The organism is Sorangium sp. So ce185, from assembly GCF_051526825.1.
Classification (GTDB): Bacteria; Myxococcota_A; Polyangia; order Polyangiales; family Polyangiaceae; genus Sorangium; species Sorangium cellulosum_D.
The window spans coordinates 3906201-3963871 of record NZ_CP150316.1 but is presented as its reverse complement, the minus strand read 5'-3'; the positions used below and the strand labels follow the sequence as shown (position 1 = coordinate 3963871).

Annotated in this window: 42 protein-coding genes and 1 tRNA gene (2 of these 43 cut by a window edge); 17 read left to right on the top strand and 26 right to left on the bottom strand. The window is 72.6% G+C overall.

The window, feature by feature from the left end; all coding sequences use genetic code 11:
* From WMF26_RS14730 to WMF26_RS14705, 6 genes are all read right to left on the bottom strand, one after another.
* Positions 1–1498, bottom strand: the 5' portion of a protein-coding gene (locus tag WMF26_RS14730) for an ATP-binding protein (RefSeq protein WP_438000846.1). The gene continues 725 nt to the left of window position 1, outside the view; 1498 of the gene's 2223 nt are visible here — the first part of the coding sequence; its start codon is at positions 1496–1498; its stop codon lies off the left edge, out of view.
* A 115-nt stretch (positions 1499–1613) separates the two neighbouring features.
* A complete protein-coding gene (locus tag WMF26_RS14725; RefSeq protein ID WP_438000845.1) occupies positions 1614–1991 on the bottom strand; it encodes a hypothetical protein in 378 nt (125 codons plus the stop codon).
* A gap of 4 nt (positions 1992–1995) precedes the next feature.
* Entirely contained in the window at positions 1996–5517 is a 3522-nt protein-coding gene (locus tag WMF26_RS14720) for a sigma 54-interacting transcriptional regulator (protein WP_438000844.1), read from the bottom strand.
* A gap of 273 nt (positions 5518–5790) precedes the next feature.
* Positions 5791–6666, bottom strand: coding sequence for a DUF2520 domain-containing protein (locus WMF26_RS14715; protein ID WP_438000843.1), 876 nt, complete (start codon positions 6664–6666; stop codon positions 5791–5793).
* Complete coding sequence (gene nadD, locus WMF26_RS14710; RefSeq protein ID WP_438000842.1) at positions 6663–7334, bottom strand: nicotinate (nicotinamide) nucleotide adenylyltransferase; 672 nt, start codon at positions 7332–7334, stop codon at positions 6663–6665. The genes WMF26_RS14715 and nadD overlap by 4 nt, the downstream gene beginning before the upstream one ends.
* The gene (locus tag WMF26_RS14705; protein ID WP_438000841.1) at positions 7318–7935 is read right to left on the bottom strand and encodes a hypothetical protein; all 618 of its coding nucleotides are present in this window, start codon (positions 7933–7935) and stop codon (positions 7318–7320) included. The genes nadD and WMF26_RS14705 overlap by 17 nt, the downstream gene beginning before the upstream one ends.
* Before the next feature lie 231 nt (positions 7936–8166).
* Between WMF26_RS14705 and WMF26_RS14700 the strand changes: the two genes are divergently transcribed.
* Positions 8167–9441: a 2Fe-2S iron-sulfur cluster-binding protein gene (locus WMF26_RS14700; protein ID WP_438000840.1), complete on the top strand. Its 1275-nt coding sequence runs from the start codon at positions 8167–8169 to the stop codon at positions 9439–9441.
* 42 nt (positions 9442–9483) lie between these two features.
* Here the strand turns inward: WMF26_RS14700 and WMF26_RS14695 are convergent, their stop codons facing one another.
* The 3 genes from WMF26_RS14695 to WMF26_RS14685 all read right to left on the bottom strand — a co-directional run bounded on the left by WMF26_RS14695 (position 9484) and on the right by WMF26_RS14685 (position 12758).
* The gene (locus WMF26_RS14695) at positions 9484–10215 is read right to left on the bottom strand and encodes a heme exporter protein CcmB (protein WP_437614013.1); all 732 of its coding nucleotides are present in this window, start codon (positions 10213–10215) and stop codon (positions 9484–9486) included.
* A gap of 8 nt (positions 10216–10223) precedes the next feature.
* A complete protein-coding gene (gene speA / locus WMF26_RS14690; RefSeq protein ID WP_437946805.1) occupies positions 10224–12155 on the bottom strand; it encodes a biosynthetic arginine decarboxylase in 1932 nt (643 codons plus the stop codon).
* A gap of 225 nt (positions 12156–12380) precedes the next feature.
* A complete protein-coding gene (locus WMF26_RS14685) occupies positions 12381–12758 on the bottom strand; it encodes a hypothetical protein (RefSeq protein ID WP_020734915.1) in 378 nt (125 codons plus the stop codon).
* A gap of 212 nt (positions 12759–12970) precedes the next feature.
* Here WMF26_RS14685 and WMF26_RS14680 point away from each other — a divergent pair, with 212 nt between their 5' ends.
* Positions 12971–13999, top strand: coding sequence for a CPBP family glutamic-type intramembrane protease (locus WMF26_RS14680; protein WP_438000839.1), 1029 nt, complete (start codon positions 12971–12973; stop codon positions 13997–13999).
* Between the two features lie 39 nt (positions 14000–14038).
* Here the strand turns inward: WMF26_RS14680 and WMF26_RS14675 are convergent, their stop codons facing one another.
* On the bottom strand, positions 14039–14524 hold the full coding sequence (locus tag WMF26_RS14675; protein ID WP_437319901.1) for a hypothetical protein: 486 nt from the start codon (positions 14522–14524) through the stop codon (positions 14039–14041).
* A 233-nt stretch (positions 14525–14757) separates the two neighbouring features.
* On the opposite strand from WMF26_RS14675, the gene WMF26_RS14670 reads away from it, so the two are divergent.
* A complete protein-coding gene (locus WMF26_RS14670) occupies positions 14758–15459 on the top strand; it encodes a lytic transglycosylase domain-containing protein (RefSeq protein ID WP_438000838.1) in 702 nt (233 codons plus the stop codon).
* Between the two features lie 214 nt (positions 15460–15673).
* On the top strand, positions 15674–17059 hold the full coding sequence (locus tag WMF26_RS14665) for a KamA family radical SAM protein (RefSeq protein WP_437337651.1): 1386 nt from the start codon (positions 15674–15676) through the stop codon (positions 17057–17059).
* A gap of 143 nt (positions 17060–17202) precedes the next feature.
* Here the strand turns inward: WMF26_RS14665 and WMF26_RS14660 are convergent, their stop codons facing one another.
* The 4 genes from WMF26_RS14660 to WMF26_RS14645 form a co-directional block, all read right to left on the bottom strand.
* Entirely contained in the window at positions 17203–18666 is a 1464-nt protein-coding gene (locus WMF26_RS14660) for a helix-turn-helix transcriptional regulator (protein WP_438000837.1), read from the bottom strand.
* A gap of 357 nt (positions 18667–19023) precedes the next feature.
* Positions 19024–19683 carry a hypothetical protein gene (locus WMF26_RS14655; protein WP_438000836.1) on the bottom strand — a complete coding sequence of 220 codons (660 nt, stop codon included), beginning with the start codon at positions 19681–19683 and terminating at the stop codon, positions 19024–19026.
* Positions 19684–19905: 222 nt separating this feature from the next.
* Positions 19906–21954 (bottom strand): MopE-related protein, encoded by a 2049-nt coding sequence (locus WMF26_RS14650; RefSeq protein ID WP_438000835.1) that lies wholly within the window; start codon positions 21952–21954, stop codon positions 19906–19908.
* A 184-nt stretch (positions 21955–22138) separates the two neighbouring features.
* Positions 22139–23785: a hypothetical protein gene (locus WMF26_RS14645; RefSeq protein WP_438000834.1), complete on the bottom strand. Its 1647-nt coding sequence runs from the start codon at positions 23783–23785 to the stop codon at positions 22139–22141.
* A gap of 222 nt (positions 23786–24007) precedes the next feature.
* Between WMF26_RS14645 and WMF26_RS14640 the strand changes: the two genes are divergently transcribed.
* Together WMF26_RS14640 and WMF26_RS14635 are read left to right on the top strand one after the other, a co-directional pair.
* A complete protein-coding gene (locus tag WMF26_RS14640) occupies positions 24008–25339 on the top strand; it encodes a porin (protein ID WP_438000833.1) in 1332 nt (443 codons plus the stop codon).
* 11 nt (positions 25340–25350) lie between these two features.
* The gene (locus WMF26_RS14635) at positions 25351–29004 is read left to right on the top strand and encodes a PHP domain-containing protein (RefSeq protein ID WP_438000832.1); all 3654 of its coding nucleotides are present in this window, start codon (positions 25351–25353) and stop codon (positions 29002–29004) included.
* A 358-nt stretch (positions 29005–29362) separates the two neighbouring features.
* On the opposite strand, the gene WMF26_RS14630 is transcribed toward WMF26_RS14635, so the two are convergent.
* Positions 29363–31099, bottom strand: coding sequence for an OmpA family protein (locus WMF26_RS14630; protein ID WP_438002410.1), 1737 nt, complete (start codon positions 31097–31099; stop codon positions 29363–29365).
* A 1051-nt stretch (positions 31100–32150) separates the two neighbouring features.
* On the opposite strand from WMF26_RS14630, the gene WMF26_RS14625 reads away from it, so the two are divergent.
* The gene (locus tag WMF26_RS14625) at positions 32151–32951 is read left to right on the top strand and encodes a formylglycine-generating enzyme family protein (protein WP_438002409.1); all 801 of its coding nucleotides are present in this window, start codon (positions 32151–32153) and stop codon (positions 32949–32951) included.
* 89 nt (positions 32952–33040) lie between these two features.
* On the opposite strand, the gene WMF26_RS14620 is transcribed toward WMF26_RS14625, so the two are convergent.
* From WMF26_RS14620 to WMF26_RS14610, 3 genes are all read right to left on the bottom strand, one after another.
* Positions 33041–34870, bottom strand: a complete 1830-nt coding sequence (locus WMF26_RS14620) for an IgGFc-binding protein (RefSeq protein ID WP_438000831.1) — start codon at positions 34868–34870, stop codon at positions 33041–33043.
* A 308-nt stretch (positions 34871–35178) separates the two neighbouring features.
* The gene (locus WMF26_RS14615) at positions 35179–36207 is read right to left on the bottom strand and encodes a cytochrome d ubiquinol oxidase subunit II (RefSeq protein WP_438000830.1); all 1029 of its coding nucleotides are present in this window, start codon (positions 36205–36207) and stop codon (positions 35179–35181) included.
* Positions 36197–37648: a cytochrome ubiquinol oxidase subunit I gene (locus tag WMF26_RS14610; RefSeq protein WP_438000829.1), complete on the bottom strand. Its 1452-nt coding sequence runs from the start codon at positions 37646–37648 to the stop codon at positions 36197–36199. Before WMF26_RS14610 ends, WMF26_RS14615 begins: the two co-directional genes overlap by 11 nt.
* 146 nt (positions 37649–37794) lie before the next feature.
* Here WMF26_RS14610 and WMF26_RS14605 point away from each other — a divergent pair, with 146 nt between their 5' ends.
* Genes WMF26_RS14605 through WMF26_RS14595 form a run of 3 tightly spaced genes read left to right on the top strand, consistent with a single transcriptional unit; the run spans position 37795 to position 40911 of the window.
* Positions 37795–39105 (top strand): thymidine phosphorylase, encoded by a 1311-nt coding sequence (locus WMF26_RS14605; RefSeq protein ID WP_438000828.1) that lies wholly within the window; start codon positions 37795–37797, stop codon positions 39103–39105.
* 40 nt (positions 39106–39145) lie between these two features.
* On the top strand, positions 39146–40156 hold the full coding sequence (locus WMF26_RS14600) for a sensor histidine kinase (RefSeq protein ID WP_438000827.1): 1011 nt from the start codon (positions 39146–39148) through the stop codon (positions 40154–40156).
* A gap of 50 nt (positions 40157–40206) precedes the next feature.
* On the top strand, positions 40207–40911 hold the full coding sequence (locus WMF26_RS14595; RefSeq protein WP_044988231.1) for a response regulator transcription factor: 705 nt from the start codon (positions 40207–40209) through the stop codon (positions 40909–40911).
* A gap of 101 nt (positions 40912–41012) precedes the next feature.
* Here the strand turns inward: WMF26_RS14595 and WMF26_RS14590 are convergent, their stop codons facing one another.
* On the bottom strand, positions 41013–41453 hold the full coding sequence (locus WMF26_RS14590; protein ID WP_020734897.1) for a hypothetical protein: 441 nt from the start codon (positions 41451–41453) through the stop codon (positions 41013–41015).
* Positions 41454–41582: 129 nt separating this feature from the next.
* A complete protein-coding gene (locus WMF26_RS14585; RefSeq protein ID WP_020734896.1) occupies positions 41583–42050 on the bottom strand; it encodes a DUF3293 domain-containing protein in 468 nt (155 codons plus the stop codon).
* A 285-nt stretch (positions 42051–42335) separates the two neighbouring features.
* Between WMF26_RS14585 and WMF26_RS14580 the strand changes: the two genes are divergently transcribed.
* The 7 genes from WMF26_RS14580 (at position 42336) to WMF26_RS14550 (ending at position 50331) form a co-directional block, all read left to right on the top strand.
* On the top strand, positions 42336–43394 hold the full coding sequence (locus WMF26_RS14580) for an ABC transporter ATP-binding protein (RefSeq protein WP_438000826.1): 1059 nt from the start codon (positions 42336–42338) through the stop codon (positions 43392–43394).
* Positions 43391–44137 (top strand): ABC transporter permease, encoded by a 747-nt coding sequence (locus WMF26_RS14575; RefSeq protein WP_438000825.1) that lies wholly within the window; start codon positions 43391–43393, stop codon positions 44135–44137. The genes WMF26_RS14580 and WMF26_RS14575 overlap by 4 nt, the downstream gene beginning before the upstream one ends.
* A complete protein-coding gene (locus WMF26_RS14570; protein ID WP_438000824.1) occupies positions 44137–45849 on the top strand; it encodes a GldG family protein in 1713 nt (570 codons plus the stop codon). Before WMF26_RS14575 ends, WMF26_RS14570 begins: the two co-directional genes overlap by 1 nt.
* Positions 45849–48194: a DUF4340 domain-containing protein gene (locus WMF26_RS14565; protein ID WP_438000823.1), complete on the top strand. Its 2346-nt coding sequence runs from the start codon at positions 45849–45851 to the stop codon at positions 48192–48194. The genes WMF26_RS14570 and WMF26_RS14565 overlap by 1 nt, the downstream gene beginning before the upstream one ends.
* A gap of 78 nt (positions 48195–48272) precedes the next feature.
* Entirely contained in the window at positions 48273–49178 is a 906-nt protein-coding gene (locus WMF26_RS14560; RefSeq protein WP_438000822.1) for an SH3 domain-containing protein, read from the top strand.
* A gap of 105 nt (positions 49179–49283) precedes the next feature.
* Positions 49284–49853, top strand: coding sequence for a hypothetical protein (locus WMF26_RS14555; RefSeq protein WP_438000821.1), 570 nt, complete (start codon positions 49284–49286; stop codon positions 49851–49853).
* Between the two features lie 139 nt (positions 49854–49992).
* Positions 49993–50331 (top strand): hypothetical protein, encoded by a 339-nt coding sequence (locus tag WMF26_RS14550; RefSeq protein WP_437337633.1) that lies wholly within the window; start codon positions 49993–49995, stop codon positions 50329–50331.
* A gap of 274 nt (positions 50332–50605) precedes the next feature.
* On the opposite strand, the gene WMF26_RS14545 is transcribed toward WMF26_RS14550, so the two are convergent.
* The 6 genes from WMF26_RS14545 to dnaK all read right to left on the bottom strand — a co-directional run.
* Entirely contained in the window at positions 50606–51091 is a 486-nt protein-coding gene (locus WMF26_RS14545) for a response regulator (RefSeq protein ID WP_061621767.1), read from the bottom strand.
* A 355-nt stretch (positions 51092–51446) separates the two neighbouring features.
* Positions 51447–51519, bottom strand: a tRNA-Phe gene (locus tag WMF26_RS14540).
* Positions 51520–51691: 172 nt separating this feature from the next.
* A complete protein-coding gene (locus WMF26_RS14535; RefSeq protein WP_438000820.1) occupies positions 51692–52651 on the bottom strand; it encodes a hypothetical protein in 960 nt (319 codons plus the stop codon).
* Entirely contained in the window at positions 52648–54687 is a 2040-nt protein-coding gene (locus WMF26_RS14530; RefSeq protein ID WP_438000819.1) for a M1 family metallopeptidase, read from the bottom strand. Before WMF26_RS14530 ends, WMF26_RS14535 begins: the two co-directional genes overlap by 4 nt.
* A gap of 108 nt (positions 54688–54795) precedes the next feature.
* The gene (locus WMF26_RS14525) at positions 54796–56127 is read right to left on the bottom strand and encodes a hypothetical protein (protein WP_438000818.1); all 1332 of its coding nucleotides are present in this window, start codon (positions 56125–56127) and stop codon (positions 54796–54798) included.
* 34 nt (positions 56128–56161) lie between these two features.
* Positions 56162–57671: the 3' portion of a molecular chaperone DnaK gene (dnaK, locus tag WMF26_RS14520; protein WP_012235052.1), read on the bottom strand. Its footprint extends 320 nt past the window's final position; only the last 1510 of its 1830 coding nucleotides appear in the window; its start codon lies off the right edge, out of view; it ends in the stop codon at positions 56162–56164.

The window sequence follows — 57671 nt, the reverse complement described above, 5'->3', positions numbered from 1 at the left end:
GCGGGTTCCGGATCTCGTGCGCGAGCCCGGCCGCCATCTGGCCGAGGAGCGCGAGCCGGTCACGCTCCTTCATCTGCGCGTAGAGGCGCGAGTTCTCCAGGACGACGCCGATCTGCGCGGCGAGCGTCTCGAGCAGGGTGAGCTCCTCGGGCGAGAACGCGTCGCGCACGCGCGTGTCCGCCACGACGAGCAGCCCGATCGGCTCGCCTTGCTCGTCCCGCGCGCACAGCACCACGCCCGAGCAGAGGCTGCCGAGCACCTCGGCCGCCGCGAGCACCGCGTCCTCGGGGACCTGCGGCCGCACCTCCGTCCGCCGCGCGAAGTTGCCGTCGTCGCCCGCGTCGCTGCGGCTCCGGCGCGCCCGCCGCTCGCGCGCCTCGCGCTCGAGCTCCTCCATCGCGAGCGGCCCGCGATCGAGGCGATCGAGCAGCGCCCGCGCCGTCGCCACCTCGATCCGCTCGGGGACGCGCGGCCCGAGCGACGCGAGCCGATCGAAGCCGGTCCCGTCCTGATCGCGCAGGTACAGCGCCGCCGCGGTGACCCGGCGCGACTGCTCGAGCGCGCTCATCACGATCGAGCCCATCTCCTCCACCTCGAGCGTGTGCACGAGGCGCCGCCGGGCGTCCGCGAGCGAGCGATCGAGATCGAACCGCTCCCGCAAGAAGAGGCGCTGGAGCTGCTCCTCGACGCGCTCCCGCAGCGGATCGAAGAGCACCAGGATCACGATCGCGGCGAGCACGGCGTTCAGGTACATCGTGTTGAAGCCGCCGATGAACGTGAGCAGGAGATAGAAGATCAGCGCGATGAGGAACGCGACCGCCGTGGCGACGAGCAGGCGCGCGAGCATCTCGTAAGCGTCGAGGAGGCGCTCGTGCCGCAGCGCCTGGGCGAGCACGAACAGGAACACGATCGAGAGCGCCGCGCCGACGGGCGGCGGCTCCGCGCCGAGGAACCAGGCGAAGTCGGCGACGCTGGCGAGCGCGGCGAGCGCGCCGATCACCACGAGGAACCGCACGCGCCGCTGCGTCGCGCGCGAGGAGCTCTGCTTGCCGCGCTGGCCGAGCGTGTACAGCCCCGCGGTGAGCAGCGCGAAGACGTAGAGGAAGATGCAGCCGCGCGTGAGCCAGTCGAGCCACGAGCCCGGCTCCCGGCTCACCAGCACGAGGACGAACAGCGGGATGGCGAGCACCCCCGCGAACCGGAGCAGGCGCGAGCGGCGATCCCCGTCGTGGGGGATCATCGCCTCGAAGAGGTGCAGCGCGAACTGCGGGAGCAGCACGGCGAGGATGGCCGTGAAGCGCTCCCAGATGGAGGCCTGGAAGAAGCCGAAGAGCGACTGGGAGAGGTACCAGAGCCCGACGTCGGCGGCGAAGGCGGCGAAGAAGAGGTGCACGCGCCGGACGCGCCCCCGCAGCAGCGTCGAGGCCGCGATGGCGAGGGCCAGGGCCCCGCAGACCAGGGTCGTCCGTGTGCGGAGATCGATCCCGAGCGGCGCCACGCGCGAAGGCTACCGCAGCGAGCCGCGCGGCAACCCCAAAACGAGCCGGGGCGCTCGTGGACGAGCGCGCCAGGGCGCCGGGCGCGGCCGCACAGGGCCGGCGGTGGCCTGCAGCTCAGCGCGTCCCGTCGCCGTCGCTGCTGCCCTTAGGGTGCCACGGGAGCGGCTCCGGCATCTGCGTGTCCCGCGATCGCACGTACGTCCGCGTCCTCGATCCCTCGTCGCCGGCGGCCGGAGGCGAGGCCTCGCGCAGCCGGAGCCGCGGCAGCTCCGCGCGGTCGGCGGCGGGGGCGGCGACGTCGCGCTCGACGTCCTCGCCGCCTGTCTCCGAGACGAGCGCCTCGTCGGAGCTCGTCGGCTCGAGCTCGCTCCACGCGTCGTCTGCCTGCTCGTCGCGCTCCCCGGGCGCGAACGCGCACCCCGTGAGCAGCGCAGGGACCGACAGCGCAAGCGCGAGGCCCCCGGACAGCCAACCCCTCCTGCAAGGTCGCATCACTTCAATCCTCCGACGTCCCGCCAAAGCCATACTGTTTCACAAGCTGCGAAAGACGTGGTCTCTTCATACCCAAGAGCACCGCGGCGCGCGTGATATTCCCGCGACTTTCGTCGAGCGCCCGGGCGATGCACTCGCGCTCGATCTCGCGCTTCATGTCGCTCAGGCTGACCCCTCCTCGGACATGCGCGTACGCGAGCTCCAGCGGCGTGCGGTCGACGGGCGACGACGGGGCCACGGGCGCCGACGGGGCGACGGGCGACGACGGGGCCACGGGCGCCGACGGGGGGTGAGACTCAGGCTCCGCCCGCTCGGGCGCGGAAGAGCGAGGGCCGCTCGACGGCTCGACGGCAGGGATAGCAGGCAGCATGCCAGCCCTCGGTGTCATCGGAGCGCTCGCCGGTTCCAGGGCCTCGAGGTCCCGCAGCCCCTCGACGTTCGCCGTGAAGTCCTCGAGCTCGATCACCTCGCCGTCCGCGAAGATCGCCGCGGCGCGCAAGGCGTTCTCGAGCTCGCGCACGTTGCCCGGCCAGGCGTGCCGCGAGAGGGCCGAGATGGCCCTGCCGGAGAGGCGCTTCGGCGCCGTGCCGCGCTCGGCGGCGATCCTCTCCAGGATCGCGGCGGCGATCGCCGGCACGTCGCGCGGCCGCTGGCGGAGCGCCGGGATCTCCAGGACGACCTGCCGGAGGCGATAGTAGAGATCTTCCCGGAACTCGCCGCGCGCGACCATCGCGCGCAGATCGCGGTGGGTGGCGCAGAGGATCCGGACGTTGGCGCGCAGCGGGGTGACACCCCCGACCCGCTCGAAGGTCCTGTCCTGGAGGACGCGGAGCAGCGCGACCTGCGTGCGCGGCGAGATGTCGCCGATCTCGTCGAGGAAGAGCGTCCCCCCCTCGGCGAGCTCGAACCGCCCGCGACGGCGCGCCGCCGCCCCGGTGAACGCCCCCTTCTCGTGCCCGAACAGCTCCGAGAGCAGCAACGTCTCGACCAGGGCGGCGCAGTTCACCTTGATCAGCGGCCCGCCCCGCCCGCTCGCCTCGTGGATCGCCTCGGCGACGAGCTCCTTCCCCGTGCCGCTCTCGCCGTGGATCAGCACGGTCGCGTCGCTCGCGCCGACCTTCTCGACCTGGTGGAGGAGGCTGAGCAGCGCCGGCGCCGTCCCCACCAGCCGCTTGATCGCGGGCACCACGGTGGACGGCCGGTGCGCGCGCGCCGCGATCCGGGCGCACCCGGCGCACGCGCTCGATCCGCACAGCTCGCAGCCCCTCGGCTCCGCCTCGGCGGCGACGCGCGCCGACGCCTCGAGCCGGCCGAGCGCCGCGAAGAGCCGGCGCGCGAGGAACCTGCGCGCGATGTCGGGAGGCAGCGACGCGGTGATGCGATCGCGGAGGTGGATCGCCGCCTCGAGGTGCGACCGCGTGGCCGCGGCGTCGTCGTCGGGCGCGCGCGGCGGCCGATCCCCTGACGCCGAGGCGTGGTGGAGCAGCACGTGCGCCTCCAGGGCGCGCTCGCGGCCGTGGTCCTTCCGCGAGAGCGCGAGCGCCTCGGCGGCGAGCTGCCCGAACGGCTCGCCGGCGGCGCGCGCGCGGAGCGCCTCGAGGAGCGCGACCTCGGCGAGGTGCCGATCGGACCTCGCCTCGGCGCGCGCTGCCTTGATCATCTGCGCGGCGAGCAGGAGGTCGCCGTCGTCGAGCGCGATGCGCGCGGCCACGGCGTAGCACTCGCCGAGCTTCGGGCCGGCGCCGTACGTGAAGGCGGCGCGGAGCTCGTCCCCGGCCTCCTGGGTGCGGCCGCGCTCCAGGTGGATCTGCGCCGCGACGTAGGCCACGTGCGTGATCCACACGCCGGGGATGCCCGGGCCGGAGACCTTGCGCGCGAACGCGAGCGCCTGCTCGGCCTCCTCGAGCAGCCCGAGCTGGAGCCGGAGCTCCGCGAGGTTCGCGATGAGGTTCACGAGCGCGACCTTGTCGCCGATCTTGCGGAAGATGCCGATCGCGCGCTCGAAGAGGCGCAAGGCCTCCGGGTACTCGTGCTTCAGGTGGGCGATGACCGCGAGGTTCGTGAGCGCGTAGCCGGTCGCCGCGCGCTCGCCGCGCCGCTCGCCGTCGTCGAGCACCGCCGAGAGCATCGCGCGCGCCTCGTCGAGCCGGCCGCTGGAGAGCTGCGCGATGGCGCGGTTCAGCCGGGCGCGCAGCTCGCTCACGTGCTCGCCGGCGCGCGCCGCCTCCCACGCGTCGGCCGCGAAGTGCCGCTCCGCCTCGGACCAGGCCTGCTGCGTGAGGAGCAGCTTGCCGAGGATGTTGCGCGCCTGGAGGCGCGTCGCGATCTCGCCCGCGCCGGCGAGCCCCTCCTCCGCGTGCGCCTTGGCCGCCGCGAGGTCGCCCGTCTTGCAGCAGAGCTCCGCCACCTCCACGGCGCCGCGCGCCCGCTCCGCGGGCGTGGCCGCGGCGGCCGCCGCGCGCGAGAGCACCATCGCGGCGGTCGTCAGGTCGCCGCGCGCGCTCGTCGCGCGGCCGTGCACGAGCAGCGCGGCGAACGACTCCCCCTCACCCAGGGCCGCCGAGGAGAAGTCGAGCGCGAACTCGACGTCGCCGAGCCGGAGCGCGAGCTCCGCGGCCCGGAGCAGCCGCTCGCCGGGCGGCGAGCCGGAGAGCGCGCGCATCGATCGCGCCCAGCGCTGCCAGAAATCGGCGCGCGCCGACGGCTCGCCGACCGAGGAGATGGCGAGCGTCGCCGCGGCCTCGGCGCGGTCGGCCCGGCCCAGCGAGGCGAAGAGCTCGCTCGCGCGCGAGAGGCTCCACGGGTCGGACGGCTGCTCCTCGAGCGCCTCCGCGACCGCGAGCACGTCCCCGGGATCGGCGCCGGCCGGATCGGCGGCCGCGCGCCGCGCCGTCACCCACCCGCGCTCGTCGGCCTCGATCAGCCCGAGGCCCGCGAGCTCGTCGCCGGCGAGGGGGCACGCGGCGGCCCCGGGCCCCGGCTCCGCGCGCCGGGGCGCGAGCCGGACGAGCTGCGCGGACGGCCAGGGCCGCTGGCTCAGTGCGAGCCGATCGAGCAGCCGCCTGGCCTCGAGGCTCGGCTGCTGCGGCAGGGGGCGCGGCTCGGCCGGCGCGGCCAGCACCGCGGAGCACCAGCCCTCGAGCGCGTCCAGCCGGTCGAGCTTCGCGACGACCCGGCGCTCCGCCTCCGCCGCGAACGCCTCCCAGAACCGGTGCAGGTCGTCGGGCGACGCGACGCCGTCGATCGCGATCGCGCTCGTCCACGGCCGCCTCGCCGCGTCGCTGCACACGATGACCAGCGCGGAGCTCGATCCTTCCGCGATGAGGCGGGAGACCTCCTCCAGCACGAGGCTCCCCCAGCTCGTGGGCTCCCCCTCGGAGACGAGGAGGATCGCGCCCTCCGCGGCGGCGCTGATGCCCTGCGCGACCGCGACCGGATCCGCGGAGGCGACGCCGCAGCGCAGCGCGAGATCGCGCCAGGGATCCCGACCCGCGGCGTGCGCGGCCGAGATCAGCGAGCGCCCCACGCCTCGAGCGCGACGCGCGAGGTGGGAGCAAACCGCATCCAGGATCGGCCGCTGTCCATGGACGTGGAGCACCCCACGCGACGCGGCTTCACGGACGCGCTCATCGAGCGCCCGGAAACCCCCGGCATCGCTCGTGGTGGCAAAAGGAACGCAGGCTGCGGCGACAGATCCCAAGGCAATGGAAGCGTACCTCTCGGCTGGAGCACGCATCAACGGATCCTGCCGTCGAGCATCAATAAGTAATTGCCGCACCAATAGAAAATTTCAGTGCGACTACCGGGTTCCGTCCAGGACCTGTTGGATCGCGTCGAACGCGTCCGGAGGCGCTTCGCCCAGGGCGCGGGCCAGCGGGAGCTGCGTGGCCGCGGCGGCGACGTAGAACGGGACGAGGTGCGGCGCGAGCCGGCGGAGCGTCTCGAGGTGCCGCGCGACGCCGGGCGCGTCGCCGCGCCGGACCGGCCCCGTGAGCGCCTCGGGTACGCCGAGCACCTCGACGTTGTCCGCGACCGTGCGGAGCAGCGGGCCGAGCATCTCGGCGGCGGTCTTTCGCTCGACGCCGGCGCGCTCGAGCAGGTCGACCCCGGCGGCGGCGAGCGCCGCGGCGCCGTTGGCCACGAGGCCCGCGGCGGCGTGGTAGGCGACGCGGTCGAGGTCGGAGAACGTGCGCGGCGTCATCCCGAGGCGCACGCCGAGCGCGCGCGCGGCGCGCACGGCGGCGGGATCGCCGTCGATGTGGAGGTGGCCGCGCTCGAGGAAGGGCACGAACGCGGGCGAGGCGAACGAGATCATCGGGTGCATCTGCGCGACCGAGACGCGGCGGCCCCGCACCGCGGCGAGCGCCTCCGGGCCGAGCGCGCCGGCGCAGTGCACCACCGCGACGTCCCGGTGGCCGACGAGCCGCAGGTCGCGCATCGCCTCGGCCGCGGGCGCGATGGCCCCATCGCGCACGGCGAGGATCACGAGGTCCGCCTCGATGCGATCCATCGGAAGCCCGTCCCGCGCGGGCCGCAGCGTGACCGACAGCCCCGCGTCGCGGCTCGCGCGCGCGAGCCCGCGGCCCACCTTGCCGGCGCCGTAGATGAACACCTCCGGGAGGGCGCTGTCGTCCCGGTGCATCGGCGACGGGCGTGTGCTGTCCATCTCGTTCATGCGCCGCTCCCGTATAGGCCGTGCGCGAGCGCGTAGTCGAGCACGGCGCGCGGCACGCGCTGGCGGACGGCCTCCAGATCGCCCGCGGCGAACGCCCGGCGGATCTCGCTGCTCGAGATCTGCGGGAGGAGCACGTCCGCGGGGCGCAGGAGCGGGCGCGGGTCCGCCGCCGCGTCGAGGCCCTCCGCGGCGGTCGCGGCGAAGCCGGAGCGGCCGAGGACGATCGGCGGGGCGAGCTGCTCGATGCGATCGAAGCGGTGCCAGCGCGGGAGATCCGGGAGCACGTCGGCGCCGACGAGCAGGCGCATCGCCCAGCCGGGGTGCGCCGCGGCGAGGTGCTCGAGCGTGCGCAGCGTGAGGCTCTCGCCGCCGAGATCGCGCTCGACCGCCGAGACCGACACGCGCGGGAGCCAGCCGAGCGCGAGCTGGCACATGGCCAGGCGATGCTCGAACGGCGCGAGCTCCTTGGAGAAGGGGTGGCGGTAGACGGGGACGACGAGCACCTCGTCGATCGGCGCGACGGAGATCGCGTAGGTCGCCGCGAGCACGTGCGCCACGTGGGGCGGGTTGAAGCTGCCGCCGAAGATCGCGACGCGGCGCGCTTCTGACGCTGACCCGCGCGCACGCCCGCCCGTCGCGCCCGTTGCGCCCTCAGCCGTGCGAGCCACCTTGAACCCTCAGCTTGGGGCCGGCCGCGGGCGGGCCGACGACCTCGCGCGCGGTCACCGCGCCGCTCGCGTTGATCACCTCGATCCGCACCCCGCCCTGCCCGTCGTCGAGGAGCGCCCGGCCGCCCTCGGAGCCGATCGGCCCGGGAGAGAAGAACGTCCGCGGGCCGACCCTCTTGATGAGCGGCTCGGAGCTCTTGCCGAAGACGAGGAGCGACGCCGCGACGATGTCCTCCTCGTCGAGCGCCGCCTTGTCGAACACGAACAGCGCGACGCGCCCGTCCAGGATCTCGATCGTGCGCTGGCCCGGCGGGAGGCTCATCAGCACCTTGAGGCGCAGCCGCGCCCGCTCGGACGCCACGAACGCGTCGATCTGCTCCGGCGTCGCGGCGGCGCAGCGCGCGGCCCGATCGAAGAGGGCGCCCTCGGTCGGGTTCACGCCGACCAGGCTCTGCGCCCAGCCCTCGACGACCCGGTCGAGCGCGTCGTCCTCGGCGACGTAGATGACCCGCTCGGCGTGGCCTTCGTCGAGCAGGTGCTGCGCGCCGCGAGCGAGCGCGGGCAGATCACCCTGTGCAGGGCCGAGGACGCCGAGGCGCATCGGCCACAGCATAGATCAGCGCGCGAAGCGGGGGGCACCTTCTCCGCGCCGCGCGCTCGCGCCGGCGACGCCGCGCGCTTTCCGTGCCGCTTCCCTGCCGCTTCCCTGCCGTTGCTTACCGTCTGCTTACCGTCTGCTTGCCGCTTCCCTGCCGCTCGCTTGCCGCTTCGCTCCCGCGTTTTCCCTGGCCCGCGGCGCGCGCGCCCGGCGCGCGTCTGCTAGCGTCCGCCCATGTTTCGGCGAGGTCGCGCGCTCCGGGATCCGGTCACCATCACCCTCGACGGAGCGGACGTCCCGGCGGAGCGGGGAGAGCCCCTGGCCGTGGCGCTGCTCGCCTCCGGGCGCGTGACGCTCGCGCGGAGCCCGAAGCTGCACCGCCCGCGCGCGCCGACCTGCCTGCGCGGCGGCTGCGACGGCTGCCTGGCGCGGGTCGACGGGGTGCCGAACGTGATGACCTGCCTGCGGCCCGCCGCCGGCGGCGAGCGCATCGAGGTGCAGAACGTGGTCGGCTCGCGGGAGGCGGATCTGCTCCGGGTGACCGACTGGTTCTTCCCGCAGGGGATCGACCACCACCACCTGATGGCCGGCGTCCCCGGGCTGTCCGGGGTCATGCAGTCGATCGCGCGCAAGCTGGCGGGGCTCGGCCGGCTGCCGAGCGCGCCGCTCCCGCCGGAGCCCGCCGCGCGGCTCGAGCTGGACGCGGCGGTGATCGGTGCCGGGCCCGCCGGCGTCTCGGCGGCCTCGGCGCTCGCGGCGCGCGGCCTGCGCGTCGCGCTGATCGACGACGGCCTCGCCCCCGTCGGGTCGCTCGCCGGGGCGCCGCGCCGGGCGGCGGAGCTCCTCGCGCGGCACCCGCTCGACGGGGTGCGCGTGCTCTGCGAGCACGTGGCCGCCGGCGTCTACCTCGGCGAGCTCCTGGTCGCCGGCGACGCGGGCGCGACCGTGATCGAGGCGCCCGCGCTGGTCTTCGCCACCGGGGCGCACGACGGCGTCGCGGCGTTCCCGAACAACGATCTGCCCGGGGTCTTCTCGGCGCGCGCGCTCTGCCGGCTGCTCGCCTGCGGCGTCGAGCCGACTGGCCCCGTCGCGATCGCGGGCGAGGGCTTCTGGGCCGACGAGCTCGCGAACGCCCTCGGCGACCGGATCGCGGCGCGGATCCCGCTCGCCGCGCTCGCCGCGGTGAACGGGATCTCGCAGGTGAAGAGCGTGACCGTGCGCGGCGCGCCCTCCGCCCAAGGCAGCCCGACGCGCGATCTCAAGGTGGTGGCGCTCGCCGTCGAGGCGCCGGCCGCGCCGTCGTTCGAGGTCGCCGCGCAGGCGGGCGCGCGCGTCGAGGTCGACCCGCGCGCGGGGTACGCCGTGCGGGTCGACGCGCGCGGCCGGGCCGGCGACGGCGTGTGGGCGATCGGCGAGTGCACCGGCGCCGCGCTCGATCTCGACGGCGTCGCGCGGGCGGCGGCGCTGCTCGCCGACGACGTGGTCGCGGCGCGCGGCGCGGCCGCGTGAGCCTGCGATCGCCGTCGCGCCGCGGCCCAGCTGCGCGGCGGGTCAGCCCTCGATGATCAGATCGAAGAGGCCGATCCCGCCCGCGATGAACACGACGTCGAACACGCCCATGAGCGCCACGTAATCGGTGAGCTCGCCGAGCGTCGCGCCGCCGAAGAGCTCCCGCGTCCCCGCGACCGCGGCGAGCAGGGTGGGCGCGAGCAACGGGAAGAGGACGCTCGCGAGCACGAGGTCGCGGGCGCGCGTGCGCACGGTCATGGCCCCGAAGAGGGTGCCGCTCGCGGCGATGCCCGGCGTCGCCGCGAGGCAGAAGAGCGCGAGCCCCGCGCCCGTCTTCGCGAGGTCCACCGCGAAGAGGAGCGCCGCGGCCGGGATGATGATCGCCTCGACCGCGATCACGAAGACGCACAGCCCGAGCGCCTTGCCGGCGAACAGGGCGCTCCTCGCGATCGGCAGGACGAGCAGGCCCGAGAGCGCGCCGTCCTCGCGCTCCCGCTGCCACGTGCGGCTCAGCGCGAGCACCGACGCGAACGCCACGCTCACCCAGATCACGCCGGGCGCGACCCGCTCGGCCGCGTCCTGCCCGGCGTAGAACGCGAGCGACGCGATCACGGCGACGAGCACCGCGAAGAACCCGCTCGTCGTGACGATCTCGCCGGTGGCGAGCTCGATCGCGAGATCCTTCCGCGCGACGAGCATCGCCTGGCGCACCCACCCGGGCCGGCGCCTCGAAAGCGACGCCGGGCCCGCGGGCGCCGTGGTCTCGGAGAGCACGGCGCGGCTCAGAGGCTCAGGTACGTCTGATCCTTGAGCCCGCGCTCGTAGTCGGCGAGCAGCCGCATGCCCTCGGTCGGCTTGAGGAGGTCCTGCTTGATCGCGCCGTCCACCTGGGCCTTCACCTTCCCGACGAGATCGCGGTTGTCGTACTGGGTCAGCGCCAGGACCTCGTGGATCTTGTTCCCGGCGATCGTCTCCTCGATGTAGTACCCGCTCTCCTCGTCCTCATCGAGGAAGACGTGCACCTCGTTGACCCGGCCGAAGAGGTTGTGGATGTCGCCCATGATGTCCTGGTACGCGCCGGTCAGGAAGATGCCGACGTAGTACGGCTGGTCGCCCACGATCGGGTGCAGCGGGAGCGTGTCCTTCACGTCGTTGAGATCGATGAACTTGCTCACCTTGCCGTCGGAGTCGCAGGTGATGTCGACGAGCGTGCTGTCCGCCGCGGGGCGCTCGTTCAGCCGGTGGATCGGCACGATCGGGAAGAGCGCGCCGAGCGCCCAGTGATCGAGCAGCGACTGGAACACCGAGAAGTTGCAGATGTACTGGTCGGCGAGCTGCTTGCGGAGCTCGCCGAGATCGTCCGGCACCTCCTCGGGGTCGAGCTCCGACGCGATCTTCTCCATCGCCTCGGCGATCTCCCAGAAGAGGATCTCGACCCGGGCCTTCACGTCGAGGTTGAGCAGGCCGAGCTCGAACATCTTCTGCGCCTCCTCCTTGATCTGGAGCAGGTCGTGCCACGACTCGCCGAGGTTCGGCCCGGAGAGGTTGTCCTTGATGTAGAGGAGGTTCTGGATGAGCTTGTGCTCCTCGGTCTGGATGTCGATCGGCGACATCGGCGTCTTCTCGATCGAGCCGAACGCCTGGACGACCAGCACCGAGTGGTGCGCGACGATCGCGCGGCCGGACTCCGAGACGATGTTCGGGTGAGGCACCCGCTCCTCGTCGCAGATGTCCGCGATGTTGTGCACGATGTCGCGCGCGTACTCCTCGACCGAGTAGTTCATCGAGGAGTGGAAGGTCGAGCGCGAGCCGTCGTAATCGATGGCGAGGCCGCCGCCGACGTCGATGTACTCGATGCGCTGCCCCATCTTGCGGAGCTTCGCGTAGTAGCGCGTCGCCTCGCGCACGGCGCGCTTGATGATCAGGATGTCCGGCACCTGCGAGCCGATGTGGAAATGGAGGAGCTTGAACGAGGAGCTCATCCCGGCCTCGTCCATGATCCGGATCGCCGCGAGGATCTCGGCGGTGGAGAGCCCGAACTTCGCGTTCTCGCCGCCGGACGTCTTCCACTTGCCCGCGCCCTCGGTGAGCAGCCGCACCCGGAGGCCGATCATCGGCTCGACGTTCATGTCCTTGGCGACGCGGGTGATCATCCGCACCTCGGAGAGCTTCTCCGCGATGAGGATCACCTTCTTGCCGAGCTTGCGCCCGATCAGCGCCGTCCGGATGAAGTTCTCATCCTTGTAACCGTTGCAGACGATCAGCGACTCGGGGTCGTGGTGGACCGACAGGCCCGCGAAGACCTCGGGCTTGGAGCCGACCTCGACGCCGTAGTGGTAGGTCTTGCCCGCGTCGAGGATCTCCTCCACGACCTCCCGGAGCTGGTTCACCTTGATCGGGAACACGCCGCGGTACGTCCCGCGGAACTTGCTCTCGGCGATCGCCTTGTTGAACGCCTCGTTGAGCGACCGCACCCGGTGGTGGAGCAGGTCCTGAAAGCGGATCAGGAGCGGCGTGCGGAGCCCCTGCTCGAGCGCCGCGTCCACGACGTCGCGGATCGCGATCTTGCTGCCGCGCTCCTGGAGCGGGGCGACGGTGAGGTTGCCGTCCGGGCTCACGTCGAAATAGCCGCGACCCCAGCGGTCGATCATGTAGAGCGACTTGGCGTCTTCCGTCGTCCAGACGCCGGTCTCGGTCTCGTGCGCGCTGCTCACAGTCGTTCTCCTTGGCGGGGCTCGCGGCGGGCGACACCCACCTTTCTGGGAGGGCCCACGGGGGGCTTCAGGCTCATCAGGGGACGTCAGATCGTCGGTCCGACGCTGGACGGCTGGACGCCGCGCGCTGGCGACGCGGCTCAATTACGATAGGAACGCCGGACCTTCAAGGGCGGGCAGCCCGGTCCGGTCCGGCATGGACGGCGCGCTCGACGAGCGGGCGGCTCAGGCCTGAGCCTTCGGGGTGGCCGAGGCGGCCTTCGCCCGCTTCGAGGCCGACTGGTAGAGGTCGTAGAGGCGCGGCACCGGGTACGCCTCGAGGCGCTTCCTGTAGCCCTGGTCCTTCGACCGGTTCAGGACCGCCAGCGTCTCGTCGATGAGCTTCGCGCGCGTCCCGAACTTCTCCTTCACCGTGCTGAACGTCGCGTGCAGGCGGAGGAGCTTGGCGTTCGACACGTGCTCCAGGCCCTTGGAACCGCCCCGATCCGTGCTGACGCGCCCGAGCCAGAGGTCCTCGTTCGCGAGCCCTTTCAGGGCCTCGACGAGCTTCGCCTTGTCGCCGAAGCGCTCCTTCACGATCGCAAGCGGATTTTTGCTGGCCATTCTGAGACTCCCACGGGCAGGCGGGGCCTGCGCCGGAAATGCGCGAGATGACTCGCGCGGCATTGAAGAGGGAGCGCGATCTAGCAGAGCGGCCGGGGTCACCGCAAGGGCGCGCCGCGGAGGACCGCGCCGGCGGCGGAGGGACCGCGCCGGCGGCGGAGGGCGCGAACGCGGCGGAGCCCGCGCGTCGGCGCTGTGCTGGGCCGCGGATCATGGTACAGGGCGCGCCGATGCTCAACCTGGGGAGCTGGCTCGTGGCGCACGTCGACCGGCTCCGGCCGCTCCTGCCCCCCTCGGACGCGAGCGCCCGCCTCGCCGAGCCGTCGTCGGCGCTGGCGAGCACCCTGCTGAAGGCGCTGTTCCCGGTCGCCGCGTTCATCGCGCTCGCGCCCCTCCTCTGGCTCTTCTTCCGGCGCACCTGGCGGGAGCTCGACGTCGAGGCCCACGAGCACCAGCGGCGCACCCTCGCCGCCGGGGGCTACGACCGCCGGCCCGCGGTCCTGTTCACGATCACCGCGGTCGTGCTCATGCTGCAGCAGTACTACGGCGGCCGGGCGGTCTACGACGAGCACATCCGGCCGTGGCTGCGCGAGCTCGAGCTCGCCCAGACGCTCTCGCCGGCCGGGGTGATCGTGCCGATCTCGCTCCGCCGCTACGACGAGCTCTACAGCTACGTGTGGTGGTCGTTCACCCGCGTCTTCGGCTACGTCGCCATCCCCATGGTCGGGTGGAAGCTCTGCTTCCCCAGGGACAGCCTGCTCGACATGGGGCTGCGCGTCCGGGGGCTCGCGCAGCACGCGTGGATTTACCTGCTCTGCCTCGCCGTCGTGGTCCCGGCGGTGTTCATCGTCGCGAGCGCGCCCGACTTCGGGAGCTACTACCCCTTCTACAAGCAGTCCTCCCGCTCCTGGTTCGACCTCATCGCCTGGGAGGCGATGTACTTCGCCCAGTTCTTCGCGCTGGAGATCTTCTTCCGCGGCTTCTGGCTCGCCGGCCTGCGCCACACCCTGGGCTCCGGCGCGATCTTCGCGATGGTCGTCCCCTACTGCATGATCCATTTCGGCAAGCCGTACCTGGAGGCGGCCGGCGCCGTGGTCGCCGGGATCGCGCTCGGCTCGCTGGCGATGCGCACGAAGAGCATCTACTCGGGCTTCCTGGTCCACGTCACGATCGCGCTGCTCATGGACCTCGTCGCGCTGTCGAACCGCGGCGCGCTGCCGCGATCGTTCTGGGGGACGTGACGCCGGCGAGGCCGGCGCCGCCGGCCCTCGCGCGGCGGCTCAGCCGAGCGTCCGGGTCAGCTTGCGCATGATCTCGGCGCGGCTCCGGTCCCGGATCTCGCGCCGGTACAGCGCCTCCAGCCCGACGGCGGCCGCGCGCGCCGCGTCGCGGTGCTCGCCTTCCCAGGGAAGCACCGCGAGCCGCCGCCATAGGATCTTCTCCAGGAGCCGGGGCCTGCGCCTGGCCAGCGCGCCGCTCGCGAGCTCGATGACCCGGGCGGAGGCGGGGTCGGCCCGCATCGCGCGCACGAAGAAGCCCACGGCGGCCGTGACGCGGCGGCCGCCGCGCATCGCCTGCACGCCCGCGTCGCACAGCGCCTCGGCCCGCTCGCGCGGGGTCGCGGCGCGCCGCGCGCGCTCCCGCGCGGCCTGGACCTCGGCGCTCAGCGCGTCCCGGCGCCGCCGGGCAGGGCGCATCTTGATGACGAGGAACAGGATGAAGAGGGCCGCAACCCCCGCGAGCACGTGTCGCCAGCCGATCTCCATGGCGCCCGCCTTAGTACAGCGCCCGGGACGTGCTCACCAGAGCGAGCTTCCGCGCGGACGCCCCCGCGGTGGACGGCCTCGCGCGGCCGTCCTCGGAATGGCGCCGCCCGCCGCGGCGTTCGTCGTGGCGTTCCACGACGTTCCTTTCCGCGACGTCCTTTCCGCGACGTCCTTTCCGCGACGTTCCTTTCCGCCGCCACGGTGCGGTTTGCGCGAGCAGGCGATCCCAACCTATGCTGAGCCGAGAAATGCCCGTCCCGTCGACCTCCGGCTCCTCCGTTCGCGTGCCCCTGCGGGCCCTCGTCGCCGCGCTCGGGCTGGCCGCCCTCGCGCTGCACCCGGGCAGCGCGCTCGCCGATATCTTCACGTACACCGACGCGGATGGAACGGTGCACTTCTCGAACCGCGCCGCCGGCGACGCGCGGTTCAAGGTGTACATCAAGGGCGACGGGCGCCGCCCCGGGACCCGCCCCGGCGTGGCCCCGGTCGCCCCGAGCGACAAATCCCTCGAGCGCTTCAGCCGCTACGACACGTGGATCCGTCAGGCCGCGACGCTCTACCAGATCCCCGAGGAGCTCGTCCGCGCGGTCATCAAGTGCGAGAGCGACTACGATCCGCGCGCGGTCTCGCCGGTCGGCGCCCAGGGGCTGATGCAGCTGATGCCCGAGACCGCCCTCCGCATGCAGGTGCGCGACCCGTTCGACGCGCGGGAGAACATCTTCGGAGGAACGCGGTACCTGCGCATCCTGGCCAACCTCTTCAACGGAGATCTCGATCTCACCATCGCCGGGTACAACGCCGGCGAAGGGGCGGTGATGCGGTACGGCGGCATCCCGCCCTACGAGGAGACCCAGGCTTACGTGACGCGCGTGCGGACCTACTACGCGCGCTACCGCACCACCCGGGACACCACGGTGGCCTCCATCGAGCCCTGATCGGCTCGCCCGCCGCGCCGCCCCTCCGCTCGCCAGCCGGAGGCGCGCTCGACCGCACGGCGTAGCGCACACCGCCCCCGACGGGGGTACCGCGATGCTACGATCCCAGGAACGGCTGCCGCAGCCGCCCCCGGGCAGGCCCCGGGAAGCGCAGGTGCGGGCAGGCGGCCATCCATCACGCTCTCTTTGCTCCGCGCGGGCAAGGGTCCACGACATGACGACCACCTCGAGCCTCATCGAACTCACCAAGCGAAGCCCCGACATCGCGCCCCTCAAGCCGCCGGTGGACCCGGCGTCGCTCCAGCACACGAAGCTGCCCGAGGTGCCCGACTTCCGGAGGATCCCGGCCTACGCCGAGGTGACTGACGAGCAGTTCATGGATCACCGGTGGCAGGCGAAGAAGTCGATCACCCGCCCGGACAAGCTGCTCGACACGCTGCGCGGGATCGTTTCGGACGACTTCATCCGCGACGCGACCGAGGGCTTCGCGCACGCGCCCATGAGCGTCCGCGTCTCGCCGTACATGCTCTCGCTGATCGACTGGAACGATCCGTACGGCGATCCGCTCCGGACGCAGTTCATCCCGCTGGCCTCGCGCTTCCTGCCGGATCACCCGAAGCTCGGGCTCGACTCGCTGCACGAGCGCGCCGACGCGCCGGTCCCCGGGCTGACGCACCGGTACGCCGACAAGGCGCTGTTCCTCCCGCTCGACACCTGCCCCGTGTACTGCCGCTTCTGCACGCGCAGCTACGCGGTGGGCATCGACACGGAGGAGGTCGAGAAGACCCACTTCAAGGTCGACGAGGAGCGCTGGAAGCGCGCGTACGCGTACATCGCGTCGCGCCCGGAGCTGGAGGACATCGTCGTCTCCGGCGGCGACGCGTACAACCTGCGGCCGGAGCAGATCAGCGCGATCGGCGAGACGCTCCTCAGGATGCCGAACATCCAGCGCATCCGCCTCGCCACGAAGGGCCCGGCCGTGATGCCGCAGAAGATCCTCACCGACGACGAGTGGATCGACGCGGTGACGCGCACGGTGGAGCTCGGGCGGAAGCTGCACAAGGAGGTCGTGATCCACACGCACTTCAACCACCCGAACGAGATCACCGGCATCACCCGCGACGCGATGAACAAGCTGTTCGAGCGCGGGATCACGGTGAGGAACCAGTCGGTGCTGCAGCGCGGGGTGAACGACACGCCCGAGACGATGAAGCTGCTCGTGAAGCGCCTGGGGCACCTGCACGTGCACCCCTACTACGTCTACATCCACGATCTCGTCCGCGGCGTGGAGGACCTCCGGACCACGCTCGCGACCGGGCTCATGATCGAGAAGCACGTGCGCGGCTCGACCGCCGGGTTCAACACGCCGACGTTCGTGGTCGACGCGCCCGGCGGCGGCGGCAAGCGCGACGCGCACTCGTTCGAGCACTACGACCGCACGACCGGGATCTCGGTGTTCGAGGCGCCGAGCGTCAAGCCGGGGCAGCGGTACACGTACTTCGATCCGATCGATCAGCTCCCGGCCGAGGGGCGCGCCCGCTGGGCGGACCCGGCGGAGCACCAGAAGATGATCGACGAGGCGCTCCGCGCGTCGCGCTGAGGCGGCCCGCGCGCGGGGCGGTGGTGGGGCCGCGCGCCGCGGGCGGTCGAGGGGCCGCGCGCGGCGAGCGCCCGCGCGCGAGCTCGCGGCGGCGGGCGAGCGCCCGCGCGTGAGCTCGCGGCGGCAGGCGCGCCCGCGAGCCCCTACTGGCCCTCGGCCTGCCCCGAGCCCTCGGCCGGCGGCGGCTCCGCGTAGCGGGCGATCGCGCCGGCGAGCTCGCGCTTCACGCGGTCCACGAGGTCGGGCGGCTCGACCACGCGGGCGGTCTCGCCGAAGCCGAGCACCCACGTCGCGAGCTCGGTCATGTCGCCGATGTGCATCGTGAGCCGCACGCCTCCGCCGGGCAGCTGCGTGATCTCCTGGGAGGGGTGCACCTTGCGCGTCCGCACGAACTCGGTCACGCGCTCGTCGAAGTCGATCACGACGCGCCGGGGCTCACCGCCGCGCCAGATGCCGAACTGGCCCTGGAAGTAGTCGTCGATGGAGAAATCAGGGGGCAGCTCGAAGCGCTCGGTGACCGCGCACTCCGTGTCGCGCATGCGATCGAGCAGGAACGTGCGCACCTCGCCGCGGCTCACGTGGAGGCCCACGCAGTAGATCGCGTCCTTGTAGAGGACGAGCGCGTACGGATGGATGAGCACCCGCTCCTCGCGCCCGTCCCGCGAGCGGCGGTAACGACACCGGAGCGGGCGCAGATCGGCGACGGACTGGAACAGGTCGTCGAGCTCCTCGGTCCGCGCGGCGTAGTCCTTCGGGGCGAACGGGAGGTAGAGGAAGCGCTCCTCCAGCCGCGCGTCGGCGACGCCAGCGTTCGGGCCGCGCCCTGGCCTGCGCGCGACGCCGAGCAGCCGCTGCGCGGCGAGATCGATCTCCTCGAAGAGCGTCGAGCCGCGCATCGGCTCGAAGAGACGGCGGGCGGCGAGCAGGGCGTACGCCTGCGTCCGCCGCACCTCGACGCGCCGGGGCGCCTCGCTCGGCGAGAGGCGCCAGAGGCGAGGGCCGCCGGGGCGCGTGGCGACCGACACGAGATCGAGCTCGCGCTTCACCTCGACGAGGTAGCGCCGGAGCGAGCGCGGCGTGACGTTGAGCTCGCGCGCGAGGTCGTAGATCGTCAGGCCGGCAGGGTGCTTCTGCAGCAGGCTGCGCAGCGAGTCGAGCCGCCGGTGCTGCGTGAACGGGCCACGCGGCCGGCCGCGCCGCGGGCCGCCCTTGGCGTCGTCCTCGTCGTCCTCGTCCTCGTCGTCCTCCGGCGCAGGAGGCCTCCTCGAGGCGGCCGCCGGAGGGGGCGCGTCCGTCCGCGCCGGGGCCGCTGGAGGGCGCACGCTCGGCGGAGGGCGCACGCTCGGCGGAGGGCGCACGCTCGGCGGTGGCGGGGCCGCCGTGCTCGGCCTGACGTCGGGCGCCGCGTCCCCCGTGAGCCGCGGCGTCGCGCCGGCGCGCGGCTTCGAGGGCGGCAGCGCGCTGCTGGAGAACGGGTCGGCGGCCTGGCCGACGCGCCCGCGGGGCGCGCTCCCGGCCCCGCTCGAGCCGGCGGCCCCCCGCGCGCGACCGGGCGAGGTGGCCGGCGCGGGGGCGCCCCCAGGGCCTGTGCGAGCAGCGCGCGCCATCAGCTCAGCGCTCTATCGCATCACCCCTTCCCATCCAAGATGTTTGTCCCGCGCTCCTCCGGCCGGACGGCGACCGCGGCGCGGGCGCACGAGGACACGCGCGTCGCGCGTCGCGCGTCGCACGTCGGGCTCTGGCTGCGGCTGCGCTCTGGCTGCGGGCGGCGCGGGCACACGAGGGCACGCACGCCGCACCCCGCACGCCGCACGCCGCACGCCGGGCTCCGGCCACGGCATGGGGGGCGCGCGGGCGCAGCGCGCCAGCAAATCCGTTAGTTAACCTAACTTATCGACACGTGAGCCGCAGAGACGCAGCGGCGCCGGCGCACGGGGGCGCCCCCGCCAGGCGCCGCGGGCGGCTCACCAGGGACGATCGCGCATCGTCTTCTTGTACTGCTCCTTGTAGAGGTCGTGGCACTGCTTGCAGCTCGCCTTCGCGCCGTCGATGTCGCCGGCCTTCGCCTTGGCGGCGCCGGCCTTGGAGATCGCCCCCCAGCTGCCCATGCCCGGCGGCGGCTTGCCAGCCACGTACTGGAGCGCCGCGGCGATCTTCTCGCCGTCGCCGCTCGAGGTCGCCGAGGCCATCGTGCTCTTCATCCAGGCCTGCATCGGACAGAGCTTCTGGCCCTTCGATCCGCACTCGAACTTCTTCTCGCCCGCCTGGGCAGCGCCGGTCGCCGCCGGCGCTGCGGCCGCAACGGCCGACGCCGCCGCGGTCGCCTTCGCGGCGGCCGCGGCCGTCTCCGCCTTCGCGTCCGCCGCGGCCGTCTCCGCCGGCGCGGCCGCCGCCGCAGCCGTCTCCGCCGGCGCGGCCGCCGAAGGCTCGGCCGTGGCCGCGGCCGGCGTCGCCGCCGGCGCGGCCGTCGTCGCCGCCGGGGCCGCCGGGGCCGCGCTCTCGGTCGGCTTGCCCTCGGCCACCGCCCCCGGGGTCGTCGCGTCGTTCCCCTTGCTGTCGCAGCCGAGCGTGGCGAAGGACAGGCTCGCGAGCAACAGCGCGAGCGGGGTGATCGTTCTCCTCATGCAGTCTCCTTGGTGATGAACAGAAGCGCTCCTTCGAGCGCGACCGAGGGATGCGTGCCGCGGTCCCCGGCTCGACGCGCAGTGTAAACGGGTCGCCGTCCGTCCGCTGCGTTCGCGCGCCCCCCTGACGCCGCCACCCGATGGCCCGACGCGAGATGCCGCCTCCAGAGGCGACATCCGACGACATGGACCTCTCCGCCGGTCAGACCGCGCTCGCCCCCGTCAATCGCGCGTCCCCGGCGTCGCGGCGAACGCCGACCAGCGGAAGTTGTCGAGGAGGGCGACGGAGTCGTTCCAGGGATCGTTTGTGTCCCAGATCACAAATCTCAGCTCCATGATCTCTCCCGGGACGACGTTGCCATTCATGACCAGCCAGCCGGTCCCGCCGCCGGCGCGCTCGCTCGTGCCGCACCAGCCAGGTTCGCCCTCGATCTGCGCGGGTGGCCTCGTGATGTCGAACCCCGTCCCGAGGAGCTGACCGACGCCCGTGCAGGTGGTCGTCGAGCCGGCCTTGGCGCCGCCGCCGCACCCGGTCGGCCCGTTGACGCACTGGGTGAAGAGCCCGGTATCGCCGAATGCGAGGTTCACGCCCAGCGGGTAGACCGAGCCGCCGGCGGGCGGGGGATCGTAGAACGCGAGGTTCTTGTCGTCGGGGTTCGCCGCCTCGCCCGGGAAGGGCTCGAACGTGGAGTCGAGGAGCGCGAGGAAGAAGTCGTTGAACCGGCTGCACACCCACTCCGGGTATTCGGACGAGAGGAAGAACGTCGAGACGCTGAACGAGCTCGCGTTGGTCGGCACGCGCACGCGCAGCCGCAACATCACGGGATCGTGGGCCGTCGTGCCGCCCAGCGGCTCCGGACAGCCGGGCGTGTTCGGGAGGCGCTCGCCGTTCGCCTCGAGCCAGTCCGCGGGCATGCCGCTCGACGTCCCCATGTTCTGGCCGCCCTGGAACGGGGCGAAGCTCGGCCGCGTGTTGTTCGGCGACGCCTGGGCCGCGGCCACGCCCGTCGAGAGCACCGCGAGCCGCGCGCCCCGGAGCGGCAGGATGCCGGAGCCGAAGCCCCGGCGGATCGACCGCTGGGCCGCCACGGGCGTGCCGGCGCCGTCGGCGAGGCGGAAGCTCGCCGAGATGACGCCCCACGTGCGCCGCGACGTCGTCGTGGTGGCGCAGAGATCCATCGCCTTCGCGTAGTCGAGCGCGGTCGCCGAATCGCTCGCGAGCCCCTCGTCGCAAGGCGAGGCGTTGTCGACCGCGCCGTCGCAGTCGTCGTCGATCCCGTTGTCCGCCACCTCGAAGGCGCCAGGGTTCATGAGGGACGCGGGGCCGCACGCGTCCAGCGAGGAGTCGCAGCAATCGCCCTCGCAGATCGTCCACCCGTCGCCGTCCTCATCGGGCGGGTTGTCGACCGTGCCGTCGCAGTCGTTGTCGATGCCGTCGGCGCACGCGTCGAGCTCCGGCAGCACTTGGCCGAGGCACGGCCCCCAACCGAGGCCGCTCGGCCTGCACGTGGAGACCCCAGGGGCGCAGGGACCGGCGCCCTCGGTGCCAGGCGCCCCCTGATAACACGCCCTCGCCTCGCCCGGCGTGCACGAGCAGGGCCCGCGCGCCCCCTCGTCGTGCTCGCACCCGTCCGCCGGGTCCTCGTTGCAGTCGAGGAAGCCGCCGTCGCAGGCGCTGAGCACGCAGCCGCCCGCCACGCAGGCGCTCTCGCCGTGCGCCAGATCCGGACACGCCCGACCGCACAGGCCGCAGCTCAGCGCGTCGGTCTGGAGATCCCGGCAGAGCCCGTCGCAGCACGAGGCGCCGCCGTCGCACGGGCGCGTCGGCGAGCAGCCCTGAGCGCACTCGCCCTCTCCGGTGCACAGCGTGCCAGGAGGGCAGTCGCCGTCCGCGACACAGGCAACACAGGTGTGCTCGGCCGGATCGCAGTGGAGCGGAGCAGGGCAGTCGGACTCGGATTCACATCCGGCCACGCAGCGCTTCGCCTCGGGATCGCACACCTGGCCGGCCGGACACGCGTCCGGGCCGGGGAGGCACGCGACGCAGCTGCCCGTCGCCCGGTCGCAGAGCGGAGCGCCCGGATCCGCGGAGCAGTCGGTCGGGCAATCGCCCCCGCCCTCCCCTCCGCCGCCCAGGGGAACGCCGGGAGATCCGGCGCCGGCGGCGCAGGACGGCGCCGCCGCGGACGCGAGCGCGAGCCCCGCCAGGGCGACGAGCCCTCCGGTCCAGGCCAGCGGGCGGCGACGGACAGCGCGGGTTCTTGTCGACATCGGCGAGCTGCTCCCCTCCGCGGAGGCGGCGCACCCGAGCGGCGCCCGACCGCAAGGATCGTAGGATACCCCGCCGGCGCCGCGGACGACGGCGGATCCGCGGAGATCGGCTGCGCCCCTCGACGGGCGATGACGCGCGCGGCGCGATAGGCCGAGCTCGCCGGAGGTGCGACCGAGACGGCGATCAGCGCGTGCGCTCGTACAGCGTGAACGCGCCGTCGCGCTCGATCCGGCGAAACGAGGTGTGCGCCGCGGTGAATACCGGCCTCTCCGGCCGCTCGTTGCGGAGGATCACGTAGTCGTACGCGACGCCGTGGACATCCGGCTTGAACCACTCACCGCGGTTCGACGGCGGCGCGGGGAGCCGGCGCTTCAGCTTGAAGGGGAAACCCACGTTGTGCCAGCCATCCGCGCTGAAGCCCCCGCGCATGAGCTGCACCCACGAGGAGAAGTGGTTCGTGCCCTCGATGATCAAGGCCTCGTCGGTCCGCGGGGGCAGCGACACGAAGAGGACCTCGGCGCCCGGCGGGATGCGCGCCACGATGCGGGCAAACGGCTCGAGCCGCGCGTCGAAGCTCGCGTATTTCTCCGAGAGGTGGAGCGGCAGCACGAGCGCGACCGCCGCGGCGGGGGCCATCAGCAGGCGAGCGCGGCCCCGGAGCGGCGCCGGGATGGCCAGGAATCCGAAGAAGCAGATGAGCGGCGAGAAGCGCCCGCTCACGAACCACCAGTCGAACGGGCGAGCGAGGTGCAGCGGCACGAGGAAATAACAGGCCACCATCGCGGCGCAGAGGACGAGGGAGCGGTGGTGGTGCAGCCGGCCGATCGGCGAGCTGGCGGGCGGGGCCGCGTCCAGCGCGGGGAGGAGCAGGCCGAAGCGCCGGGCCAAGCTCCAGAGCGAGAGCAGCGACGCCACCGCGAGCAGCACCCAGAAGAGCCGGGTGTCGAGCTCGCCCGACACCGAGTTGAGCGTGTACTCGGGGAACGAGCGGAGCATCTCGTGCCAGGGCACCCAGGCGCCCTGGAACCGCGGGCCGCTCCGCAGGTCGACCATGGGGCTCTCGAAGGCGACGAGCTGCCAGGCGAGGAGCGCGACGGCGGGCGCGAAGAGCGGCAGCGCGCGGGGGATGCGCGACCACCGGGGCAGATAGCAGAGCATCAGCGCGGCGACGCAGACGTAATAGCCAAAGAGGATGAGCGGATGGCTGAGGCCGCAACCGACGCTGAGCAGCGCGACGGCGGCGGCGCGCCCGGGGCTCGGCCGCTCGAGATGGGCGTCGAGCGCGACGACGCCGGCGAGCAGCAGCGCGATGCCGACGAGGAACGGCAGGAAGCCGCACGCCCACGAGAGGCTGAACGCCAGCGGGAAGGTGAGCAGCGAGAGCCAGGGGCTGCGCCGCGTCCGGTGCGCCCAGCCGAGCGCCGCCGCGGGGATCCCGAGCACGTACCCGGAGAGGACGATCCGGTTCGCGTCCTCGAGGTCGACGGCGTAGGCGAGGAGGTGCGTCAGGATGTGATAGGCGCCGTACGGGGCCGGACGAAGGCTGAGCTCGTAGAAGTCCCGGTAGCGAGTCCACGGCTCGTCGAAGTGGTGCCAGATATGAACGGCCGCGAGGTGGTTCGGCAGATCGAGCAGCGGCAGGAACCGCACGCGCCATATCGGCACGATGGCCGCGACGGCGAGGAGCGCGAAGGTCGCGACGAAGCCGCGATCGCTCGCCCAGCCAGGCCACCGCCGCGACGCGGGGGGCTCGGCCGCGACGTCGCGCCGGGGCGGCGCCGCGGCGGGCGTGAGGGCGCTGTCGGGCGGGCTCGAACCGGGCATTTCCATGAGAACGGTGGCCCTCCCCTTCCCTGCGCGCGCGGCGCGAGGTGCGGAAAGACCCGCGAGGGGCTGCGAGCCTTAGCACAGGAGGCGGCGCCGATTGCAGCGCCGCGTGTCTTCCTCTAGTTTCCCGGCCACCTCGCAGGCAGACACGGCACGCGATGACACCCACCGGCCATCCGGAGCGGCACGGGGCGCTCCACGCAGCCCTCCAGGAGACCTGAAGCCATGAGGCACCTTGCTTGCGTCGCAGGCGGCGCCGCCGTCCTGCTCGCCCTCTCCTCGCCGCGCGCGCAGGAGCCCGCGGCCGAGGCGCCCGCGGCCGAGGCGCCCGCGACCGAGGCGCCCGCCGAGGCGCAGGCGGCGAGCGGAGAGCCGGCCGGTGAGCCGGAGCGCGCCGCGCCGCCCGCCGCCAGCCCGAGCGCGCCGGTGGGCCAGCCGCCGCGGCGGGAGGCGCCGGCGCAAGGCTCGCAGGCGCCCGCGCGCGGCGACCTCCTCTCGCCGGGCTTCCGGGAGCGGATGCGCGTCGCGCTCGGGCCCCTGGAGGTCGCGCCGATCGCGCTGCTCGCGCTGCAGGCCGCGCCCTACGTGGGCGACGACGCGCTGAACCAGGCCGGGGACAGCGCCGAGCAGCCCGGCTTCCGGCTGCGCCGCGCCCGCGTCGGGCTACGCGGCGACGTCGCGGGGCTCGTCCGGTTCGCCGTCTCGACGGAGCTCGCCGGGGGCGACGAGGGGACGGCGCGCATCCACGAGGCGTGGGCCGGCGTCACGGCGGAGCGCGCGCTCGAGGTCTACGCGGGCGCGCGGACCGTGCCCTTCTCGCGCTCGGCGATGCTCGGCGCCGGCGACGGCGCGCTCACCGAACGGCCGCTCGCCGTCCGCGCGATGGCGCCGTTCACGCAGGTCGGGATCCAGGCCGAGGGGCACTTCCAGGACCGCGCCTTCAGCTACCACGCGGGCGTCTACAACGCCTTCCAGCGCGCCGATCAGTTCTACGCAGGCCACTCCGAGAGCCTCGCCCCCCTCGGCAACCGCTTCGAGGGGATCGCCTTCGCCGGCAGGCTCGCCACCGAGCCGCGAGGCCCGCTCGGCCGCACCCTCCAGGACGTCGCCCACTCGCCCTTTCGATTCGGGGTCGGCGCCGACGGCTTCTTCAGCAACGGCGGCGCACGCACGCTGTACGGCGCGAGCGCCGACGTCCTGCTGCACGCCGCGGGGCTGCACGCGCTCGGCGAGGTGCTCTGGACCGGGGCGAGCCCCAAATCGGTGCCCACCCAGCCGATCTCGCAGGTCACGTCGGTGTCGTCGCTCGCGCTCGTCTTCGAGGCAGGCTATATGGTCGTCGCCCGGAAGCTCGGCGTCTCGGGCCGGGTCGAGTGGATCGACCCCAACATCGATGTCGACGACGAGGGGGACAACCTCGCGCTCACGGGCGGCGTGAGCTACCACGCGTACGACGATCTGCTGAAAGCGCAGCTCGATTACACGCATCGTGAAGAGCTCGGCGGGCTCTCGCTGGCGAACGACGCCGTCATCCTGCAACTCCAGCTCTCGCTGTAGGAGAGATCGCTGTGCGGCGAACACACCGCTGGTTCACGAGGGTCGCGCTCCTCCCGCTCGCCGCCGCCGCGCTCGCGGCCCCCGCGCTGCCGAGCTGCGGGGGCGACCGGCTGCTCCGCGCCAAGCGGATCGAGCACCGGGCCGAGCTCGTCGGCGGCCCGGTGGCGATGGCGGACGTCGGCGACTTCCTGCTCGAGAACGACCAGATCCGCGTGGCCATCCTCGGCGGGCGGGACTCGCCCGGGCCGGGGATCTTCGGCGGCGCCATCGTCGACGTCGATCGGCGCCGCGGCCGGATCGGCGAGGAGGGCGGACAGGGGCGAGATCGGTTCGCTGAGATGTTCTCGCTCGCCAACCTGATCGTGCCCGACCCGACGGCGACCGACGTCTCGGTGCTCGCCGACGGCTCGGACGGCGCCGAGGCCGGGATCCGCGTCGAGGGAGACGGGGAGTTCCTGTTCGAGGCGATAGGCCTGCTCCGGGCGCAGGAGGACCTGCTCGGCCTCTTCTTCCCCAACGTCCGCTCGAGGATCCGCTTCCGGACAGACTACCTCCTTCGCCCGGGCGATCGGTTCGTGACGGTGCGCACGGTGCTCCTGCTCGACGACAAGCCGCCGCCCGGCTGCGAGGCCCCGAGGAGCTGCGAGCCGTGCCCGGACGGGTACCAGCAGGACCCGGGCGGCTGCCTGACCTGCGCGTGCAGCGACGTCCTGCCGCTCGACAACGCCACGGCCCCCGTCTCGGTGCTCGGCGGCGTCCTCGGGGATCCCGCGGACCAGGCGCAGGAGGAGGCGGCGCGCCGCGCCGGCATCGTCGCCGGAGACTTCGTGTTCTTCGGCAACCAGAACGACGTCTTCGCGCCCGGCGCCGGCTTCGACGAGGACACGGCGGTCCAGGACGCCTGGAACGCCGGGCGGAACTCGTTCTCGGAGCCGCTCACGTTCGATTTCGTGGCCGCGGCGGGCGGGGACGTCAGCTACGGCTACTTCACCAGGGCGCAGGAGGGCGCGGCGCCGTCCGTGGTCAACGTGCCCCTCTTCGCGAGCGCGGCGACGGCGTTCGTGTCCGCCAGCCGATCGTGCCTGTTCAGCGAGGGGGACGACGCGGCGTGCGACGCGCACCGCGCGTTCAGCTACGAGCGCTACCTCGCCGTGGGCGACGGCGACATCGCGAGCGTGACCGACGTGATGCACCGGCTCCGCGGGACCGAGACGGGCACGGTCCACGGCCACGTGCTGTGGGAGAGCACGCTGGAGGCCGCGCCGAACGCGCGGGTGTTCGTCTTCTCCGACCCGGATCCGTCGCGGCCCTTCGGCTCGCTCGACGAGCTCGTGGCGGCCAACCGGGAGGCGCGCGGCGACGTGGGCCTCATCAACGAGATCGACGCGGATGTCGGCCTCGATCCGTCCGAGGACGGCGATTTCCGCGGCGCCTTGCCGCCCGGCAGCTACGTGCTCGTCGCGCGGAACGCCGCGGGGACGGCGACGTCGGCGCCGGTCCGGGTGCGCCTCGGGGCCGGCGAGCAGGTCGCGGTGTCGCCGCGCCTGCCCACGCCGGCGACGGTGCGCTACCGCGTCGCGGACGAGGCCGGCCAGCGGATACCGGCCAAGCTCGCCTTCATCTCGCTCGACGACGCGGGGCGGCGGCTCCCGGGCGACGGCCGGCGCAGGGTCTACCTCGGCGACGGCCGGCTCGGGAACGGCAACCGCGCCATCGAGGTCACGGCCACGGGCGAAGGAGAGGTCGAGATCGAGCCGGGGCGATACCAGATCACGGTGTCGCGAGGCATCGAGTACGGGATCTACGTGGAGCGCGACGTGACGCTCGCGCCGGGGCGCGCGCTCCAGCTCGACGCCACGCTCGTGCGCGAGGTCGACACGAGCGGGTGGATGTCGGCCGACATGCACCTCCACTCCAGGCCGAGCTTCGACAGCGGCATGCCCGTGCCGCGGCGGGTCGCCATGGTGGCGGCCGAGGGCGTGGAGCTCGCGGTGTCGACCGACCACGACGTCGAGACGGACTACCAGCCGACCGCGCGCGCGCTCGGGCTCGCGCCCCACCTCGCCACCGCGATCGGGGCGGAGATCACGACGCTGGAGCAGGGGCATTTCATCGGCTTCCCGCTCAAGTACGACGAGCTCGACGTCCCGACCCACGGCGCGCACGACTGGACGTGCGAGCCCGGCGGGACGATCCTCGACGCCATCCGCGCCTCGGGCGACGGCACCGTGGAGCCGCTGACGATCGTCGCCCACCCGCGCGACGGCTTCTTCGGCTACATCGAGCAGCTCGGCGTCGACACCTACACGATGGACCGGACGCCGACGTTCCTCGAGGAGAACAACCCGGTGTTCCGGACGGCGAGCTGCGCGTTCGACGCGATGGAGGTCATCAACGGCAAGCGGTTCGATCTGGTGCGCACGCCGAGCGTGGCCGAGGTCGTCGACTGGAATCGCTGCCTCGCGCGGCTGAACGCCGCCCAGGGCGAAGGCGAGATCGAGGCGGCGTGCCCCGAGGTGGCGGGCTGGCTGCGCGCGCCTTGCGCGGCCCCCGGCGGGTCGGCGCCGGCGGCGGGCGGCGCCTCCGGCTCGCCCTCGGGCGCGGCGGTCGCGCTGGCCATCGCCGACTGCAAGCGCCGCGCGCGCACCGAGCTCGCGTGGGCGCTCACGAAGCGGATCCTCGCGCGAACGCCCGACGAGCAGGAGAAGAACTGGGGCTTCCCCGGCACGAGCCCCGACAGCCAGGAGCTCTGCGGGCCCGCCGCGCTCGGCGACGCGCCCGTCGCCGCGGAGGCGCGCGACGAGCCCTGCACGTTCCGGGCGGGCCAGGTGGACGACTACTTCCGTTACCTCGAGCGGGGGTTCTTGCCGGCGCAGATCGCCAGCAGCGACGGCCACGACGCCTCGAAGGAGCCGGGCTTCCCGCGGACTTATTTCCGCAGCGCGACCGACTCCCCGGCGGCGCTCGAGACGCCGGCCGCGGTCGAGAGCCTGCGGGGCGCGCACGCCTTCGCGACGTACGGCCCCTTCATCCGGGCGACGATCGGCGGCAAGACCTACGGCGAGGTGGCGGGGGCGAGCGCCGGCAAGCCGCTCGAGCTCCTCTTCGATGTCCAGACGGCGAGCTGGTTCGGCGTCGATCGGGTGGAGATCTACCTGAACGGCAGGATGATCCGCCTGCTGGAGCCGGAGATGCCGCCGAGCGCGCTCGTGGACGTGCGCGGCAAGGTCACCTTCACGGTGCCGGAGCGCGACTCCTGGGTGGTGATCATCGCCATGGGCCTCGAGGACAGGAACCTCATGAGCCCTGTCTCCCTCGACGTCCCGTTCGGGGAGATCCAGCTCTCGCGGCTGGCGAGCGACGGGTTCGGGAGGATCCCCGCGATCAGCGCCCTGTTCGCGCCCACGCCGACGGTGCCCGACTGGTCGCCGGTCCCGCCTTATGCCGTGACCAACCCGATCTACATCGATGTCGACGGCAACGGTCGCTACGACGCTCCGCTGCCGAGGCCCGACTTCTGCTCTCGCCCGTGCGATCCGGCGGTCCTCGATCCGGAGCAGTGCCCGGCGGCGCAGGATTGCCTGCTCGAAGAGCAGGTCTGCGGCTTCCCGATCCCCGGCAAGTGCGACCATCGCCGCCCGGCGCTCGGGCATCACGACGACTGAGCGCCGCGGCGGGCCGCGCTCAACCGCGCGCGAGCGCAGCCGTCGCGCGAGCGCAGCCGGCCTGCGAGCGCGGCCATCTCGCGAGCACGGCCGTCCCGCGAGCGCGGCCGGCCCGCGAGCGCGGCCATCCCGCGAGCGCGGCCGTCCCGCGAGCGCGGCCGTCGCGCGAGCGCGGTCGTCTCGCGAGCGCGGCCGTCGCGCGAGCGCGGCCGTCTCGCGAGCGCAGCGCCCGGCGCGCGAACGCGCGGCCGGCGAGGCCCTTCGGATCGCGGAGAGGGCGCCGGCGCGCACGTGGCGAGGCACGCGCGCGCCGGCGCCGGCGGATCTCGGCGTGGATCCGGCCGGCCCGGGCGGGAGCCTACCGGCCCTCGATCGACTGTGACTTGATGTGGAACTCGACGCGCCGGTTGCGCTGCCGGCCTTCCGGCGTGTCGTTGGCCACGAGCGGCCGGCGGGAGCCGTAGCCCACGGAGGTGAGCCGCTCCGCCTGGATGCCCTTGTTGATCAGGTAGACCCTGACCGCGATGGCCCGGTTGTGCGCGAGCCGGTCGTTGTAGTCGATCGTGCCCTGGTTGTCGGTGTGCCCTTCGATGCTGAGCAGCTTGATCTCCGGGTTCGCCTTGAGCAGCCGCACGACCTCGTCGAGGATCGGATAGCTCTGCGGGAGGATCCTGGAGCTGTCGAACTCGAACTCGACCTGCTTCATGATCTCGATCTCGGCGGAGCCGGTGATCCTGCGGATGTAGTACGGGCAGCCGTTCTTCTCGGGCTCGTCGACGACGACCTGCCCCGGCTCCTTCGGGCACTTGTCCTCGGCGTCGGGGATGCCGTCCTGGTCCGCGTCCTCCTCGGGGCAGCCGTCGCGGTCGTCGATGCCGTCCTTGTCCTCGGGATCGTCGGGGCACCTGTCGACGACGTCGGGGATGCCGTCGCCGTCGCGATCGGGCATGTCCGGGCAGCCGTCGGCCGGCTTCGGCTGCTTGCCGTCCTCGGGGTCCTCCGGGCAGAGGTCGATGACGTCGGGGTAGCCGTCGCCGTCGGTGTCCTTCTCCTGCTCGATGACGTAGTTGAAGCCGGGCGACCGGGTGCCCGAGTCGGCGATGCTGAACGAGTAGCCGACGACGGCGACGCCCCGGAAATCCGGGGCGTAGCCGCCGCTCATCCGGGTGCCCACGCCGGCGCCCGCGTAGAGCGCCTTGTCCTTGGTGAGGGCCATCCGGCCGTTCAGCTGCCACTCGATGGGGGAAGCGTCGAGCTCGCCGAGCGTCTCCTCGCGGAGGCCGAACGAGCCGAAGATCTCGGCCCCGACGCGGACCGTGTCGTCGACCAGCGGGACGTAGCCGCCGACGCCGTAGGTGAGCTCGGTGCCGACGCGGAGCTCGTGGAGCCGCACGGGCGGCCGGATCGCGACGCCGGTGTTGAGGGTGACGAAGAAGTCCTTGAAGTCGTATTCGGCGCCGAGGCCGAACGCGCTGCTCACGGTCCGGTCGCCGCCGAAGGAGTAGACGTTGCCGACGGGCACGAAGACCGCGGCCGTGAGTCCCAGACGGAAGCGCCGCTCGTCGAGCTCGAGCGCGACGAGGCGCGCGTCGAGCCGGAGGTCCATCGGGGTGGCGGTCTTCAGGTTGACGCACTGGTCCAGGCCGAGGGTCCGGTCGGGGTGGCAGGTCTGGTTGCCGTCCTGGAACACGACGATCGGGAACGAGGCCTGGAGGGCGCCGCGGCCGAGGATCTCGACGCCGGCGCTCAGGTAGGTGATGAGCTGCGAGGTGACGGGCCCGTCGCCTTCGAGCTGCTCCTCGACGGCGAGGTCGTCAACGTAGTTGTCGTTGCGGAGCGGGTGGACCGAGGCGCCGAGCCCGAGCTGCCCGAAGAGGCGCGTCTTTTCACCCATGTGGGGGCGCCAGACCCCGATCCCGTCGTCGGGGGCGCCGGCCATCCTGAGGCGATCGAGGTAGAAGGTCCGGTCCTGCGCGCGCGCGGTGGAGGGCGCAAGCGCGACGAGGGCCGGTGCGGCCAGGGCGGCTGCGGTCAGCGCGCAGCGAAGGCGCGACGGGCGTCGCGGCTTACCGCCCGGCAGGTTTCTTCGATCCATCACGGTGAGCTGTCCTCCAAGCAACGCTCGAAAAACGAGGTTGACGCGGGCGTTCCGCCGCATGCGGGCCGGCGTCCGGGCGGGAGATTACTCGGCCCGGGGGAGGATGTCTCCTGGGTCGAACCAGGAGGTGCGAGGAGCCCCGGGGGCCGGGGCGGCTGTGTCCGGGGCGCGCGGGGCGGGTGGGGCCTCCTGGCGGGTCGCGGCACGCGGAGCGCGGCGCCGGTCGCGAGGGTGAAAGGACGATGCACAGCCACGCAGAGCGCTGCTGATCGCGACACCGCCGGGGCAGCGTCGCTGCTGCTGCTTCGACTTGACGAAGGGAGGCGATGTACTTCAGACGGGCGGTCGCGGCGGAGACGGCGGCGCTAGTGATGGTCCACAGGGACGCACACTCCCATGTCTGAGCCGACCGATGCTATTGGTTGAGGTGGGACACCCGACCGAGGCTACGCAGCGCCTGCGCGGCAGCTTCGGCCACCGAGAGCAAGCTCTCAACCTCAACGCGAAACATACCGCGCCAACTTCACCAAAGCCGATGTTCACACAAGCGCAATCGAAGGCCAAGGCGCGTCTAGCAACGACGCGACCATTGCTGATTTCTCTTGCGTCAGGCCTGGCTACCGCTGGATGTGGTCTAGTCCTCGGGCTTGATGAGTTCGAGGACGCTCCCGGCGCCGGCATCGGCGGCAGCAGCGCGAGCTCCGCAGCAGGAGAAGCTCCATGCAGTGATGGCGAGCGAGACTGCGTGGGTGACGTGCCGCGACAGTGCGCCTCGCAAGAGTGGGTCGTTCAACGGCCGTGCAGCGGAGAGCAGCCGGAGTGTTCACGAGGTCACTGCGTGGAGTGTCGCGAAGGAGAGCGCGGCTGCAGCGGTCGCACGCCGCGCCAGTGCGTCGAGGCGTCCTGGAGAGACGAGACGCCGTGCGCAGCGCCGTTCCCTGGATGTCGGCTCGGCGCCTGTGTCGCGCCCAGCTGCCAAGGGTCGGGGCCAGGTGCGGGAACCGACTGCGGACGCAGCCCAGGCGTCGACTGCTGCGGCACCGCGAGCATTCCCGGAGGGACCTTCGATCGTCTCAATGCTCCCATGTACCCGGCAACCGTCAGCGGGTTCCAGCTAGACATCTACGAGATCACCGTTGGACGTTTCCGCGCATTCGTGGAGGCAGGGAAAGGCACTCGAGCAGATCCACCGGTCTCCGGCGCAGGCGCGCATCCCAAAATTCGAGAAAGTGGTTGGAGCTCAAACTGGAACAGCGAACTAGCCGCAGACGAATCAGCTTTGAAAGTGGCGCTCAGATGCGAATACTCGCACTGGACGGACTTTCCGGAGCAGAACGAGCGCCATCCCATGACATGCATGACATGGTTTGAAGCGTTCGCCTTCTGCATATGGGATGGCGGGCGGCTACCCACCGAGGCGGAATGGAACTATGCGGCCGCAGGGGGCGCAGAGCAGAGGTTGTACCCCTGGGGAGAGTCAATCGATGCGTCTAGGGCAGCTTACAACTGCCTCGGAGACGGGGACCATGCAGCGGAATGCAGCATACAGGACTTCCTGCCCGTGGGGTCAAAATCTCCGGATGGCGATGCCAAGTGGGGCATGGCTGACATGTCGGGCAACGCAGGAGAGCTGGTATTGGATGTTAGCCAGCTAGGGCTTCCGAATCCGTGCAACGATTGTGCTCAACTTGAAGGCAACACGGCGAACCGTGTGGTCCGCGGGGGTACGGCGTGGACCAGCGGGCTCTACGTTGCTACCGACGCTCAATCAGCGGAAAATCCGCGCAACAGGAACGGCTTCGTCGGCGCACGCTGCGCGAGAGATTTCCCAGCCGATGCTGCTCCATGAAACGGATCGCATGAGCTGCCCCCGAGGTCGGTGGTCGATCGCCGGCCCCGAGGAGGCTCATTCGTGCTGGTTCGCTCGTCGAACAACCCCTAATTGGCCGTGGGGGGTATCTCGACCTCATTGATGGGCAGGAACCCCGCACCGGCAGGATAAGCGTAGGAGACGCGATAATTCTGCTGGATCGCGCCCCATCCCCAGACCGTGACGCCGAACGGAAGGTCGCTCCGCATCTCGTGTCGGCCGTTGGCGCAATCGCCCACCGATTCGAAGCGCCCCGTCGTGAGATCGACGATGGTGTACTCGTAATCGCCAATCGGCTCCCACCCGCTGAGCTTGCCGGCGCAGTCCAGCTCCACGTCAGCGAACTCACCATTCAACTTCGAGCGGGTGCGAACGACGACGAGGCTCGTCTCAGGATAGGTCGGGTCCGTAAAGAACACATAGTAATCCAGAAACTGAGACGGCGGAACCACATTCACCCAATCGGGATCTCCGATGAACATGTACGGGTCCCCGCTGGTCATGTACTGACCAACATAGAAAGGGTTATTCACCCCCTGGCTCCTGACGACAAAGGGCTCGCCCGTATCAAACTCAACCACTTCGCCGAGGTTGATGGTATCCGGCGCGCCGTTCGGTTTGGACGGCTCCCAGATGAGCTCCGTATTGTCGACCATCCCGACGATGCGCCAAGGCGGCGACTCTTCGAGCTCAGTGACGCGATTTTTGTAGCGAACCGCCACGTACTCGCTACCAGTAGCCCTGACAGGGGCGATTTGCTGTTGCCCTGAGTCACAGTCGCCACCGTTACTCGGGACGACCATACAAGCATGAGCTCCAAACACGCCAATGGGCTTGGTCGACTGGATGGGGCTCCCGGTCAACTCCTCAGACTGGGTAATCTGCAGGAATTCACCAGCGTTCAGCGTGTAAGTCTTCGCCTCGTTGCTGGTCGCTGGCTCGACGTTGGTGCCTGCTTCGATGTCCACCTTCGGCAGGATGGTCACGTCGGTTTCATCCTGATGGGCGACGATGGCCAGCGAGGGATTGGCTCCAGGAAAATCGGGGGACTCCGATGACGAGTAGCCATTGATGGCAACGTAGTTGGTATGCCAGGCGCTCGTCGGCAGGAGCAACGTCGCGGATGTCATGGCGGCCTGCCCCCCGCCGTAGGGGAGCATCTGGTAAGCTACGACCGGATAGTCCGTCGTAATATGGAATGCCGTCCCGCGGCCGGTTCCCGCTACGCCAGTTTCCAGATCCAGCGCGCCGGTCTTGGGGCAATCCACAACGCTCGAACCGGGAGACCGTCGCGAAAGGAAGAGGACAGCGACCTCACCGACACCAAGCCCAGTCTCCGGGTTGTAGGGATTATACTGAATATCCTGAATAGATCCCTGCCCGACCGGAATATAGGCAAACTTCTCTACCGGAAGCGGCTGTCCCCCGCGTTCGACATTGATACGAACCGGCAGCTCCCACGTATTCGCAACGATCGCAGCAAAACACGCGCCCTGCGTCGTCGGCCGGAGCGCCGTCTTCAGCGCCCAGTAGTCGCACCCGTACGAGCTCTTCGACTTCTCCGCCGCCTCGCACGGGTTCGGCTCGCACTTCGCGTTGACGCACCCGAACTCGGGCCCGCACTCCTCGATCGTCACGCCGTTGCAGCTGATGACCTTCTTCAGATCATTGGAACACGTGTACTCGCACTGCCCCCCCTGACCGAAGGTCCCCGTGCTCCCCCCCTCGCCGCCCTGGCCGCCCTGGCCGCCGGTGCCCGACCCGCCGGGCCCCGAGCCGCTGCCGGTGAGCTCTCCACGGTACGAGTCAGAGCACCCGGCGAACGAGCCCGTCACACCGGCTGTCGCTGCAAAAAAACCCACAATCGCGTGTCGACGGTATCTAGCTATGTTCGCCATCTCCACAGGGCTCCTTCCCCCACAAGCATCCTGAAAAACTTCGCGACTGCGAGCCTAACACGGTTCGCCCGCCCTGGGGAGGCCCGCGAAAGCGCTGGCGATTTTTCAGCGGCCTCATGAGAGAGGGCTCTGGCTTTCAGGAATGCAATGCGCGCCTGACCTCGCACCACCGCCCTCTAGCGCCAGGACGGACAGAGAGGCCCTGTTCCGCTCACCGACCTCCCACCTCTCGCCTCTCCATGGGTAGGACGAGGTGGTCCGGCCAATTCGACTCCCGCGACTTCCGCGTACCTCGCTGCTACTCCCACTCAATGAGCGTCATCGCTGTCCGACGCGGCCCCCGCCCGGCCGCTGCCGAAGACGCGGAAGAGCACGTACAGCGAGGGGAACAGCAGCACGAATCCGACGCCGAGGACCCAGACAAGCAATCGTAACGTCCTCGGGTTTGCCGCCGCCCCGGCGAGCGTCACGTCCGGCACCACCAGGTACGGGTACTGCGAGGCAGCCCAGCCCAGCAGGATCAGCGTGACCTGCGCCGCCGCCGCGAAGCGCGCCAGACGGAAGCGGCGCGTCCACAGCCCGAAGAACGCCGCCGTGGCCGCAATGCCCGTCGCGACGTGGAGCGGCCACGTGATCGGATGGTCCGTCAGCCCCTCTCGGATGAGCGGAGCGCCCTCGAACGAGGCCCCAAAGGACGCGAGCGCGAGCGCCGCGACCACGCAGCCCGAGACGAGCGCGCGGATACGGAAATCGTCGACGAGCGCGGGCTCCGTCGCCTCGTTGGTCAGGTAGACCGCCGCGAGGAACCCGAAGAGCGAGAGCGCGAACAGCCCGACCATGAACGGAAACAGCGAGAGCCACGGCGCGAAGAAGCCGCTCGTCACCACCCCGGACGCCACCCGGATCCGCCCCGACGCCACCGCGCCGACGATCATGCCGAGCAGCACCGGCGCGATCACGCTCGCCAGCGAGAAGAGCAGCCCCCAGCGCTTCTGCCGCTCATCGCGCCGCGAGTCGTAGCTGCGGAAGCTGAACGCCGAGCCGCGGAACACGACGCCGACGAGGAACAGCGTGAGGGGGACGTGCAGCGCGACCGAGATCGCCGCGAACGCCGGAGGAAACGCGGTGAAGAGCAGCACCACGACAAGGATGAGCCACACGTGGTTGGCCTCCCAGATCGGGCCCATGACCCGCTCGATGAGCGCGCGCTGCTCCTGCTTGCGCGGGCCGGAGGCGAGCAGATCCCAGACGCCGCCGCCGAAATCCGCCCCGCCGAGCAGCGCGTACAGCACGAGCGCCGCCACCATCACCCCGCCGAGGAGCCACTCAACGACCATCGGCCGCGCCTCCCCCGAGCGCGCGCAGCCGGCCGCCGCCCGCCGCCCCGAGCGCGCGCGGCTCGCCGCCGCCCGCCGCCCCGCCCTCGTACGGCCCACCGCCGCCCGCCGCCCCGCCCCCCGGCGGCGCGACGTCTCCCGTCACCGCCAGCGGCGCCGCGCGGAGCTGGCGGACGAGCAGGTAGGTCACCACGACGCCGAGGAAGACGTAGAGCGCCGTGAAGGTCCAGAACGGCGCCTCGAGGTGCGGGAACGGGGTCACCGCGTCGCGCGTGCGCATCGCGCCCCGCACGATCCACGGCTGGCGGCCGAACTCCGTCACCAGCCAGCCGGCCTCCATCGCCACGATGCCGAGCGGGCTCGCGAGGACCACCGCCCAGAGGAACGGGCGCTGATCCGGGATCCCCCGGCGGCGCCACGCGAGCGCCGCCGCGACCAGCGCGAGCAGCGCCATCGCGGAGCCCGCGCCGACCATCACCTGGAACGAGAGGTGCGTCGCCGTCACCGGCGGCCACTCGTCGCGCGGGACCGCGTCGAGCCCCGGCACCACCGCGTCGGGATCGGCGTGCAGGAGCATCGACAGGCCCCCCGGGATCTCGAGCGCGTAGTCGACCTCGCCCCGCTCCACGTCGGGCAGGCCGCCGACGAGCAGCGGCGCGCGGGCCGAGGTCTCGAAGTGCGCCTCCATCGCCGCGAGCTTGGCGGGCTGACCCTCGCCGACCTCGACCGCCGCGAAATGGCCGACGAACGGCTGCGCCAGCGCCGTCACCCCGGCGACCGCGAGCGTCACCGCGAACGCCTTGCGGAACAGCGGGCTCTTCGGGTGCCGCAGGAGCACGAGCGCGTGGATCCCCGTCATCACGAACGCCGTCGCCTGATAGCACGCGAGGATGCCGTGCAGCGTCTCGTGCTTCCACGGCGGGCTGAACATCGCCGCCACCGGGTCGATGTCGGCCGGGCGGCCCCCCACCATCGTGAACCCGGCGGGGTCGTTCATGCACGCGTTCACCAGGATCACGAAGAACGCCGAGAGCGCGCCGCTCAGCGCCACCAGCGCGCCCGAGAGCAGGTGCAGCTTCGGCGGGAGCTTGCCCCGGCCGTAGAGGTAGATGCCGAGGAAGATCGCCTCCGTGAAGAACGCGAACCCCTCGAGCGAGAACGGAAGCCCGATCACCTCGCCGAACGTCCCCATGAAGCTCGGCCACAGGAGCCCGAGCTCGAACGAGAGCACCGTCCCCGAGACCGCGCCCACCGCGAACAGGATCGCCGTCCCCTTCGCCATGCGCTTCGAGAACTCGAGGTAGTCCGGATCGTCCGTCCGGTGCCAGAGCGCGTCCGCGATGACCATGATCAGCGGCAGCGCCACCCCGGCGGCCGCGAAGATCATGTGAAATGCCAGCGAAAGGCCCATCTGGGCCCGTGCGTAGAGGAGGCTGTCCATGAGGCCCCGTACGGCTCCCTTCTCCGGTGCGACCGCGACCGGCGCCGCGTCCGCTCTCCCGCGGCGGCGGCCCGCGCGCTCCCGGCGACCATAGGGATGCGCGCGCCGGGGACAAATAGGGTCGAACGCGGCTAAGCTCCAGGGCGATGCAGACCCTTGTCGAGCTCGTCGCGAGGAAGCGCGACGGCGGGCGGCTGTCCGAGGACGAGATCGCGCGGCTCGTCCGCGCCCACGGCGACGGCGAGCTCGCCGACTACCAGATGAGCGCGCTGCTCATGGCCGTCTTCTTCCGCGGCATGGACGACGCGGAGACCGTCGCGCTCACCCGCGCGATGCTCCACTCGGGCGACGTCCTCGACCTGTCCGACGTGCCCGGACGGAAGGTCGACAAGCACTCCACCGGCGGCGTCGGCGACAAGGTCTCGATCTGCCTCGCCCCCCTCGTCGCCGCGTGCGGCGTCCCCGTGCCGATGGTGTCCGGCCGCGGCCTCGGCCACACGGGCGGCACGCTCGACAAGCTCGAGGCCATCCCGGGGTTCGACGTGGCGCTCGACGCCGCGACCTTCGCGCGCGTCGTCCGCGAGGTCGGGACGTGCATGATCGGGCAGACCGCGCGGATCGCGCCGGCGGACAAGCGCATCTACGCGCTGCGCGACGTGACGGCCACGGTCGAGTCGATCCCGCTCATCGTCGCGAGCATCCTCTCGAAGAAGCTCGCCGAGGGCATCGACGCGCTCGTGCTCGACGTCAAGGTCGGGCGGGGCGCGTTCATGAAGACCCTGGACGACGCCCGCGCGCTCGGGACCGCGCTCGTGCGCGTCGGGACCGCGGCCGGAAAGCGCGTCTCCGCGCTGCTCACCGACATGAGCGCCCCGCTCGGGCGCGCCGTCGGCAACGCCATCGAGACCCGCGAGGCGATCGAGGTGCTGCACGGCCGCGGGCCGGGCGACCTCGTCGCCTGCACGCTCGCCCTCGGGGAGGAGATGCTGATCGCCGGCGGCGCCGCGGCGAGCGCGGCCGAGGCGCGGCCGAAGCTCGAGGCCGCCATCGCGAGCGGCGCCGCGGCCGAGGTCCTCGCGCGGATGATCGCGGCGCAGAAGGGCGATCCGGCCGTGGTGAACGACCCCGGCCGGCTGCCCGGCGCCCCAGTCGTCGTCGACGTCGCGGCCGAGGGCGAGGGGTACGTCGTCGCCGTCGATCCGCTGGAGATCGGGCTCTCCGCGGTCGCGCTCGGCGCCGGGCGGACGCGCGCCGACCAGCGCGTGGACCCCGCCGTGGGCATCGAGCTCGCCGCCGCGCGCGGCGATCGCGTGGACCGCGGGGCCCCCCTCGCCCGCATCCACGCCCGCCGGGCCGACGACGCCCGCGCCGCGGCCGCTCGCGTCCGCGCCGCCTTCCAGCTCGGCCCAGCGCCCGCCGAGGCGCCCGCGCTCGTGCTCGAGCGCATCGAAGCGTAGGCCGCTCGCGGCCGCCGCGCCGCCCCACTAAGCTCCCGGCATGCGGACCCCGCGGCGCGACCTCACCACGCTCGGCTACCGGCGGATCATCCAGCTCCTCGTCTACCTGGTCATCGTCCCCGGCGTGCTCCTGTCGGGCGTCGGCTTCCTCCTCCTCGTGCTCGGCGAGGCCCAGTACAACCTCATCATGGGGATCCTGGTCCTCACGTTCTGCGGGACGCTCGCGACCGGGGTCATCCTCGTCTGGGTCTTCCTCCGGCGCGAGCGCAACCTGTCCGAGCTCCAGGCGGATTTCGTGTCCAAGGTCTCGCACGAGCTGCGCACGCCGCTCACGTCGATCCGGATGTTCACCGAGACGCTCAAGCTCCGGCGCGGCGACACGCACAGCGAGGATCGCTGCATCGACGCCCTCACCAAGGAGAGCGCCCGGCTCCAGCAGCTCATCGACCGGCTGCTCGACTGGGGGCGGATGGAGAGCGGCCGGCGCGTCTACGAGCTCTCGGAGCAGGACCTCGGGGTGGTCATCCACGAGGCGATCCACGCCTTCGAGCCGACCCGCGAGAAGCGCAGCGTCGAGCTCGACGTCTCCGTCGACGCGAGCCTCCCGCCCGTGCTCTGCGATCGCAGCGCGCTCGTCGACGCGATCGTGAACCTGCTCTCGAACGCCTACAAGTACGGCGGTCAGCCGAGGAAGATCAGCGTCTCCGCCGATGTCCGCAGCCGGTCGGCGCTGATCACCGTCCGCGACAACGGCAAGGGTATCGCCCGCAAGGAGCACAAGCGGATCTTCGAGAAGTTCTACCGGGTCGACGACCTCCTCGCCCGCCAGCAGGAAGGCTCGGGGCTCGGGCTGTCGATCGTCAAGCACGTCATCCGGGCGCACGGGGGCCGGATCCTCGTCGACAGCGAGCCCGGGAAGGGCAGCACCTTCACGCTCGTGCTCCCGCTCCGGGGCTCGTCCAGAGCGACCGCCGCGGCGCGGCGGCCGGCGGGCGCCAAGGCGTCCCCCGAGGCGGCGGATCGCGGCGTCAGGGCGGACGCGTCGCCGTAGACGCGGCCGCCTCCGGTCCGGACATGAACATGCTAGAGGACGTGCTCAGCATGACCCGGAACCCTCAGGCACCGGCCCGGACCGTCCTGCTCGTCGAGGACGATCCCAGCATCGCTATGGGTCTCGAGATGAACCTCACCGCCGAGGGCTACCGCGTCGAGGTGGCCGAGGACGGCGAGCGCGGGCTCGCGCTCGCCCGCGCCGGCGGGATCGACCTCATCATCATCGACGTGATGCTCCCGCGCCTGAACGGCTTCGAGCTCCTGCGCATCCTCCGGAACGAGCGGCGCACCCTGCCCGTGATCATGCTGTCCGCGCGCGGCGCCGAGATGGACAAGGTGATGGGCCTCGAGCTCGGCGCCGAGGACTACATCACGAAGCCGTTCAGCCTGGCCGAGCTGCTCGCCCGCGTGAAGGCGGTGCTCCGGCGCGACGCGATCGCGCGCGCGGACGGGGCGCAGCTGCGCGCCGGCGACATCGTGATCAACGCGGCGACGCGCGAGGTCCGCCGCGGCGAGGCGCTGATCGAGCTCACGGCGACCGAGTTCGACGTCCTGCTCTGCCTCGCCGAGGCCGGCGGCCGCGTGCTGTCCAGGGAGCAGATCCAGGCCAAGGTGTGGGGCCCGACGCACCACGGCACCCCGCGCACCATCGACAACTTCATCCTCCAGCTCCGCAACAAGCTGGAGGACAACGCGACCGCGCCGCGCCACATCCTGACCGTGCGCGGCGTCGGCTACCGCTTCGTCCCCTGATCGCAGGCCTCGCCGGCCGCGTCGCGCCGACGAAGGCGCGCGCCCTCGTCGCCGCGCGCGCGCCCTCGTCGGCGCGAGCGCCCTTCCGGGCAGAGGGCCCGTCAGGGCGCCTGACAGAACTTGTTGATGTTGTCGACCAGCGGGTCTTCCTGCTTGATCGCCTTCTCGATCGCGGCCTGGGCGGTGTTGCTCTTCTCGGCGTCGTTCGCGTCCGCCGCGGTCGCGAGATCGCGCGCCGCCTTGGCGACGTCCTTCGCCATGGCCTGGTACTCGCCCGAGAACTTCTGCAGCTCCGGGGTGGTCAGCTTCACCTGCGCCGCGTCGGCCGCCACCTTGTCCATCGCATCGGCCATCGCCTTCAGCTCGCTCGACCCGCCCTGATCGGCGCCGGTCTTGGTGCCCTTCTCGATGCTCTGGACGCCCTTGTTGATGACCTCGATGAGCGCGTTGCACTCCGAGACCTTGTTCTGGCCGCAGCCGCCAGCGCCGGCGACGAGCCCGAGCGCGGCGACGAGCGCTGCGAGGGTGACCTGGGTGCGCATTCTGCTGTGTCTCCTCATGTGGTGAGCGAGGCCGGTCCGCCCATCCCTAAACGCCACGGCATGAACCCACATTTTGCGGGTATGTTTCAACATGGAATCGGCGTACCGCGTCCGCGGGCGCCGCGCGGGTCACGCTCGAACCCGCCAGTTGCCCTGGAAAGTTCGGCCGATGTCGTCGGCTGTGGGATCCGTGATGATGAGCTCCGGCCGGCCGCCTTGCGCGAACACGATCGTGTTCTGCCGGAAGACGCGGCCGAAGGCGATCGCCTCGTCGCGGTCCATGCCGTGGACGAGCCAGGCCGGCTCGCGCCAGATGCCCTCCGGCTCCGCCTCGGATCCGACGCACGGCTCGACCCGGTAGCACCCGAGGATCAAGAGATCGCGGAGGACGTGGTGGCGCTGATCGTTGACCCGGCGGGGGATGAGCATCGAGCGCGGGTTGTAGGCGGTGAGCACGGCGAACTTGCGGGTCAGGAGCTCGGGGAGCCCGGCCTGATCCTGGACGATCTCGCCGTCGAGCGAGACGCGCAGCGTCCCCGCCGCCGTGGGGAACTCATAGATGGTCGAGAAGTACGACCGGAGGAGCGTCTGATCCATCGTGAAGCGGTGGGTGTGAGGGGGCCGCGGCGCTCGGCGCACCGGGTGCGTCGCCTTGCAGAGGGGCCCGTGGCGTGAGCGCCCGGGCCGCCGGGCGCGACGGCGGAGGGTTACCAGAGACGCGCGGCTCTGGCTACTCGCCGGCGTCCCGCGCCGCCGGCGGCGCGCGGGAGCCGGCGCGCGCTTCCCCTGCCCCGCCCGGTGCGCTAAGCGTTCCGCGCGATCGCCCGGCCCGCCCGCGCGCGCCGCGCCGGCCGCCCTGACCCCCTGCGCCCCGATGTCCCGATGATCGAGGTCGAGCACCTCTCCAAGTCCTACGGCGCCCACCTGGCGGTGAGCGACCTCTCTTTCCGGGTGAGCCAGGGCGAGATCGTCGGGTTCCTCGGGCCGAACGGGGCGGGCAAGAGCACGACCCTGCGCATCCTCGCGGGGTTCCTCGGCGCGACCTCCGGCCGGGTGCGGGTCGCCGGCCACGACCTCGCCGAGGAGCCGATGCGCGCGCGCGCGTCGCTCGGGTACATGCCCGAGATGTCGCCGCTCTACCCGGAGATGCGCGTCTCGGAGTACCTCGCGTTCCGCGCCGAGCTGAAGCTCGTGCCGCGGCGCGCGCGCCGCGAGGCGGTCGCGCGCGCCCTGCGCGACGCGCGCGTCGAGGACGTCGCGAGCGTCATGATCGGCCACCTCTCGAAGGGGTACCGCCAGCGCGTCGGCCTCGCGGACGCGCTCGTCAGCGATCCGCCGCTGCTCATCCTGGACGAGCCGACGGCGGGCCTCGATCCGAACCAGATCCGCGAGGTGCGCGCGCTCGTCCGGAGGCTCGGCCGCGACCGCACGGTGCTCCTCTCGACGCACATCCTCTCCGAGGTCGAGGCGACGTGCACGCGCGCGATCGTGATCGCCCGCGGCAGGCTGGTCGCGGAGGGCTCGATCGAGGAGATCCGCGCGATGCGCCGCGCGTCCGGCGTGCGCGTCGCGGTGCGCGGCGCGGCGGACGCGGCGCTCGCGGCGGCGCGCGGCGCGGCGGGGGTGCGCTCGGCCGAGGCGGAGGCGGCCGGCGACGCGGCGCGGCTCACGGTCGAGTTCGACGCCGGCGCCGACCCGGGCGAGGCGACCGAGCGCCTCGTGAGCGCGCTCGTCGGCGCGGGCCTCGGCGTGCGCGAGCTCGTGCCCCACGCTCCATCGCTGGAGCAGGTCTTCTCCGAGCTGACCGCCGCCGATGATGCGCAGGGCGGCGCCGGCGAGCCGGGCGCGGCCGCGGCGGGCGACGCCGGCGCGCCCGCCGGACGAACGGCCCGGAAAAAGGCGAGCGCGGCGCGGCGCGGCGCGGTGAAGGAGCGGCGGTGAGGGGCTTCTGGCCGATCTTCAAGCGGGAGCTCTTCTCGCTCTTCGTGACGCCGCTCGCGTGGGTGCTGATCACCACGTTCCTGCTCGTGCAGGGCGTGCACTTCTTCCTGATCGCGACCCAGTTCGCGGGCGAGGCGGAGCTCTCCGCCGACACGGGGCCCGTGCAGGTCTTCTTCGGCCAGACGATCCTGATTTACCTGCCGCTGCTCTTCGTGTGCCCGCTGCTCACGATGCGCCTCTTCGCGGAGGAGCGCCGGAGCGGCACGATCGAGGCGCTCCTCACCGCGCCGGTGGGCTCCGCGGGCGTCGTGCTGGCGAAGTACGCCGCGGCGCTCGTGACCTACGTCGCGATGTGGGCGCCGACGCTGCTCTATGTGGTGCTCATCGCCAGGACGGGCGAGCTCGACTGGTGGGTCGTGGGGGCGAGCTACCTCGCCGTCGTGGCGGTCGGCGCCGGCTACCTCGCGATCGGGACGATGACGAGCGCGCTCACGAAGAGCCAGCTCATGGCCGCGGTGCTCAGCACGATGGCGGTGATGGGCCTGTTCATCCTCGGCATCGGGGAGTTCATCTTCCCGGACGGCCCGGCGCACGACCTCTGCTCCTACGTCTCGGTCTGGACGCAGATGAACGATTTTTCTCGCGGGATCGTCGACCTGCGCCGGCTCGTGTTCGACGCGACGGTGGTCGCGCTGCCGCTGTTCGTGACCGTGCGCGCGGTGGACGCGTGGAGGTGGGGCTGATGGGCGACGAGCGGCCCGATCCTCCGTCTGCGCAAGGCGAGACTCGGTCGGCGCGGGTCCCTCCCGGCACCTCGCTCGGCGAGAAGCTCTCGACGAGCGTCGGGATCATCGCGGCGATGGTGCTCGCGGTGCTCGTCAACCTGCTCGTCGCCCGCCACTACAAGCGCTGGGACTGGACGCAGGGCGGCCTGTACACGCTGAGCGACGCGACCGTCTCGACGCTGCGCGCGCTCGAGGAGCCGATCCGCGTCTACGTCCTGCTCTCCGAGGCCGACCCGCTGACGCTCTCGGTGCGGCACCTGCTCGACGCGTACCGGGCCGAGACGACGCGGCTCGAGGTCGCGGTGACCGACCCCGACCGGCGCCCGGCGGAGTTCCTCGCCGTGCAGCAGCGCTACGGGGTCGTCGCGGGCAAGACCGAGGACGGGCGGATCGTCACCGACGCGGCGATCATCGTCGCGCGCGGGGACCGGCCCCATTTCCTCACCGCGAGCGACCTCGTCGAGGTCGAGGACGAGGGCGACCTGCGGGCCCGCCCGCGGCTCGAGCAGGCGCTGACCGGCGCGATCCGGAGCGTCCTCCGCAGCGAGCGGCCGAGGGTCTGCTTCGCGAGCGGCCACGGCGAGAAGTCGATCGAGGTCGGCGGCGCCGGCGGGCTCGCGGCGCTCAAGGACCGGCTCAACAAGAACAACTACGAGGTCGTGGAGCTCGGCGGCGGCCGCGGCGGCCACGACCACGGCGACGACGAGGAGCCCGGCGCCGCGCCGGAGGCGCCGGCGCCCGAGGCCGATCTCGGCCGCTGCCGCGTGCTCGTCCTCGCCGAGCCGAGCCAGCCGGTGCCCCCCGGCGACGTGGCCCGCTACCGCGCGTTCATCGAGGAGGGCGGCAGCGCGCTGCTCGCGATCGGCCCGGTGCCGGACGAGAGCGATCAGCGGTACGTCGACCTCGGGCTCGCGGGCCTGCTCGCCGTGGCGGGCGTCGAGCTCAGGTCCGACTTCGTGTTCGAGCTCGACCCGAAGCTCCGCTCGACGCAGGGCTTCGGCGAGACCTTCTCGCCCGTCGTGAGGCCGCACCCGATCACCGAGGGGCTCGTCAAGGCGGCCGACCAGGGGCTCGGCCCGGTGCTCACGGTGGCCAGCTCGCTCGCGCCCGCGGCGAGCGGGCCCGTGGCCCCGGCGCCGCTGCTCGTCACGAGCGACAAGGCCTTCGGCATGGTCGACTTCTTCGGCTGGGCCCGGGACCCGTCCGAGCCGAAGCCGCGCGACGGCGATCACCCGGGGCCGCTCACGGTCGCCTACGCCGCGGAGCTGCCGAAGCCCGCGGGCTCCAGCGCCGCGCACGGGCCGCGCGTCGTCGTGGTCAGCTCGCCCAGCGCGCTCTACGCCGCGAACTGGCAGAGCCCCGAGCTCCGCGGGACGGCCGTGTTCGTCGAGAGCGCGCTCTCCTGGCTCGCCGCGAGCCCGCCCATGCTCGACATCCCCGACAAGCCCGCGGTCACCGCGGGCCTCCGGCTCAGCGAGGACGCGCTCGCCGGCGTCTTCCGCTACGTCATCGTCTACATGCCGCTCGCCGCGGCCCTCCTGGGCCTCGCCGTGCACCTCTCGCGGCGCGGCTCCGAACGCCGCCCCGGCGGCCCCGACGACAAGCGCGGCCCCGGGTCCCCGGCCGGGCGCGGCGCGCCGGGCGGGGTTGAGCGCGAAGGGGCGCCGTGATGCGGCGCCTCCGCCGGCACGCGACGACGCTGATCCTCGTCGCGCTCGCCGCCGCGGCGGCCGTCGCGCTCTTCGTGCTCGACCGGGGCGCGGTGTCCACCGACGAGGCCGAGCGCCGCAAGAAGCACCTGTTCGAGGCGTGGCGCCCCGACGAGATCACCGAGCTCACCGTGACGGTGGCGCCGCCCGGCGCGCCGCCCGCCGCGCAGCAGACCGCGCGGCTCACCCGCGGCGACGTCGACGACGCCGGCCAGCGCCCCTGGAGCGTCGAGATCGACGGCCAGCGCTACCCCGCCGACGAGCCCACGGTCGATCAGCTCCTCGGCACGCTCGAGTTCGCTGCGGCGGAGCGCCGCGTCTCCGCGGAGGCGAGCGATCGCGCCGCCCTCGGCCTCACCGCGCCCCGGCTCACGATCGCGCTCGCGATGGGCCCGCGCCGCGAGCGCCTGCTGCTCGGCGGCGGCGCCCCGACGCCGCCCGGCGCGGTCTACGCCGAGGTCGCCGGCCGCGGCGTCTTCGTCATCACGAAGCAGCTCGCCGCCGCCCTCGACGTGCCGCCGGATCGCCTCCGCACCCGGAGCTTCGTCCCCTACCTCCCGTCGGAGCTCTCGGGGCTCACGCTCGAGGGCGCGGGCGGCGCGCGGCGGTTCTCGCGGGCCCCGTGGGGCGGCGGCCGCGGCGCCGGCTTCCATTTCGCCGAGGGCTCGCCCGAGGGCAGCGGCGTCCGGGTCAGCGCGCCGGTGCTCGACCTCGTGCTCTCGGCGCTCGGCCGCATGCAGGCCGAGGCGTTCCTCTCCGACGAGGAGGCCGAGCAGGCCGCGGCCTCCGGCGGCCCCCGGGTCACGCTGACGCTCCTGCCGAGCGATCCCTCGGCGAAGCCCGGCGTGATCGACGTCGGCGGCGCCTGCCCCGACAGGCCGGACCACGTCGTCGCGGTGCGGCGCGAGCCCACGCGCGCGGCCGCCTGCGTGCCCGCGAGCGTGCTCGAGCCGCTCACCGAGGAGGCGTCGCGCTTCGTCGACCTCGCCCTCGTCGCCGCGCCGCTCGACGAGGTCGCCGAGGTGAAGCTCTCGGCCGGCGAGCCCGGTGCGCGCTCGCTGGAGCTCGCGCGCGCCGGCAGCGAGTGGCACCTGCGCGCCCCGGAGGACCGCCCCGTCCCGACCGAGACCGGCCGCGCCCTGGTGCAGGCGATCCTCGACGTGCGCGCGGCGCGCCTCCTCCCCGCGGCGAGCGACCCGAAGGCGCTCGGCCTGGATCCGCCGCGGGCCACCCTCCGCGTCGTATCGACGCCCGCGGCGGCCGGCGAGGGCGAGCCGCTGGAGCGGATCGAGACGCTCGAGATCGGCGCCGAGCAGGCCGGCGTGGTGCGCGTCCGGCGGCTCGAGGACGGCGCGATCGCCGAGCTGCCGGCCGCGGCCGCCGGCGCGCTCCTCCCCTCCGAGGTGTCGCTGCGCTCGATGGAGGTGTTCGATTTCGCGCCGGATCAGGTCAGCGCGCTGCGGATCGAGCGCCCTGGCCTGGTCCAGCGGCTCCGCCGGACGGGCGAGGGCGCGTGGCAGCTCGTCGAGCCGACCGGCGCGGGCCTTTCGGCCGACGGCGGGCTCGCGGACGAGCTCGCCGCGCAGCTCGCCGGCCTCAAGGCCGAGCGCTGGGTCACCGTGGACGCCGCCCAGGGTTACGGGCTCGCCGCGCCCCGGCTCGTCGTCGAGGCCGAGCTCACCGCCGCGGAGGGCGGGGGCGCGTCCGGCGCGGCGTCGCGCGCGGCGCGGGTGGAGCTCGGCGCGCACGCCGGGGCGGGCTCGTTCGCGCGCGCCGACGGCGGCGCCGCCGTGTTCGTCGCGCCGCCGTCGCTCGAGGCCGCGGCCGGGCGCCTGCTGCTCCGCCGCGACGTCTTCCTCGTCGCGCCCGAGGACGTCGCGCGGGTGACGCTGAGCCCGCGGGACGGCAAGCCGGTCGTGCTCGAGGGCTCTCCGCACGGCTTCACCGTCGCGGGGGCGGCCGATCCGCCGACCGCCACCGCGACCGCCGCGCGCGTCCGGGACGCGCTCGCCGATCTGCGCGCCGAGGGCGCTGTGGCCCTGGGCTCGCCGGAGCGGCACCACGGCCTGAGCCCGCCGCGACTCCGGGTCGCCATCGAGCTGACCCGGCCGCAGCCCGCGCCGGCGGGCGCAGGCGCGCCGCGCTCGTCCGAGGGGTCGTTCACGATCGCGATCGGCGCGGGCGACGCTTTCCGCGGCACGAACGTCTTCTATGCCCGCCGCGACGGCGTGAGCGCGGTCTACGCCATCGCGCAGTCGCGGGTGAGGCCGCTGCTCGAGGCGGCGGGCGTCGCGGGCGCCGACTGAGCGGCGCTGCTCGGCGGGGCGGACTGTTTCGTACTATTTCGTTCTGGCGACCCAGCTGTGCTAGGCGACGTGGTGGACATGGCGAAGGCGGACATGGCGAAGCGGCAGCGCCCGCTGACGGTCGACATCCCCCGTCCCGGCGACGAGCAGCCCGTCTGGTCGCGGGTCGGGGTGATCGCGCTCGTGGGGTTCGTCGTGGGCGTCGCCTGGCCCAGGCTCGCCGGGGTCCGCATCGGCCCGAGCGTCCCCGGCGACCTCAAGCCGACGGCCGAGACCGCGGCCGCGTCGGCGGCGCCCCCTCCCGCGGCGGCGCCGCCCGGGACCGCGGAGGCCGAGGCCAAGCCGCCGGAGCCCGCGAAGAACCAGCAGCAGGTCGTGGTCGGCCCCGGCCGGATCACGCGCTGCTCCGACAAGAAGAACAAGAAGGTCGAGGACTGCGGAGAGCTCCAGTTCGACCCGATCGCGCTGCCCCGGCTGAAGGAGCTCGCCCAGTGTCCGGCGGCGCTCGGCGCCGACGGCAAGCTCCCGATCGGCTTCGAGCTGAACTTCGAGAAGAAGGAGGTCCAGGTCGTCAAGGGGAAGAAGACGAGCCTGCCCGCCTCGACGGTCAGCGGCATTCTCCAGTGCGCCGCGCGCGAGTTCTCGAACGTCTCGCTCGAGGAGGTCCCGCACAAGTACCGCCGCTACTCCCTCGTGTACACCGCCACGTTCCACCCGCCCGGCGCGGAGGCGGCGAAGGCAGAGGGCGGCGGCGAGGAGCAGGAGCAGGCCGCCGGCACGACCACGAGCGAGACCGCCGTGAGCGGCCTTGCCACGGTGAGCTGGGATACTGCGCTCGTCCGCGGGGCGCCCAAGGAGGGCGATGTGGTCATGCGCCTCGTGCGCGGAACGCGGGTCAAGCTCATTGGCCGGCAGAACGACTGGTACAAGGTCGAGCACCGGGGCAAGACGGGCTGGATGTACCGCGGTGCCATCGGCCTTTAGCGGCGCGGCGCAGGCGCTCCCCCGTGCGGGCGGCGTCGTCGGGCGCGGATTCCGGCCCCGCGGCCGGGCGAGCGCGCGTCGGTTCGCGTAGAATGGCCGGGTCCGATGACGCGCAAGCTGTCGCTCCCGCTGATTTCTCTGGGCCGCCCCGAGCGCGCCGCGTCCGCCGCCGCGAAGCCCACGGTCGACGCGGTGCGCGAGCGCCTCGGCGGGCGCGCGTCGAGCGAGCCGGGCGTGGGTGAGCTGGTCCTGCTGACCACCGCCGCCGGCACGGCGCTGCCAGGGGTGGTCCTCTTCCGGCGCGGCGCCGTGGTCGATGTGTGGATCGACGCTCCCGACGCAGTCGGTTCCGCTCGGGACACAACCAACGGCGCCCTTCCTGGGCGTTCCGTGGCCCACCGGGGGCTGGTTCGCCGGGCCCGTCCATCGGACCTCGCGCCGTTGCGCGCCCCTTCCCCGGAGTCGCTCGTCGCCGTCGCAGCGGACGCGCGCGTCTTTGCCGCCCTGAGCGAGGGTCAGCGCATCCGGTTTCAGGACGGCGGCGATCTGGCCGAAGGCATGCTGGTCGAGAAATGCCGCTTCGGCGGTCTGGTGCAGCGCGACGACGGGATCATCGTCGGCGTCGGTTTCCGCCGTCTCTGGCCGGCGCAGGCCGAAGGCGCCCGGCGGAACTGACATGCTCCTGCGGGCTCGCCCGCTCCCTGGCGCGCCCGCGCGCAACCACGTCCGGCTTGTACCTCCCCCGCGGACGCGATAAGAGGGGCGGCGTCATCGTAGCTCGCGCGCCGCGCGACCAGGTTGGAGGAAACCGCCCTTGAAGCTCGCCCTCTCGTTCACGGTCGCCCTCGCGCTCGCCATGCTCGCGGGCTGTGGGGCCTCTCCCTCAGGTCTGTGCGAAGACAAGTGCGATTGCACCGGCTCGTGCAGCGAGAGGGACGAGGTGGAGTGTATCGATGCCCTCGAGGACGCCGAGCGGACTTCCGAGTACGAAGGCTGCGAGGACCAGTTCGACGAGGCGATCTCCTGCATCGACGACGAGTTCGTGTGCGACGGACGTGACGTCGATATCTCCGGATGCGCCAGGCCGCTGGAGAACCTCGGCGCGTGCGCCGGGCCGCTCGTATCCCTCGCGGTTTACGGCCAGTTCGAGTGATCGAGCGCGGGCGCCGTACGCGGCGCGCATGGCCGCCCGTGTAGCCATTTGAGCCCGCCACGACACGGCCCCCTCGCCGGAGGTGGACCGTCCTGCCCGGCGCGCCCCCTGCCGGATGCGCCCTGCGCGTCGCTCGGCAACCGTCGATGCGCCCTCGCGACGACTGCGATGCTGTCTGTAGAGCCCCCGCGGGCGAGAGGTCTGCTGTGGAGGTCCTCTCGGAGAGAGAGGCTCGCCGGAGCGCCGGGGCGGCGCGCCGGGGACACGAGAGGGGCTATTCGCCGAGGTGGGTGCGGACCTTCAGGAGCAGCGTATCGCTGTCAAAAGGCTTGATGAGATAGTCGGTGCATCCGTTGGCGAAGCCGATCTTGATGCTCGTCTGATCGCTCCTCGTCGTCATCATGATGATCGGCACGGTCTTCGTCGCGTCGAACGCGCGAAGCCACCTGCAGGCCTGGAAGCCGTCCATCGCGGGCATCACGACGTCCATCAGGATGAGGTCGGGGCGCTCCGCCACGGCCTTCGCGATGGCCTCCTTGCCGTTGCGCGCGATGACGATGTCGTAGTCGTCCTCACCGAGCGTCAGCTGCTGTGACAGCAGCGAAGTCAGCGAGTCGTCGACGACGAGGATCTTCTTCTTCCGAGCGGTCGCGCTGGGTTCGCTACTTGGCGCGGACGGCCGGCTCCGCGGCGCCGAGTCGGAAGCGGAGGCCGTTTCCGGAGAGCTCTTTCGCGAGGAGTCGACACGACGATCGGCCATGAGGGAGCCTCCATGAGGAGGCGCCGTTCCCTAGGGCGCCTCCGGAGTGTTCAGGTTGCAACGAGTGGTCCCCCCGTCACCTTACCAGGATCGCTACCGCACAGGAACCAAGTTCCACTGTCACCTGATGTGGCCAAACCCGCGAAAGCACTCCTGAACCGTCCGCCGCGCGTTGCGTTGCGTGCGCCGGCGTGTGCGCGACGCGTCAGCCGTTGAGACCGCCTGGCTCTCTGAACGAAAGGCCGAGTCGCTCAGGTGTCCACGACGACATCGACGCCGGGCGGCGCGCACACGCGGGGGGCGCGAGGACAGAGCAGCGAGCGCCTCGCTCGCCGAAACAAGAAAGAAGGGGTAGTGCCCAGGGACGGAATCGAACCGCCCACACGAGGATTTTCAATCCTCTGCTCTACCAACTGAGCTACCTGGGCTTGCTGCGGGCCCCGCGCTTACGCCGAGGCGTCGGTCACGGGCGGGCTACGTTACGCGGATGTGGGCGTATGTCAAGGAATTCTTTGGGGCCCTTCCTGTTGGGGGCCCTTCCTGCGCGCGGATCGTCGGAGGCCGAGGGAGCGCGCTGGCATCTGCTCGCAGCCGGCGCGCTCACACCTCGGCGTCTTCCGCCGCCGAGCGCGGCGCGGGCTCCTGCGCGGGCGCGGAGCGATCGACCAGCCGGAGGGCGGCCGCGAGCCAGGAGGCGCGCAGGTACGCGGCGGCCGCGAGCGCCGCGAGCTGCGCCGCGAACGCGGCGGCGACGCGCGGGCCGGTGCCCGCGCCGGCGAGGTGCACGCCCCACGCCCCGCCGGCCAGCGCCGCGGCGGCGAGCGCGCCCCGGGAAGCGCAGGCCCAGGCGGCCGCGAGCGGCGCGGCGCGCAGCGCGTCGAGGCCCCGGGCGACGGCGGTGTAGAACCCCCGCTGCTCGGCGACGAGGGCGGCCCGCGCGAGGTCGTGGACCAGGCCGATCGCCGCGGCGTGCGCCAGCGCGACCGCGGCGACGGCCGCCGCCGCGAGGTCGCGGCTGCGCGGCACGGAGAAGAGCGCGGCGCAGAGCTTCGTCCCGGGGAGCAGGACGAGCGCGGCGGCCGTGACCTGCGCCGCGAGCGCGACGCCCCAGAGCAGCGCGAGCGGCCCGAGGGCGCGCGCGGCGCGGCCGCCCACGGCCTGCGCGGAGAGCGGCCCCGCCTGGCTCAGCGCGACCAGGAGCACCGCGAGCGGGACCAGCCCGAGCGCGGCCGCGAGCAGGGCGCCCGCGCCGAGCTGCGCGGCGAGGGCCCCGGCGGCGGGCGCCCCGAGGCGCACGAGCTCGCTGAGCATGAGCCCTCCGGGATCGAACAGGATCGCGTCGCCGCGCGGGTGGTCGCCGACCAGCTGGGCCGCGAAGACTGACAGCGGCGCGGCGACGACCAGCGAGGCGAGCGCCCGGTAGCCGAAGTAGAGCCCGACCGCGCCGAGCCGCTCGTGCGCGGCGGGGCGCCGCGCGGCGGGCCGGGCGAGCGGCGGATCGGCGCCTGCGGCCGCCGCCCCGCCCGGAACCGTCGCGCCCTCCTCCGCCGGCTCGCTCATGGCCCGAGGAGCGTGAGCGCGAGCCCCACGGCGAAGCTCGCGCGCGCGAGCACGCTGGGCGCGAGGAGGTCCGGGTCCACCCGGAGCGCGTTGTTCGCGAGGTCCTCGTCGAGCAGCACCCGGCGATCGGGGTCGATCACCACGGCGACGAGCGGCGAGGCGCCGGCGTAGGGGATCCTGGCGGTGCTCTCGTGCGCCTGCCAGAGGACCCGCTGCACGACGCCGTCCGCGCCGTGCAGGGCGACGTCGACGGGGAGCGCGAGCGGGCCGCGGCGCCGCACCACGGCGTGGCCGCGGTAGGCCGCGCCCTCGTGGCCGCCCTCGCCCGGGGCGGGCTCCGCGGCGTCGGCGGGCCACGAGTGGAACGTCGCGACCGTGTAGTCGACCCACGCGCGGTCGAAGAGCCCGGCGCGGAGCGCGTCGGCCGCCGGGTCGCCCACCTCCCGCCGCACGGCGTCGAGCAGCGCCTCGGGGCCGGGGTGACGGAACCGGTTCCCGCGCGCGTAGCGGCCCACCGCCCGTCGGACGAGGTCCTCGCCGTAGACGCCGGCGAGGGTCGCGAGGAGGATCGCGGGCCGCCCGTACACGAGCCCGGCGTAGTCCGCCCCGTCGACGAAGCTCGTCGCCGGCTGCGCGACGGCGCCGCTCTGGCCCGACGCGAGCGCGTCGGCGCGGTACTGCGTCCGGAGGTCGATCTCGAGCCCCGGCAGCCGCGCCGCCGAGCTGTCGCCGTAGCGCGCGCGGAGCGCGTCGACCTCGGCGTAGGTGGTGAGGCCCTCGTCGAGGAACGGGTAGCGGTGCTCGTTCGTTGCGACGAGGCCGTAGAACCACTGGTGCGCGAGCTCGTGGATCGTGACCGCCTCGACGAAGCGCACGCCCGCCGCGGGCCAGAGCCAGCTGCCGCCGGTCGTGATCAGCGTCGGGTACTCCATCCCGCCGGCCTCCTCGGCGCCCTCCGGCGGGTGCACGATCGTGAGCGTGCCGTACGGGTAGCGGCCGAACGCGGCGCCGAGGTGCGCAAGGCCGAACCGGGCCAGGTCGATCTCGAGCGCCGCCTCGCGCTCGCTCCCCTCGGGGAAGAGGCACCGGATGGCGACGCCCTCGTCGGTCATCGCGCGCACCTCGCGGAAGCGGTCCCACGCGGCGAAGGCGAAGTCGTGCACGTCCTCCTGCACGAACCTCCGGATCGCGCGGCCGTCCCGCCGCTGCTCCTCGACGAGCCGGCCGGTGGCGCCGACCGCGAACCCCTCCGGGACGTCGACGGTCACGTCGTAGGCCCCGAAATCGGCGTAGAACTCCGAGAGCCGGTGGAAGGCGAAGTGCGCCCAGGTCCCGTCGGGCTCGAGGCGCGCGATCTTCGGGAACCACTGCCCCACCATGTGAAAGCTCCCGTAGTGGCCCGTCCTGAGCGCGAGCGCCGGCAGGCGCGCGTCCCAGGCGAGATCGATCGTGATCGCATCGCCCGGAGCGACGGGCCGCGGCAGCGCCACGCGGATGTCGGTCTCGTCGTCGGGATCGCCGGGCGTCGTGGGGTTCCCCTGGGGCCAGACGTCCGCGCCGTCCATCTCGCGGACCGCGAACCGCGTCACCTGGATATGCCCGTAATCGCTGAGGATTTCGTTGCCTCGAAAGCCCCCGATGGCCGACCTCAGGAACACGGTGCGCTGGTTCTTGAAGCCGTTCAGGTAGAGGTGGACGAACAGCTCGCGCTGCGGCTCGCGCGATGCGTTCCGCCAGACCAGCGTGCCCTCACCGCGCATCGTGTGCTGCGCCGGATCGAGGGTCGCGCGCAGCGTGTAGCTCGCGATCGGATCGGCGCGCGGCGCGAGCTCGGCGTCGGCAGGAGGCGCCGGCGTCGGCGTCGCGCGGTCGGCATCCGCGGCGCCCGCGTGGGCATCCGCGGCGCCGGCGGCGGCGGTGGGCGGCGGTGGCTGCGCCGGAGCGCCGAGCGCGACCGCCGCGAGCAGGGACGCGCCCGTGCGGCCGGCGAGCAGCGCGAGGAGGAGACCGACGGCGGCCTGGAGAGCCGTACGCACCGGTGCACCCTAGCGAGCCAGCGTCATCGCGGAAAGGCGCGTCGGCGGGCGCGGCGGCCGGCGCGGCGCGGTTCGAGGCGAGGCAGGGACCTCAGGCGACGCCGGCGCCTACACGCCGCAGACGATCCCCTCCTGCACGAGCTCGTACAGGAGCCGCAAGGCCTCGAGCGTCTGCATGCCCGACACGTCGAGGATCTCGTCGATCGAGCTGTACCCGTCGATGCACGACAGCAAGAAGCCCGCACGGTGATCGAGGTTCAGCGAGCGGAGCTGGTCCGGCGGCACCGCGAGGCGGAGCACGCGCGAGCCGTCGCCCAGGCGCGACTGATACATCTGACGCAGCATCTCGACGCAGCTGTCGGCGTACTGCCGCGCCATCCAGTCCTTCGGGTTCTCCTCGAGCAGCCCCTCCGCGAGGACGAGCGCGCCGCCGAAGTCGCCCTGATCGAAGCGGTGCTGCATCTGCTCCCGCGGCCCGGGGGCGCTCATCTGGGGCTCGGTCGCCCGGGAATGAACCCCCTTGTCCATCCGCGCGATCACCGCCGGCGCACGATCCGTCTCGGTCCGGCGCGGCGAGCGCGCCCCGCCCTGCGCGTCGCCGGAGACCCGGTACGAGGTGGAGCCGGCGAGCGCGCCCGTCCCGCCGCGGAAGGCGGGCTCGTCGTCCTCCACGATCAGGCCGTAGCGGAGCGTGCCGGGCGGCGGCGTGACCGGCTGCTCGTCCGCGGCGGGGATCGGCTCCTCGAAGCCGAGATCGAGCCGGAAATCGATGCCCAGCGGGCCGCCCTCGTCGGCACCGTACCCGCGGCCCCGCGCGCTCGGCGGGAGGTGGATGTCGCGCGCGTCGACCGGAGGGCCGCCGAAGACGTCGATCTCGCCGAAGCTGTGCGGGTACGGCTGGCTCGGCTCGCGCAGGAGGTCGTCGTCGAGGTCCGGCCCGAGCTCGTGGTCGCCCTCGAGCGACCCGAAGCCCATCCGGCCGCCGGGCCGCGACGGGACCCCGGGCTCGTCGCACTCCAGCCCGAGCCGCCCGGCCTCGAGGCTGGGCGGGCCGTGCCTGCCCGAGAAGCTGCTGCCGGGCGGCGGCTCCCAGGGGATCGTCCTGCGCGGCGGCACCGGCGGGTACTCCTCCGGAGGGGGCTCGGGCGGGCGCGGCCGCTGGGCGGTGATCTCGGAGCTCGAATGAGAGCGGCGGGTCATCATCTTTGCCACGTACTCGCTGACGGGGATCGGCGGCGGAAGGGTGATCTTGCCCTCGGAGTCCGGCGGAAGGGGCGAGCCGGAGGGCGGGGTCGCCCCCAGGCGGGACGAGCCCGGCTCCCCGCGCGCGAGCGCGGTGAGCGCGAGGATCTCCTCCGAGGCGACCGGCTGGGTGTCCTCGAGCTCGTCCACCTCATCGTGCCCCCAGGAGGAGTCCAGGGTCTTGGAGTCAGGCGGCACCGACCGCATCGTCATCCCTCATCGCGGCCACCGTTCACCCCTGTGGCCTGGCTACGACACCCTTGAACATCCGGTGGGTGCGCGAGAGCGCCTCCATCTGCTCCTTGACCGCGGCCGCGTCGCGCCGGCCGATGGCCTGGCGCGAGCGCTCGACGATCCCGCGCGCCTTGCCGATGGCGTCGCGGCCGAAGTCGCTGGACGCCACGATCTGCTCGACCTGCGGGAACATCCGCTCGATCTCGGCGATGAGCTTCTCGGCCTCCTGCCGGACGCCCTCGAACTGGTCGCTCGCGCGGCGGTCGACGAGGTACTCCTTCGCGGCCTCCATCATCTCGCCGACCTCCTCCTTCGTGAGGCCGCTCGACGCGGTGACCTGGATCGACTGCTGCTGGCCGGTCTCGAGATCCTTCGCGCTCACGGAGACGATGCCGTCGCTGTTGATCTCGAACGTCACCTCGATCTCGACCTGGCCCTTCGGGGCGCGGCGCAGGCCCGTGAGGATGAACTCGCCGAGCAGCTCGTTGTCCGTCGCCTTCTGGTGCTCGCCCTGCATGACCAGGATCTTCACCGCGGTCTGGTTGTCGCGGCTCGTCGTGAAGATCTTCGACCGGCTCGTGGGGACGGTCGTGTTCTGCGGGATGAGCTCCTCGAAGTTCGACCCGAAGGTCATGATGCCGAGCGCGTGCGGCGTGACGTCGAGCAGGATCATCTGCTTCGTCTCGTCCACGAGGGCGGCGCCCTGCACCGCCGCGCCGAGCGCGACCACCTCGTCGGGGTGCACCCCCTTGCACGGCTCGCGCTCGAAGAAGTCGCGCACCGCCTCCTGCACCCGCGGCATGCGCGTCATGCCGCCGACGAGCACGACGTCCTCGATCTCGTCGCGATCGAGCCGCGCGTCCTCGAGCGTCTGGCTGCAGATCTCGATGCACCGCTCGACGAGGTCCTCGCACAGCTCCTGGAGCGTGGCCCGCGAGAGCGTGCGCTGGAGGTGGAGCGCCTCGTTCCGCGCGCTCGAGATGATGAACGGCAGGTTGATCTCGGTCTCGAGCACGCTGGACAGCTCGCACTTCGCCTTCTCGGCCGCGTCCTTGAGCCGCTGGAGCGCCATCCTGTCCTGCCGCAGGTCGACGTCGTGCTGCTCCTTGAAGCCCTGCACCAGCCAGTCGATGACCCGCGCGTCGAAATCCTCGCCGCCGAGGAACGTGTCGCCCGCGGTGGCGATGACCTTGAAGACCCCGCCCGCGCCGATCTCGAGCACGGAGATGTCGAACGTGCCGCCGCCGAGGTCGAAGACGGCGATCGTCTTCTCGACGTTCTTGCCGAACCCGTACGCGAGCGCCGCCGCCGTCGGCTCGTTGACGATGCGGATGACGTCGAGCCCCGCGATCTGACCCGCGTCCTTCGTCGCCTGCCGCTGGTTGTCGTTGAAGTAGGCGGGGACGGTGATCACCGCCTTCGAGACCGGCTCGTTGAGGTAGTCCTCGGCGAACAGCTTCATCTCCTGGAGGACCATCGCGCTGATCTCGGGGACCGAGTACGTCTTG

What these genes read in the sequence shown, in the direction of transcription:
- WMF26_RS14605 (WP_438000828.1), top strand. Translation starts at nt 37,795, where the DNA reads ATGCAGACCCTTGTCGAGCTCGTCGCGAGGAAGCGCGACGGCGGGCGG.
- WMF26_RS14600 (WP_438000827.1), top strand. Translation starts at nt 39,146, where the DNA reads ATGCGGACCCCGCGGCGCGACCTCACCACGCTCGGCTACCGGCGGATC.
- WMF26_RS14620 (WP_438000831.1), bottom strand. Translation starts at nt 34,870, where the DNA reads ATGGCGAACATAGCTAGATACCGTCGACACGCGATTGTGGGTTTTTTT.
- WMF26_RS14580 (WP_438000826.1), top strand. Translation starts at nt 42,336, where the DNA reads ATGATCGAGGTCGAGCACCTCTCCAAGTCCTACGGCGCCCACCTGGCG.
- WMF26_RS14565 (WP_438000823.1), top strand. Translation starts at nt 45,849, where the DNA reads ATGCGGCGCCTCCGCCGGCACGCGACGACGCTGATCCTCGTCGCGCTC.
- WMF26_RS14725 (WP_438000845.1), bottom strand. Translation starts at nt 1,991, where the DNA reads ATGCGACCTTGCAGGAGGGGTTGGCTGTCCGGGGGCCTCGCGCTTGCG.
- WMF26_RS14535 (WP_438000820.1), bottom strand. Translation starts at nt 52,651, where the DNA reads ATGAGCGAGCCGGCGGAGGAGGGCGCGACGGTTCCGGGCGGGGCGGCG.
- WMF26_RS14650 (WP_438000835.1), bottom strand. Translation starts at nt 21,954, where the DNA reads ATGTCGACAAGAACCCGCGCTGTCCGTCGCCGCCCGCTGGCCTGGACC.
- WMF26_RS14645 (WP_438000834.1), bottom strand. Translation starts at nt 23,785, where the DNA reads ATGGAAATGCCCGGTTCGAGCCCGCCCGACAGCGCCCTCACGCCCGCC.
- WMF26_RS14675 (WP_437319901.1), bottom strand. Translation starts at nt 14,524, where the DNA reads ATGGAGATCGGCTGGCGACACGTGCTCGCGGGGGTTGCGGCCCTCTTC.
- WMF26_RS14705 (WP_438000841.1), bottom strand. Translation starts at nt 7,935, where the DNA reads ATGCGCCTCGGCGTCCTCGGCCCTGCACAGGGTGATCTGCCCGCGCTC.
- WMF26_RS14590 (WP_020734897.1), bottom strand. Translation starts at nt 41,453, where the DNA reads ATGCGCACCCAGGTCACCCTCGCAGCGCTCGTCGCCGCGCTCGGGCTC.
- WMF26_RS14610 (WP_438000829.1), bottom strand. Translation starts at nt 37,648, where the DNA reads ATGGACAGCCTCCTCTACGCACGGGCCCAGATGGGCCTTTCGCTGGCA.
- WMF26_RS14685 (WP_020734915.1), bottom strand. Translation starts at nt 12,758, where the DNA reads ATGGCCAGCAAAAATCCGCTTGCGATCGTGAAGGAGCGCTTCGGCGAC.
- WMF26_RS14570 (WP_438000824.1), top strand. Translation starts at nt 44,137, where the DNA reads ATGGGCGACGAGCGGCCCGATCCTCCGTCTGCGCAAGGCGAGACTCGG.
- WMF26_RS14585 (WP_020734896.1), bottom strand. Translation starts at nt 42,050, where the DNA reads ATGGATCAGACGCTCCTCCGGTCGTACTTCTCGACCATCTATGAGTTC.
- WMF26_RS14680 (WP_438000839.1), top strand. Translation starts at nt 12,971, where the DNA reads ATGGTACAGGGCGCGCCGATGCTCAACCTGGGGAGCTGGCTCGTGGCG.
- WMF26_RS14615 (WP_438000830.1), bottom strand. Translation starts at nt 36,207, where the DNA reads ATGGTCGTTGAGTGGCTCCTCGGCGGGGTGATGGTGGCGGCGCTCGTG.
- WMF26_RS14670 (WP_438000838.1), top strand. Translation starts at nt 14,758, where the DNA reads ATGCTGAGCCGAGAAATGCCCGTCCCGTCGACCTCCGGCTCCTCCGTT.
- WMF26_RS14700 (WP_438000840.1), top strand. Translation starts at nt 8,167, where the DNA reads ATGTTTCGGCGAGGTCGCGCGCTCCGGGATCCGGTCACCATCACCCTC.
- WMF26_RS14560 (WP_438000822.1), top strand. Translation starts at nt 48,273, where the DNA reads ATGGCGAAGGCGGACATGGCGAAGCGGCAGCGCCCGCTGACGGTCGAC.
- WMF26_RS14630 (WP_438002410.1), bottom strand. Translation starts at nt 31,099, where the DNA reads ATGGATCGAAGAAACCTGCCGGGCGGTAAGCCGCGACGCCCGTCGCGC.
- WMF26_RS14595 (WP_044988231.1), top strand. Translation starts at nt 40,207, where the DNA reads ATGACCCGGAACCCTCAGGCACCGGCCCGGACCGTCCTGCTCGTCGAG.
- WMF26_RS14660 (WP_438000837.1), bottom strand. Translation starts at nt 18,666, where the DNA reads ATGGCGCGCGCTGCTCGCACAGGCCCTGGGGGCGCCCCCGCGCCGGCC.
- WMF26_RS14545 (WP_061621767.1), bottom strand. Translation starts at nt 51,091, where the DNA reads ATGGCCGATCGTCGTGTCGACTCCTCGCGAAAGAGCTCTCCGGAAACG.
- WMF26_RS14655 (WP_438000836.1), bottom strand. Translation starts at nt 19,683, where the DNA reads ATGAGGAGAACGATCACCCCGCTCGCGCTGTTGCTCGCGAGCCTGTCC.
- WMF26_RS14555 (WP_438000821.1), top strand. Translation starts at nt 49,284, where the DNA reads ATGACGCGCAAGCTGTCGCTCCCGCTGATTTCTCTGGGCCGCCCCGAG.
- WMF26_RS14665 (WP_437337651.1), top strand. Translation starts at nt 15,674, where the DNA reads ATGACGACCACCTCGAGCCTCATCGAACTCACCAAGCGAAGCCCCGAC.
- WMF26_RS14715 (WP_438000843.1), bottom strand. Translation starts at nt 6,666, where the DNA reads ATGAACGAGATGGACAGCACACGCCCGTCGCCGATGCACCGGGACGAC.
- WMF26_RS14640 (WP_438000833.1), top strand. Translation starts at nt 24,008, where the DNA reads ATGAGGCACCTTGCTTGCGTCGCAGGCGGCGCCGCCGTCCTGCTCGCC.